This is a genomic window from Flavobacterium longum (assembly GCF_965137575.1).
GTDB lineage: Bacteria > Bacteroidota > Bacteroidia > Flavobacteriales > Flavobacteriaceae > Flavobacterium > Flavobacterium longum.
Map to the genome: position 1 here is coordinate 536,123 of NZ_CBCRZJ010000001.1, position 57,671 is coordinate 593,793.

49 protein-coding genes and 3 tRNA genes (2 of these 52 running past the window's edge) are annotated in these 57,671 nt (G+C 49.4%); 26 read left to right on the forward strand and 26 right to left on the reverse strand.

Annotation, left to right across the window (positions count from 1 at the left end; translation table 11 throughout):
* Positions 1-1,198, reverse strand: the 5' portion of a protein-coding gene (locus tag ACM9J1_RS02450) for a glycoside hydrolase family 130 protein (RefSeq protein WP_415580309.1). Its footprint begins 275 nt before the window's first position; the window shows 1,198 of its 1,473 coding nt (coding positions 1-1,198); its start codon is at positions 1,196-1,198; its stop codon lies beyond the left edge, outside the window.
* Positions 1,199-1,361: 163 nt separating this feature from the next.
* Between ACM9J1_RS02450 and ACM9J1_RS02455 the strand changes: the two genes are divergently transcribed.
* Positions 1,362-1,586, forward strand: coding sequence for a hypothetical protein (locus tag ACM9J1_RS02455; RefSeq protein WP_415580310.1), 225 nt, complete (start codon positions 1,362-1,364; stop codon positions 1,584-1,586).
* 23 nt (positions 1,587-1,609) lie between these two features.
* Here the strand turns inward: ACM9J1_RS02455 and ACM9J1_RS02460 are convergent, their stop codons facing one another.
* The 3 genes from ACM9J1_RS02460 to ACM9J1_RS02470 form a co-directional block, all read right to left on the reverse strand.
* Complete coding sequence (locus ACM9J1_RS02460) at positions 1,610-4,558, reverse strand: T9SS type B sorting domain-containing protein (protein ID WP_415580311.1); 2,949 nt, start codon at positions 4,556-4,558, stop codon at positions 1,610-1,612.
* Between the two features lie 88 nt (positions 4,559-4,646).
* Positions 4,647-6,623 (reverse strand): alpha-ketoacid dehydrogenase subunit alpha/beta, encoded by a 1,977-nt coding sequence (locus ACM9J1_RS02465; protein WP_415580312.1) that lies wholly within the window; start codon positions 6,621-6,623, stop codon positions 4,647-4,649.
* Positions 6,624-6,799: 176 nt separating this feature from the next.
* Positions 6,800-7,525 carry a T9SS type A sorting domain-containing protein gene (locus ACM9J1_RS02470; protein ID WP_415580313.1) on the reverse strand — a complete coding sequence of 242 codons (726 nt, stop codon included), beginning with the start codon at positions 7,523-7,525 and terminating at the stop codon, positions 6,800-6,802.
* A gap of 229 nt (positions 7,526-7,754) precedes the next feature.
* Here ACM9J1_RS02470 and ACM9J1_RS02475 point away from each other — a divergent pair, with 229 nt between their 5' ends.
* The 8 genes from ACM9J1_RS02475 to ACM9J1_RS02510 all read left to right on the forward strand — a co-directional run bounded on the left by ACM9J1_RS02475 (position 7,755) and on the right by ACM9J1_RS02510 (position 13,542).
* Positions 7,755-8,705 (forward strand): isopenicillin N synthase family dioxygenase, encoded by a 951-nt coding sequence (locus ACM9J1_RS02475; protein ID WP_415580314.1) that lies wholly within the window; start codon positions 7,755-7,757, stop codon positions 8,703-8,705.
* Positions 8,706-8,787: 82 nt separating this feature from the next.
* Positions 8,788-9,117 (forward strand): translation initiation factor, encoded by a 330-nt coding sequence (locus ACM9J1_RS02480; RefSeq protein ID WP_415580315.1) that lies wholly within the window; start codon positions 8,788-8,790, stop codon positions 9,115-9,117.
* Between the two features lie 75 nt (positions 9,118-9,192).
* Positions 9,193-10,065, forward strand: a complete 873-nt coding sequence (locus tag ACM9J1_RS02485; RefSeq protein WP_415580316.1) for a nucleoside phosphorylase — start codon at positions 9,193-9,195, stop codon at positions 10,063-10,065.
* A 12-nt stretch (positions 10,066-10,077) separates the two neighbouring features.
* On the forward strand, positions 10,078-10,524 hold the full coding sequence (locus ACM9J1_RS02490) for a DinB family protein (RefSeq protein ID WP_415580317.1): 447 nt from the start codon (positions 10,078-10,080) through the stop codon (positions 10,522-10,524).
* Positions 10,521-11,372, forward strand: a complete 852-nt coding sequence (locus ACM9J1_RS02495) for a substrate-binding domain-containing protein (protein ID WP_415580318.1) — start codon at positions 10,521-10,523, stop codon at positions 11,370-11,372. The genes ACM9J1_RS02490 and ACM9J1_RS02495 overlap by 4 nt, the downstream gene beginning before the upstream one ends.
* A gap of 16 nt (positions 11,373-11,388) precedes the next feature.
* On the forward strand, positions 11,389-12,318 hold the full coding sequence (locus tag ACM9J1_RS02500; RefSeq protein WP_415580451.1) for a transglutaminase: 930 nt from the start codon (positions 11,389-11,391) through the stop codon (positions 12,316-12,318).
* Between the two features lie 60 nt (positions 12,319-12,378).
* On the forward strand, positions 12,379-12,948 hold the full coding sequence (locus ACM9J1_RS02505; RefSeq protein WP_415580319.1) for a DUF3575 domain-containing protein: 570 nt from the start codon (positions 12,379-12,381) through the stop codon (positions 12,946-12,948).
* Between the two features lie 12 nt (positions 12,949-12,960).
* Positions 12,961-13,542 (forward strand): hypothetical protein, encoded by a 582-nt coding sequence (locus tag ACM9J1_RS02510; RefSeq protein WP_415580320.1) that lies wholly within the window; start codon positions 12,961-12,963, stop codon positions 13,540-13,542.
* On the opposite strand, the gene ung is transcribed toward ACM9J1_RS02510, so the two are convergent.
* Entirely contained in the window at positions 13,543-14,208 is a 666-nt protein-coding gene (gene ung, locus ACM9J1_RS02515; protein WP_415580321.1) for a uracil-DNA glycosylase, read from the reverse strand.
* Positions 14,209-14,301: 93 nt separating this feature from the next.
* Between ung and ACM9J1_RS02520 the strand changes: the two genes are divergently transcribed.
* Complete coding sequence (locus ACM9J1_RS02520) at positions 14,302-16,467, forward strand: endonuclease MutS2 (RefSeq protein WP_415580322.1); 2,166 nt, start codon at positions 14,302-14,304, stop codon at positions 16,465-16,467.
* 1 nt (position 16,468) lies between these two features.
* Positions 16,469-16,888 carry a thiol-disulfide oxidoreductase DCC family protein gene (locus ACM9J1_RS02525; protein ID WP_415580323.1) on the forward strand — a complete coding sequence of 140 codons (420 nt, stop codon included), beginning with the start codon at positions 16,469-16,471 and terminating at the stop codon, positions 16,886-16,888.
* Positions 16,889-16,934: 46 nt separating this feature from the next.
* On the opposite strand, the gene ACM9J1_RS02530 is transcribed toward ACM9J1_RS02525, so the two are convergent.
* The 3 genes from ACM9J1_RS02530 to aroC form a co-directional block, all read right to left on the reverse strand.
* The gene (locus ACM9J1_RS02530) at positions 16,935-17,945 is read right to left on the reverse strand and encodes a T9SS type A sorting domain-containing protein (protein WP_415580324.1); all 1,011 of its coding nucleotides are present in this window, start codon (positions 17,943-17,945) and stop codon (positions 16,935-16,937) included.
* Between the two features lie 101 nt (positions 17,946-18,046).
* Positions 18,047-19,324, reverse strand: coding sequence for a dicarboxylate/amino acid:cation symporter (locus ACM9J1_RS02535; RefSeq protein ID WP_415580326.1), 1,278 nt, complete (start codon positions 19,322-19,324; stop codon positions 18,047-18,049).
* The gene (gene aroC / locus ACM9J1_RS02540) at positions 19,324-20,385 is read right to left on the reverse strand and encodes a chorismate synthase (protein WP_415580327.1); all 1,062 of its coding nucleotides are present in this window, start codon (positions 20,383-20,385) and stop codon (positions 19,324-19,326) included. Before aroC ends, ACM9J1_RS02535 begins: the two co-directional genes overlap by 1 nt.
* A 317-nt stretch (positions 20,386-20,702) precedes the next feature.
* Here aroC and ACM9J1_RS02545 point away from each other — a divergent pair, with 317 nt between their 5' ends.
* Both ACM9J1_RS02545 and ACM9J1_RS02550 read left to right on the forward strand, forming a co-directional pair.
* A complete protein-coding gene (locus ACM9J1_RS02545; RefSeq protein ID WP_415580328.1) occupies positions 20,703-21,533 on the forward strand; it encodes a UDP-2,3-diacylglucosamine diphosphatase in 831 nt (276 codons plus the stop codon).
* Between the two features lie 112 nt (positions 21,534-21,645).
* Positions 21,646-22,152 carry a hypothetical protein gene (locus ACM9J1_RS02550; protein ID WP_415580329.1) on the forward strand — a complete coding sequence of 169 codons (507 nt, stop codon included), beginning with the start codon at positions 21,646-21,648 and terminating at the stop codon, positions 22,150-22,152.
* A 43-nt stretch (positions 22,153-22,195) separates the two neighbouring features.
* Here ACM9J1_RS02550 and ACM9J1_RS02555 read toward each other — a convergent pair whose 3' ends face one another.
* The 10 genes from ACM9J1_RS02555 to ACM9J1_RS02600 form a co-directional block, all read right to left on the reverse strand.
* Entirely contained in the window at positions 22,196-22,627 is a 432-nt protein-coding gene (locus ACM9J1_RS02555) for a protease complex subunit PrcB family protein (protein WP_415580330.1), read from the reverse strand.
* Positions 22,608-23,756, reverse strand: a complete 1,149-nt coding sequence (gene bshA / locus ACM9J1_RS02560; protein ID WP_415580331.1) for an N-acetyl-alpha-D-glucosaminyl L-malate synthase BshA — start codon at positions 23,754-23,756, stop codon at positions 22,608-22,610. Before bshA ends, ACM9J1_RS02555 begins: the two co-directional genes overlap by 20 nt.
* A 118-nt stretch (positions 23,757-23,874) precedes the next feature.
* Entirely contained in the window at positions 23,875-26,784 is a 2,910-nt protein-coding gene (locus ACM9J1_RS02565; RefSeq protein WP_415580332.1) for a glycoside hydrolase family 3 N-terminal domain-containing protein, read from the reverse strand.
* A 4-nt stretch (positions 26,785-26,788) separates the two neighbouring features.
* Complete coding sequence (locus ACM9J1_RS02570) at positions 26,789-27,271, reverse strand: ABC transporter ATPase (RefSeq protein WP_415580333.1); 483 nt, start codon at positions 27,269-27,271, stop codon at positions 26,789-26,791.
* 23 nt (positions 27,272-27,294) lie between these two features.
* Complete coding sequence (locus tag ACM9J1_RS02575) at positions 27,295-27,909, reverse strand: hypothetical protein (protein WP_415580334.1); 615 nt, start codon at positions 27,907-27,909, stop codon at positions 27,295-27,297.
* Positions 27,906-28,697: a (Fe-S)-binding protein gene (locus tag ACM9J1_RS02580; protein ID WP_415580452.1), complete on the reverse strand. Its 792-nt coding sequence runs from the start codon at positions 28,695-28,697 to the stop codon at positions 27,906-27,908. Before ACM9J1_RS02580 ends, ACM9J1_RS02575 begins: the two co-directional genes overlap by 4 nt.
* Positions 28,698-28,743: 46 nt before the next feature.
* The gene (locus tag ACM9J1_RS02585; RefSeq protein ID WP_415580335.1) at positions 28,744-29,190 is read right to left on the reverse strand and encodes an LNS2 domain-containing protein; all 447 of its coding nucleotides are present in this window, start codon (positions 29,188-29,190) and stop codon (positions 28,744-28,746) included.
* Between the two features lie 187 nt (positions 29,191-29,377).
* On the reverse strand, positions 29,378-30,709 hold the full coding sequence (locus ACM9J1_RS02590; RefSeq protein ID WP_415580336.1) for a 4Fe-4S dicluster domain-containing protein: 1,332 nt from the start codon (positions 30,707-30,709) through the stop codon (positions 29,378-29,380).
* Between the two features lie 3 nt (positions 30,710-30,712).
* Positions 30,713-31,678: an MlaD family protein gene (locus ACM9J1_RS02595; protein ID WP_415580338.1), complete on the reverse strand. Its 966-nt coding sequence runs from the start codon at positions 31,676-31,678 to the stop codon at positions 30,713-30,715.
* A 78-nt stretch (positions 31,679-31,756) separates the two neighbouring features.
* Positions 31,757-32,965, reverse strand: coding sequence for an N-acetylmuramoyl-L-alanine amidase (locus ACM9J1_RS02600; RefSeq protein WP_415580340.1), 1,209 nt, complete (start codon positions 32,963-32,965; stop codon positions 31,757-31,759).
* Between the two features lie 40 nt (positions 32,966-33,005).
* Between ACM9J1_RS02600 and ACM9J1_RS02605 the strand changes: the two genes are divergently transcribed.
* Entirely contained in the window at positions 33,006-35,765 is a 2,760-nt protein-coding gene (locus ACM9J1_RS02605; RefSeq protein ID WP_415580342.1) for a putative LPS assembly protein LptD, read from the forward strand.
* Positions 35,766-35,857: 92 nt separating this feature from the next.
* The gene (locus ACM9J1_RS02610) at positions 35,858-36,238 is read left to right on the forward strand and encodes a RidA family protein (protein WP_415580343.1); all 381 of its coding nucleotides are present in this window, start codon (positions 35,858-35,860) and stop codon (positions 36,236-36,238) included.
* Positions 36,239-36,708: 470 nt separating this feature from the next.
* Here the strand turns inward: ACM9J1_RS02610 and ACM9J1_RS02615 are convergent, their stop codons facing one another.
* From ACM9J1_RS02615 to ACM9J1_RS02635, 5 genes are all read right to left on the reverse strand, one after another.
* Positions 36,709-37,077: a methylglyoxal synthase gene (locus tag ACM9J1_RS02615; protein WP_415580344.1), complete on the reverse strand. Its 369-nt coding sequence runs from the start codon at positions 37,075-37,077 to the stop codon at positions 36,709-36,711.
* On the reverse strand, positions 37,077-37,928 hold the full coding sequence (locus tag ACM9J1_RS02620; RefSeq protein WP_415580345.1) for an N-acetylglucosamine kinase: 852 nt from the start codon (positions 37,926-37,928) through the stop codon (positions 37,077-37,079). The genes ACM9J1_RS02615 and ACM9J1_RS02620 overlap by 1 nt, the downstream gene beginning before the upstream one ends.
* 206 nt (positions 37,929-38,134) lie before the next feature.
* On the reverse strand, positions 38,135-39,139 hold the full coding sequence (gene gap / locus ACM9J1_RS02625; protein ID WP_415580346.1) for a type I glyceraldehyde-3-phosphate dehydrogenase: 1,005 nt from the start codon (positions 39,137-39,139) through the stop codon (positions 38,135-38,137).
* Positions 39,140-39,287: 148 nt separating this feature from the next.
* Positions 39,288-40,274 (reverse strand): 6-phosphofructokinase, encoded by a 987-nt coding sequence (gene pfkA / locus ACM9J1_RS02630; protein WP_415580347.1) that lies wholly within the window; start codon positions 40,272-40,274, stop codon positions 39,288-39,290.
* 227 nt (positions 40,275-40,501) lie between these two features.
* Positions 40,502-45,019, reverse strand: coding sequence for a translocation/assembly module TamB domain-containing protein (locus ACM9J1_RS02635; protein ID WP_415580348.1), 4,518 nt, complete (start codon positions 45,017-45,019; stop codon positions 40,502-40,504).
* 114 nt (positions 45,020-45,133) lie between these two features.
* Between ACM9J1_RS02635 and tsaD the strand changes: the two genes are divergently transcribed.
* From tsaD to ACM9J1_RS02665, 6 genes are read left to right on the forward strand one after another with little or no spacing between them, the layout of a single operon-like run.
* Positions 45,134-46,159, forward strand: a complete 1,026-nt coding sequence (gene tsaD / locus ACM9J1_RS02640) for a tRNA (adenosine(37)-N6)-threonylcarbamoyltransferase complex transferase subunit TsaD (RefSeq protein WP_415580349.1) — start codon at positions 45,134-45,136, stop codon at positions 46,157-46,159.
* Complete coding sequence (locus ACM9J1_RS02645; RefSeq protein ID WP_415580351.1) at positions 46,159-46,866, forward strand: 16S rRNA (uracil(1498)-N(3))-methyltransferase; 708 nt, start codon at positions 46,159-46,161, stop codon at positions 46,864-46,866. Before tsaD ends, ACM9J1_RS02645 begins: the two co-directional genes overlap by 1 nt.
* On the forward strand, positions 46,863-48,026 hold the full coding sequence (locus ACM9J1_RS02650) for a thioredoxin family protein (RefSeq protein WP_415580353.1): 1,164 nt from the start codon (positions 46,863-46,865) through the stop codon (positions 48,024-48,026). The genes ACM9J1_RS02645 and ACM9J1_RS02650 overlap by 4 nt, the downstream gene beginning before the upstream one ends.
* Positions 48,023-48,661 (forward strand): DUF4159 domain-containing protein, encoded by a 639-nt coding sequence (locus ACM9J1_RS02655; RefSeq protein ID WP_415580354.1) that lies wholly within the window; start codon positions 48,023-48,025, stop codon positions 48,659-48,661. Before ACM9J1_RS02650 ends, ACM9J1_RS02655 begins: the two co-directional genes overlap by 4 nt.
* Positions 48,661-49,833, forward strand: a complete 1,173-nt coding sequence (locus ACM9J1_RS02660) for a THUMP-like domain-containing protein (protein WP_415580355.1) — start codon at positions 48,661-48,663, stop codon at positions 49,831-49,833. Before ACM9J1_RS02655 ends, ACM9J1_RS02660 begins: the two co-directional genes overlap by 1 nt.
* Before the next feature lie 2 nt (positions 49,834-49,835).
* Positions 49,836-50,402: a hypothetical protein gene (locus ACM9J1_RS02665; protein WP_415580356.1), complete on the forward strand. Its 567-nt coding sequence runs from the start codon at positions 49,836-49,838 to the stop codon at positions 50,400-50,402.
* Here the strand turns inward: ACM9J1_RS02665 and ddpX are convergent.
* Entirely contained in the window at positions 50,399-51,025 is a 627-nt protein-coding gene (gene ddpX / locus ACM9J1_RS02670) for a D-alanyl-D-alanine dipeptidase (protein ID WP_415580357.1), read from the reverse strand. The genes ACM9J1_RS02665 and ddpX overlap by 4 nt on opposite strands.
* A 200-nt stretch (positions 51,026-51,225) precedes the next feature.
* On the opposite strand from ddpX, the gene ACM9J1_RS02675 reads away from it, so the two are divergent.
* The 5 genes from ACM9J1_RS02675 to ACM9J1_RS02695 all read left to right on the forward strand — a co-directional run bounded on the left by ACM9J1_RS02675 (position 51,226) and on the right by ACM9J1_RS02695 (position 54,586).
* A tRNA-Ser gene (locus ACM9J1_RS02675) sits at positions 51,226-51,309 on the forward strand.
* Between the two features lie 10 nt (positions 51,310-51,319).
* A tRNA-Pro gene (locus ACM9J1_RS02680) sits at positions 51,320-51,394 on the forward strand.
* A 417-nt stretch (positions 51,395-51,811) separates the two neighbouring features.
* Positions 51,812-51,885, forward strand: a tRNA-Arg gene (locus ACM9J1_RS02685).
* A 496-nt stretch (positions 51,886-52,381) separates the two neighbouring features.
* A complete protein-coding gene (locus ACM9J1_RS02690; RefSeq protein WP_415580358.1) occupies positions 52,382-53,557 on the forward strand; it encodes an acetyl-CoA C-acyltransferase in 1,176 nt (391 codons plus the stop codon).
* A 267-nt stretch (positions 53,558-53,824) separates the two neighbouring features.
* Positions 53,825-54,586 (forward strand): NlpC/P60 family protein, encoded by a 762-nt coding sequence (locus tag ACM9J1_RS02695; RefSeq protein ID WP_415580359.1) that lies wholly within the window; start codon positions 53,825-53,827, stop codon positions 54,584-54,586.
* Between the two features lie 46 nt (positions 54,587-54,632).
* Here ACM9J1_RS02695 and ACM9J1_RS02700 read toward each other — a convergent pair whose 3' ends face one another.
* Together ACM9J1_RS02700 and gyrA are read right to left on the reverse strand one after the other, a co-directional pair.
* The gene (locus tag ACM9J1_RS02700; protein ID WP_415580360.1) at positions 54,633-55,991 is read right to left on the reverse strand and encodes a tetratricopeptide repeat protein; all 1,359 of its coding nucleotides are present in this window, start codon (positions 55,989-55,991) and stop codon (positions 54,633-54,635) included.
* An 18-nt stretch (positions 55,992-56,009) separates the two neighbouring features.
* On the reverse strand, positions 56,010-57,671 hold the 3' portion of the coding sequence (gene gyrA, locus ACM9J1_RS02705; RefSeq protein WP_415580361.1) for a DNA gyrase subunit A. Its footprint extends 888 nt past the window's final position; 1,662 of the gene's 2,550 nt are visible here — the last part of the coding sequence; its start codon lies off the right edge, out of view; its stop codon occupies positions 56,010-56,012.

A 57,671-nucleotide genomic window follows, 5' to 3' on the forward strand; every position in this document is an offset into this window, starting at 1 on the left:
CGTGCGTGATTACCAGCCAACCTTCTTCGGTTTCAATTGGCGATCCGCAATTCCCGATCTGGACAAATTCCCAAGGATATTCCGGCGATTGGATTTTAATTGGTTCTTCCCAAACGTTGATGTTGTCCGAAAACATGATGTAGTTGTTCCAACCGTCAATCCTGGACAACATCGCATACTTCCCATTGATTTTCCTGGGGAACAACGCCAAGTTTTTATTCTTAGCCCCAGCGCCGTTCAGCGGGCTGGTCTTGAATTCGTAGAAATCGGTCGTCTTGAGCAATTTGGGCATGATGTACGAACCGTCGAATGCGGTGTACGTGGCGTAGTAGACGACTGTTCCGTTTTCGCGGGTAAATTTCACGAAGCGCGCGTCTTCAATGCCCCGGCTTTCCAAATCGGAAATCGGGAAAATGACGCGGTCCGAAATGTCGGTGTCCTTTGAAAAACTGATTTTGCGGTAGCTGTCGGAAAGCGCGAGGATCAAATTGTATTGGCGCAATGTCCGGGCATCGGCAGTCTGCGATTTGGCTTCCAGGACGATGGCCTTCAAGTCCTCATATTCAAATGTGTCGCCCAACTTTTCATCGACCATTTTCAGGAAATCCGCATTGATGCCTTCGTCCTCGCCTTTTCTGATGAACAACCGTTTCTGATAGACGGCGTTCCGTACGCGCTCGGCTTCATCTATGTAATTCCCTGCGGGCATGACCATAATATTGTTGTGACGGTCAATCATCGCGCGACGAAACACAACGGATGACACGTGGCCTTCACCGACCGCCCGAAAGCTCAAAATGACCCTTTGCTGGCCGTCCTCCAAGTTGCTTCTATCTGGATCTTCCACGATGGACGGATTGAAAAAAGCAGCCGATTCTATCGAGTATTCGTGCGTAAAGTATGAGCCGATCAATAACCGTGTGTACTCGTCCAACTCATCTGGGTTTGCGCCTGCTTCGCGGATGTACTGCGACACTTTCTCGCAATGGCGCTGCAATTTTCGGGTGATGTTACGGTGTCGTTTGGAAAAATCCTGGAGCAGCGGCGATACGATGGCAAAGGTTGCTTCTTTGCTCAGCGACAATACTTTTTTGATTAGCGCTACGGCACGCTCGTCGCCATTGAAGAAGAAACGCGCGATGACGCGCTTGGAATCAGGGATTACTTTAACGGGTTTTCTTTCGATGCTCAGCCTCATATCGCGGTTTTTGTATCCTAATTTACGATATAAATTATTAACGCGCCGAAGCTAAAATGTCAAATATTCCTTAATAAAAGTATGGGTACTCTATAAAGGTATTTCATGAATCCGATAACATTTTGGCGTGTAATATCACGAACTTCACGAAAAAACAATAATTATGGAAAAACAAAAACAGCAACCGGAAAAACATGACGACCAGTCAGGACTGGGATTAGACAGCCCAATCAACACGCGCGATGCGCACGATTTCGAAAAACGCTCACTGACGCAGGATGAGCGCGCAGACGTCGATCCTAACAAAGTTCCTGACAAGCCGTCATTCCATCAGGAGCCTGAAGAAAAGACCGATGATGAAAAATTTGACGGAGAAATTAAAATCTAAAAAAAAAGCCTCATCTGAGGCTTTTATCTTTTTAATGAGAAGTGGGCCTTAAATTCCCGCGGTACGTTTTGCTCCACATAATTCACGACAAACCAATAATCGCTCGACGGCAATGGTTGCCCATTGTAGGTGCCGTCCCAACCCAATCCGGACGGTGCAATCTGTTTCAGGAATTTGCCATGGCGGTCAAACAGGTAAATCACGGCTTGCCCTTGCCCTACCGTGGCCAGGTCGTAAATATTCCATCGGTCATTGAAACCGTCGCCGTTCGGGGTAAAGAATTTTGGATAGTCCACGATCGTCACCGCGTCTTCCGCAACGATGGCCGGCGCGCAGCCATTGGCGTCATAAACGGTAATGGTATGCGTTCCCGGTGCCACATCCGTGAAGATATTGCTGGCATAAAGCGGCCCGAAATCCAACTGATAGAGATAATTTCCGGCATCGGCGGCATTAACCGTTATGACGGCATTGTCGCTGAAAAAACTGGTCGCCGTCCAAGTGACCGAGTTCAACGTTACGCGATTGATGGTAACCGTAATGGTCTGTGGCAGCGCACATTCTCCCGCATCAGGGGTGAAAACGTACTGCGCGACGTCTGTGGTCAAATCAATAACTGCTGGGCTCCACGTACCATTGACGCCTAGCGGCGATGTGGTCGCCAATACCGGAACAGCCGCATTTTCACAAAATACGATATCCGAAAATCCAGGGTTTATAGGTTGGATAACGGTAACGTCCATTGTCACGGTTGTGGCACAAATCCCCGCATCTGGTGTAAATGTATACGTCTGAGAGGCGTTGTTGTCGATGACCGCTGGCGACCATGTTCCGGTGATGCCATTATCTGAAATTGTAGGTAAAGTAGGAATCGGCGTTGTTCCGGCGCAGAAAGGTGCAATCTGTTGGAGCGCAAAAGACGTTGGTGTGCGCGGTGTAATGTTGATGTTGAGTTGCGTCACCTCGGCGCATTGGTTGGCCGCCGGTGTAAAGGTATAAGTGGTCAATCCCATGATGGTGTTGTCGATGGCCGAAGCCGGAGACCAAGTTCCTATAACACCGTTTACCGTGGTTGGCAGCGCCAAGCCCTCAGGCGGCACCGTACCTTCGCAGAACGGCAGGATTGGCCCGTATATCGGGATGGTCTTCGGTGTGACATCTACGGTTATGGTGTAGAAAAAGGAAGCCACACATTGGCCCGCATTGGCTTGGAACGTATAGGTCTTTACCCCTGGCGTGGCCGTATCAATGGTTGCCGCGTTCCAAGCACCGGTAATCGGTGGATTGTTGTCTGACTGCGCGGGCAACGGTGGCGGTGTTGACCCGACGCAAATCGAAAAATTAAGTGGTAAAGCATTGAACTGTAAAGCCGTTTGCGGCGTGACCGTGACATTCAACGTGAAAGGCGACGCACATTGCCCGGCTGTTGGCGTAAAAACATACGTGCCGCTGGTGGTATTGCTGATCACCGCAGGACTCCAAGTGCCCGTGACAGCTGGTACATTCGATGAGTTCGTGGACAGCGCAGGAACGGCTGAGCCGGCGCAAATCGTCAGGTTGCCCGTTGGGAAAGCCGAGAATGACGTTGTTGGCGCGGGTGTCACTGTTACATTAATCGTGGCTGGAGTGGCACAAACCGTGGCGTTCGGCGTGAACGTGTATGAACCGCTGGCGGTGTTGCTGATCGTTGCCGGGCTCCAAGTTCCAGCAAAGCCTTCAATAGAGGTTGCGGGCAGTGATGGTGGCGTTGTTCCGGCGCAGAAAGGTGCAATTGGGTTGAAAGTCGGCGCCACATTTTGGACCACATTAACTGATATGGTCACCGGCGTGGCGGAAACGCATTGCCCTGGGTTTGGGATGAACGTACTGGTCTTAACCCCGAGTGTGGTCGTACTGATGGTGGTCGGATTCCATGTGCCGGAAATGCCATTAGTGGACGCCGGCAACGCCGGAGCAGTCGAATTCTGACAGATCGTGGCCGGGTAGGCCGAAAATGTAGGCGTGACTCTCGGGGTTACGGTTACCGAGAACGGCACTGAATTAGCGCATTGCCCAGCCGCTGGCGTAAACGTAAAATTTTGCACCCCTGTAACAGAAGTATTGATGGTTGCCGGGCTCCAAGTTCCCGTAATGCCATTGTTGGAAGAAGCAGGAAGCGTTGGCGCCGTTGAACCCTCACAGACGGGAGCCAATGCGGTGAATGTTGGCGTAACTAATGGCACACCCGTAATACTTAAGGTTTGTGAATTTTGGCATCGCAACGGAGTAAATACATAGTTGTTGGTTCCGTTCAAGACTTGCGGATGGTTCCAAACGCCTTCAATACCATTTGGAGAAACGGTCGGCATCGTCATTCCGACGCACATATTCATTCCCGTGAAATTAAAATTCGGTGTGTTGACGGGAAACGCAGTAATATCAAGTGGCGGCGTGCAAACCCCGATAAAAGAAACCGTGAAATACACTTCGTCGCCTTGGGTGAGTCCAGTCAGGTTATACGATGTGGGTGCCGTCTGAGTACCTGTAACGGTTGGGCCGCCGTTGATGGAATACGTCCATCTAAACGCCGTTTGACCGACATCCACGAAATCAAAATAAATATTTGTAGGTGAAGAAAGCGGACACAAAGTAGTCAGAAACGGTGCGGCAGTTGGCGCTGTCGTACCAATCGTGACAGCCACTTGGGCTACGCTCGAACATGCCCCTACTGTATTTTTGATATAGTAAAAACCGCTATTTGTCACCGCTGCAGGGTTGGCAACAGGAATTGTAGCCGCTGGGTCTTGCCAGTAGGTCAATGTGCCTATACTGGGACTTCCTGCAGTAACTGCGGCTGACGTTAAGTTTGTCGAAACAGCCTGACATGACGGATTAGTAATCACGAGATCACATTGCGCAAAGGCATTGACCGTTGCGAAAAGTAAAAACAGACAAGTCAGCCAGCCAAATTTCAAAGCAGATGCTTTAATCATAGTAGGTATCGATTTACGCTACAAATAAAGATATTTTAAATGAAAAAAGGAACCCGAAAGCCCCTTTTTATTAACAAAATATTTTGTTTTAGTAGGCCATCAACTCCTTAAGTGCGGTTTCAAATCGGCCTTTTGGAAGATACTGGTCTTCAAGGGCTTTCGTAAACGGAATAGGACTGTCCAGACTGGCCACGCGCTTCACCGGACCGTCGAGATATTCGAAACAATCTTCCATAATCATCGCAGAAATGTCACTGGCGATACCGCCGAACATCGAATCTTCCTGCAAAATGATGCATTTACTTGTCTTTTTTACCGAGGCGTAAACGGTGTCCTTATCCAGCGGCTGTAAGGTCCGCAAATCAATTAAATCGGCCGATATCTCAGGATTGAGATCTAGTGTTTCCAATGCCCAATGAACTGCGGCACCAAAGGCGATGATGGTGACGTCTTTCCCTTCGCGCAGCCTCGTCGCCTTACCTAATTCTATGGTGTAATAATCTTTCGGAACATCTTGATAGACACTTCTGTACAGCAACTTATGCTCAAAATACATCACGGGATTCGGATCGTTGATCGACGCGTTCAACAAACCTTTCGCATCATACGGAAACGCAGGATAAACCACTTTCAATCCTGGTGTTTTCGTGAACCACGCTTCATTGGTTTGTGAATGGAACGGCCCTGCCTGCGTGCCGCCGCCGCATGGCATCCGTACGACTACATCGGCTTTTTCGTTCCAACGGTAATGCACTTTGGCTAGGTAGTTCACGATCGGGTTGAATCCAGTCGAGACGAAATCGGCAAACTGCATTTCCACGATGGCTTTGTAACCGTTGATGGACAAACCCATGCCCGCCGACACTACGGCAGACTCACAAATCGGGGTGTTGATGACGCGCTCTTTACCGAATTCGGCCACAAAGCCGTCGGTCACTTTGAACGCACCGCCATATTCTGCGATGTCCTGGCCCATGATGACCAAGTTGTCATGGCGTTGCATGGATTGACGCAGGCCTTGCGATACCGCGTCCACATAACGGATGTTTTCGGTTTCTTCGCCCGGTGTAACCAGTTCGAATTCATAGGGTTTGTACACGTCGCCTAATTCCACTTCTTGGTCAGCGACAATTTCGGCTTCTGTATTGGCGATCATCAGGTTGTCGTCGATTTCAGCCTTGATGTCTTCGCGCCATTTCTCGTCTTTCTCCGGACGCAAAACGCCTTGTTTGGTGAGGTAACGTCGGTAGTTGTCCACCGGATCTTTTTCGGCCCACAGATCCATCAATTCTTGCGGAACGTACTTGGTACCGCTCGCTTCTTCGTGCCCACGCATCCGGAATGTCTTGAACTCAATGAGTACCGGACGCGGCTTCTCGCGCATAGATGCTACGATGTCAGACAATTCGTTATATACTTCGAGGATATTGTTGCCGTCCAGGATGTGTGCTTCCATGCCATAACCAATGCCGCGGTCGGCCAGGTTCTCGCAACGGTATTGCTCTCGTGTCGGCGTTGAAAGGCCGTAGCCATTGTTCTCGATGATGAACAAAACGGGCAAATCCCAAACCGATGCGATGTTCAACGCTTCATGAAAATCGCCTTCGCTGGTGGCACCTTCGCCGGTAAATACGGCACAGACTTTCTTATTTTTCTTGAGTTTGTTGGCTAGCGCAATCCCGTCGGCGACGCCCAATTGCGGCCCGAGATGCGAAATCATTCCTATAATATTGTACTCCTGCGTCCCGAAATGGAACGAGCGGTCGCGGCCTTTGGTGAATCCGGCGGCCTTGCCTTGCCACTGTGAAAAAAGCCGGTAAAGCGGAATGTCGCGACCGGTGAACACACCCAGGTTCCGGTGCATCGGCAAGATGTATTCGTCTTCGCCCAACACGGCAGTGATGCCAACCGAGATGGCTTCCTGCCCTATTCCCGAAAACCATTTTGACACTTTGCCCTGACGGATCAGGATGAGCATTTTTTCTTCGATCAACCTTGGCTTGAGCAGCCTTTTGTAGAGGTCGAGCAATTGCTCGTCGGTCAGGTTTCTTCTTTCGAAATTCATTATGGCGGTTTCCGTTTATGTTAAAAAACTTGTCAAAAGTATGAATTGCCGTCGAAATTAGGAAATAACATTGCAAGCAGGCGCATAAAATCTTTGGACGGCCTATAAATCCGATGAGCGACCAAAAAAAAGCCTTGCGCGAATGTCAAGGCTTTCAGGTCGGATCAATCATTAAACTAATTTCCGGTTTTCACGAACTTCTTGCGGAGCTGTGTGCCGTCGCCCATAGTGAGTTCCAGCACGTAAAAACCAGATGGCAACGCCGAAGCGTCGATGTCGTTTCCGGTGATCTTCAGCGCGATTTGTTGGCCATTGACATTGTAAGCAACGGCTTTGGTGAATGTAAAGTCAGACAAAATACTGATCGTCGAACTTACCGGATTTGGATAGAGCGCGACATTTTTCGCCTCTGGCATGTCGTTCACGCCCAGCGACGTGTTGGTCACATTCAAGGTGTAAGTCACGGTTTGCGGTGTTGGCCAAGACGAAATGAAGATGTAGTACGTAGTTCCGGCGGTGACCGCGAAGTTATCAATCGTACGCGCGCCGGCACTTGGTCCGGTGGCGCAGGCCGCATAAGTTACCCCAATGTCTGCGCAATTGGTGTAAATGAACATGCCGGTCCAAGCGAGTGCGGACGGGATTTCCACTTTAATCGTGCCGCTTGCCGCCGGCGTGTAAGCGTAAATCACATCGTTTCCGCCATGGTAATAGTTACCGAATGTAGTGGTTGAACATACCGGATGCGTCGTGGTCTGCGGATCGTAACTGTCTAGATAGTTAGCCGTGTCACCGGTGATGGAATACGGCAACGACGTGATGACTATCGGGTCTTCGCATAGCGAACCTTGTGCAAAAGTGCCCGTGGCCGCCAGTAGCATCAAAAAGTAAAGTTTTTTCATAGTCGATGGATTATGGTTTATCCAAATATAAATGATTCCCATTTTGCCCGATGCCGGCCTTCCGTGAAAAGCAGTATTTCTCGATGAGCAGCCTGTTTTAACAATTTGATCGGCGCGCATCCTCGCAAATCTATTGTTGATAACTTTTAAAATTCCGATTTCAATTTATTCTTTACATTTGTTTTTTCAGGCGTTTCAAGCGTTTGAGTTATTAACAAACAATTTAAGTATGCAAAACATCCCAAGTGTTGACTTACGTGATTTCCTGTCGGGCGATCCGGCACGTAAACAAAAATTTGTAAATGAAATCGGCAAGGCATACGAAGATATTGGCTTCGTGGCATTAAAAGGTCATTTTTTAGATGACAAACTCGTGGGCGAATTGTACGATGAAGTACGCAAGTTCTTCGCGCTTCCCGTCGAGACCAAAGAAAAATATGAAATCCCGGGCATCGGCGGCCAACGCGGCTATGTGTCGTTCGGGAAAGAACACGCCAAAGGCCGTTCGGCCGGAGACTTGAAAGAGTTTTGGCATTTCGGGCAGTACGTCGACGCAGACTCCAAATATGCAAGCGAATACCCGGCGAATGTTACGGTGGAGGAATTGCCGCATTTCAACGAAGTCGGTAAGGAAGCCTATCAAATGCTTGAAAAGACAGGCGTTTATGTATTGCGCGCCCTGGCTTTGTTCCTTGGGTTGGATGAATTCTATTTTGACCCGTACATTAAGAATGGCAACAGCATCTTGCGTCCGATCCACTACCCGCCTATCACGGACGAGCCAAAAGACGCGGTACGCGCTGCAGCGCATGGCGATATCAACCTGATTACCCTGTTGATGGGCGCACAAGGAAAAGGGTTACAGGTGCAAAACCACAACGGCGATTGGATCGATGCGATGGCCCAGCCGGATGAACTCGTGATCAACGTAGGTGACATGTTGTCGCGCCACACCAACAACCGCTTGAAATCGACAATCCACCAAGTGGTGAATCCACCGCGGGAATTGTGGGGCACTTCAAGGTATTCCATCCCGTTCTTCATGCACCCGATTTCGGAAATGAAACTCGACGTGTTGCCGAGCACGATTGACGCCGACAACCCGAAGCGCTACGACGACATCACGGCCGGCGAATTCCTGCACGAGCGTCTGGTGGATTTGGGCTTGATCAAAAAGTAATACGTTTGTTCAATGTTTAAAGTTCAAAGTTCAAGGTTATCACTACCTTAAACTTTGAACTTTAAACTTTTAAACGCGCTTTATGGACCTCAAAGACCAACTCAAAAACCTTTTCCCCGACCACGAGCCACTTCCTGAAGAAACGCAGGCAGTTGCGCCGCATCATTTGCACCTGCAAAAAGAACCGCTCATCTGCAAATTCGAGAAACGCAACGGAAAACCCGTCACCATCATCGACGGATACGAAGGCAGCGACGAGGATTTCAAATTACTTTCCAAGGAAATAAAAACCAAATTCGGCGTCGGCGGGAGTTTCCGCGGCGGCGAAATGCTGATCCAGGGCGATTACCGTGACAAAATCATGGACTTGCTCAAAGGAAAAGGATTTAGGGTAAAACGTGTCGGCGGGTGACATCAATGAATAATTAATAATGAATAATTAATACGTCCCATTCGTCTGATATTTGACGTTCGACATTCGACCAACATGATAAAATCCTCAGAACTCATACTCAACCCAGACGGCAGCGTGTATCACATCAACCTGCGTCCGGAACACATTGCGCACGACATCATTTTTGTGGGCGATCAGAACCGCGTGGAGAAAATCACGCAATTTTTTGAAACCATCGAATTTTCCACCCAAAAACGCGAATTCAAGACGCAAACCGGTTTTTACAAAGGCAAGCGCATGACCGTGATGTCAACCGGGATTGGCCCGGACAATATCGACATCGTCATGAACGAACTGGATGCGCTGGTAAACATCGATCTGGAAACGCGCAAACCGAAAGAAAACCTGACCTCGCTCAACATCATCCGCATCGGGACATCGGGCTCATTGCAGCCGGACATTCCCGTGGACAGTTTCGTGATGTCTAAATACGGATTGGGGCTGGACAACATGCTTCGCTCCTACTGCATCGACGAAATCACGGACATTGCCATTGAAGACGCATTTATTGCCCATACCAATTGGGATTTGAGGAAAGGCCGACCGTACATTATCGGGTGTTCGGAAATACTGGCCAAACGGATTGAAAGCAGCCGCATGCACAAAGGAATTACCGCCACCGCCGGCGGTTTTTATGGTCCGCAAGGCCGTGTGCTCAGGCTCAACATCCAGGATGAATCGCTGAATGCCAAGATGGACAACTTTACTTTCGGCGAGAACAAAATCACGAACCTCGAAATGGAAACCGGCGCCATTTACGGCTTATCGAAACTGCTCGGGCATAACGCGCTGTCACTGAATGCCATCATCGCCAATCGTGCCAACGGGACATTCAGCGCCGATCCTTACAAAGCCGTCGATGAACTCATTGCATATACGCTGGACAAACTGGCTGCAGGAAACTAAACAAGAGAATCATTGGAACCGATCATCGATGCGTTAAGACAACTCCTTGCCAACGGCGAAACATACCTCAAGAGTGCGGCGGAAAGCGAATTGCGACAGCCGTATGCCCCGGGAAAATGGTCGCGGAAACAAGTCATCGGTCATTTAATAGACTCGGCGCTGAACAACCTGCAACGATTTACGGAAATCCACGGGCTGCCGCAGCCTTATGTATATCGGGAATACCGTCAGGATGAATTGGTGGCCATCAACCGCTATCACGACATGGACACCTCGGATTTGATGCAATTGTGGCTGTCGTTGAACCGGCAAATCCTTTGGGTGATGGCAACGGTCACCGAACCACAACTCGAACGCCAAGTCTTGATGCCTGATGGCACACGAACCAACCTGCGCTACCTGATGCAGGATTACCCGCACCATTTGGCCCATCACCTGCAACAAATCATCTCGAAATGAAGAAAATTACCGTCGCGGGCGTACCCGAACACTTCAACCATCCGTGGCATATCGCTTTGGAGAAAGGCCTGTTCGCCAAAGAAGGCATCGAATTGAGTTGGATCGACGTACCGGAAGGCACCGGCAAAATGTGCCAGATGTTGCGCAATGGAGAAACGGACATCGCCGTCATCCTTACCGAAGGCATCGTGAAGGACATTACCCAAGGCAACCCATCGAAAATCGTACAGGAATATGTTGCGTCGCCATTAGTTTGGGGTATTCATGTGGCCGCCGAATCGCCGTTCCACAAAATGGAAGATATTGAATATGCAACGGCCGCCATCAGCCGTGAAGGCTCGGGATCGCAACTCATGGCCTATGTCAATGCGGCTAATGAAGGCTGGACTACCGAGAATTTAAAATTCAGGATTGTCCATACGATAGACGGCGCGGTCGAAGCCTTGACCAACGGCGACGCGGATTATTTCATGTGGGAACGGTTCATGACCAAACCGCTCGTGGACAAAGGCATCTTCAGGCGTATTGCCGATTGCCCCACGCCGTGGCCCTGTTTCGTGATTGCCGTGCGCGATGAAGTGTTGGCTTCCGACCGTGACACCGTTTCCAACATGTTGTCCGTAATCAATAGCGTTACGGCCACATTCAAGGAAATTCCGGGAATCGATGCCATACTCGCCGATAAATTCCACCAGAAAAAAGATGACATCCAGACTTGGCTCGGCATGACGAAATGGTCGCAGTCCGGCTTGGCCGAAGATATGTTAAACAAAGTCCAAAATCAGTTGCTCGAACTTTCCCTTATTGATAAAAAGGGTACTTTTGCTGAAATGGTTAAGACACTGTAGCTTGGCTTTATCGGCGATGAATTTCAAGGACATTCCAATTGACAAAATCAGGGAAAAGCTCACGGTCAAAAAACCCTGGGATTCCATCATCATCCTGATACTGAATATCCTGATTGCCATTCCGGTGTTCATCATCATCCACCAGAACATCATCGATCCCCAATGGCCGATAGCCATCGACCGCATCCTGCTTTTCATCGCGATCGTCGTCTTGTTGCAACTCCTGCTCAGGCTGTTGCGCAAAGTGCTCATCATTTGTATTTTCTTGTATCTGTTCTCGCTGGTGTACGGCAGCCTTTTCGGGAACTACGGCTTCTCGCGCGTTTACGATGACTATCGTTCCATGGTGTATGCGATGGCCGACGATCCAAACCCGCAGGACATCATCATTTCCAAACTGTTGCCGTTCCCGAACAAAAGTGCCATCCTGCGGGCCATCCAGTACGACAATCCTAAGGTGCGGAATTTCGCGGTGATGGCCACCAACAAACATTTCAAGAACCACAAGAGTTATGGCGACTACCGGACGCTGGTGCAATGCTTTGCGGTGTTCAAGGAAATCAACGGCCGCTGGAATTACGTCAACGACCCGAAAGGCCGCGACTATATTGCCACGGCCAGCGAATCGTTGAATTATCTTTCCGGCGATTGCGACGACCATGCGATCCTGATGGCTGCCTGCATCCGGTCTATAGGCGGTACGCCGCGGCTGATCCACACGACCGGCCATATTTATCCGGAAATTCTGGTGGGCCGCAAAAAAGAATTGGAAAGCATCAACTACTTGATCAAGAAAGTCCTGTTCCCGAAAGAAACCCAGGGCAAGGAAATTCACTACCACATCGACGAACACGGGCAAGTGTGGCTCAACCTCGATTACACCGCCAAATATCCGGGCGGGCCGTTCATGTCTGAGGAAATCCTGGGCGCACTCACGCTGAATTGATTTTTGGGAAACCGCACCGAACCAAAACATCAATTTCATATCTTCGCAAAAACATCCGCTATGAAGAAACTACTTTTTCTGGCCTTATGCGCTTTCGGTGTGGCACATGCACAGGAAGAAGAGAAAATGCTCGACGGCCGGCACGAAGTCCGGGTTGACCTTTTGTCTCTGGCGCTCAAGTCTGAGCCGAACCTTACCTATGAATATTTCATCGACCAAGATTGGTCCGTAGGCGTATTCGCTGGTTTTTCGGGCGGCAGCAAACTCGAAGACGATTTCGACGCCGGCAACCGGAACAATCTCCCTAAATACGAAGTAAACCCGTTCGTACGTTACAATCTGTCGAAAAGCCAAAAGAGTTTCTATTTTGCAGAAGCCTTCCTGTCGGCCAATGGCGGCGAGTTCCGTGAAACGGTGCGGGAAGTCGACGAAAACGGCAACGGTTTTTACACCAATGCCAAGAGCAACTATTCCGATTTTGGTGCGGGCGGCGCGCTCGGCTATAAATTGTATATCAAAGAACAGTTCGCGATAGAGCTCACCGTTGGGTTTGGCGCGAATTTCTTCAACACAGACAAAAGCCCCGATGTATTATCCCGCGTTGGGCTCAGCGCCGGATACCGATTTTAAAAAAATACTGCGATGAAAAAACTGAGATACTTACTGCCTGCCCTGGCCTTACTGCTTTTCGCCTGCGATACGGATGACGACGGTTTCTACAATGCCGTCTATGTGCAAGCGGCTGGCCTGATGACGATTGAAAACCCATCGGCGACATACAACGCCGGTGATGTGGTTTTGGTGGAAGCCCATATCCCGAGATTGCTTCCGGAAGCTGGCCAAAGTGAATTGCTCGATGTTCGTGCCACAACCGGCGCCAACAGTTTCCAATTCAGCTTTTTCTTGGAAAAACTAAACGGTTCTCAATGGGAACTCGTGGATGTTACCGGAAATTTTGTGGCCGGAACGGACGGTTCGGCCAATGTTGGGTTTTTCGTGCAAGGGTTTCTCGAATTTGATGGGGTTGCGGATGAATATTTGTTCGATGGCGGTGTCCGTGTCATGCAGCCGGGTACGTACAGGCTGAATTTCAGCAACAATACTGACGATTTTGAGAAGGTATTCCTGCGCTCCAACAGCCCGGGCAACAACTTGGTGATGAACATCTTTTCTTCATCGCCGAGCCTTGACGAAACAGGCGTTTTTGAATTTACGGTAAACTAGTTACCAGATAATTGCACGTTTCCCTTTTGATGCGAGCCATTCATTGGTTTTGCTGAAATGATGGTTCCCGAACCAGTGCCCTTTGTTGGCGCTTAACGGCGACGGATGCCCGGTTTCCAGCACCAAATGTTTAGACTGATCGACCAGCACAGATTTCTTGCGGGCATAGCCGCCCCACAGTAGGAATACGACGTCTTTCTTTTGCGCGGATACCGTCCGGATGACCGCATCCGTGAACGTTTCCCATCCTTTTCCTTGGTGGCTTGCCGCTTGTCCTTGCCGGACGGAGAGTGTCGCGTTCAAGAGCAACACACCTTGTCTCGCCCAGCGCTCCAGATTGCCCGACGCAGGAATGGGCTGGCCAAGATCGCGACGGATTTCCTCGAAGATGTTGCGCAGCGACGGCGGGAAATCAATTCCATCATTTACCGAAAAACAAAGTCCGTGCGCCTGTTTAGGGCCGTGATAGGGATCTTGGCCGATGATCACCACTTCCAATTTATCGAAAGGACAATGGTCAAAGGCTGCAAAAATCTGCGGACCAGGCGGATAACAACGACCAAAAGCGTATTCTTGCTTTACGAACGTAATCAGGTCTTGAAAATAAGGCTTTTCGAATTCGGGGGCGAGCACGGTTTTCCAGGACGGCTCGATCTTGATGTCCATACTTTAATTTTTATCCAAAGATAGCCAAATTCAATCCTGCCGTGGCCGGGGAAACTTCCAATTTTAACTAACTTTGCGTTCCATCACCGCGATATGACCGTCACCGAAAAAACGTTGCAGGATTTACAGTTTCCGACCATTCTGGAAACCTTATCGGGCATTTGCAATACCGATCTGGGCAAGGAAAAAGCCTTGCATATAGCGCCATTCAAAGACCGCGACGTTTTGTTCGCCGCGCTACGGATGACGTCGGAGTACGTATCGTCGTTCCAAAATAACAATGCCATCCCGAATCACGGTTTCGAGGCCATCAGCGCCGAAATCAAGTTCCTTTCCATAGAAGACAGTTTTTTGGAACCGGCAGCATTCCGGAAAATCGCCGTGGTGTCCGAGACGACCAACCTGTTGCTGTTGTTCTTTAAGAAGTTTGAGGAATATTACCCCGCGCTTCGTGCGATGTCGGCGGCCGTGCCTGTTACCAAGGAAATCATTTCGGCGATAGACAACATCGTCGATAAATTCGGGGAGATCAAAGACAATGCGTCGCCGCGCCTGACCGAGATACGCCGCGAGATGAACACCGTCCGCGGAAAAGTGAACCAGAGTTTCGGGACGGCGTTGAGCCATTACAACGGCTTGGGGTACTTGGATGACATTCGCGAGAGTTTTGTGGAAAACCGCCGTGTGCTCGCGGTGTTGGCCATGTATAGGCGAAAAGTGAAAGGCGCCATCATGGGCAGTTCCAAGACCGGCAGCATCGCTTACATCGAACCTGAAGCCACACTGAAATACTCGCGCGAATTGGCGAATCTTGAATATGAAGAACGCGAGGAAATCACCAAAATCCTCAAGATGTTGTCGTCGCAGATCAGGCCGCATGTCCCGTTGCTGTTGCAGTATCAGGATTTCCTGAGCGACATTGACGTGATTGCGGCGAAAGCGAAATACGCCGTGCGTACCAACAGTGTGCTGCCTACCATTACCGAGGAGCGCAGGCTTTTCTTCCGGGAAGCGTACCACCCGATATTATACCTGACCAACCAAGCAAAAAAAGAGAAAACATTCCCGCAGACATTTGACTTACATCAGGACAAACGCATCGTTGTGATTTCCGGGCCGAATGCGGGCGGAAAAACCATTTCCCTGAAGACCGTTGGGTTGTTGCAATTGATGTTGCAAAGTGGTTTGTTGATTCCGGTACATGAACGAAGCGAGACCTTTTTGTTCGATAGGATATTGACCGATATTGGCGACAACCAATCCATTGAAAATCATTTAAGTACGTATAGCTACCGGTTAAAGAACATGAATTACTTCCTGAAGAAATGCAACGGAAAAACATTGTTCTTGATCGACGAATTCGGCACGGGTTCAGACCCGGAATTGGGCGGCGCGCTGGCCGAAGTATTCCTTGAGGAATTTTATCACCGGGAAGCGTTCGGTATCATTACGACGCATTACGCCAACCTGAAGATGCTGGCCAATGAACTACCAAATGCACTCAACGCCAACATGCTCTTTGACGAAAAATCGCTGGAACCGATGTACAAATTGGTCTTGGGACAGGCCGGCAGCTCGTTTACGTTTGAAGTTGCGCAAAAGAACGGCATCCCATACGGCCTGATCAACCGGGCCAAAAAGAAGATTGAAAGCGGAAAGGTGCGTTTCGACAAAACCATCGCGACGTTGCAGAAAGAGCGCTCCAAGCTGGAGAAAACCTCGCAAACGCTAAAAGAGGAAGAAATCAAGGCGCGGGAAGAAAGCCAGAAACTCGAAACCATCAACGCCAAGATCAAGCAGAAACTGGAAAATTACCAGGAATTGTATGACAGCAACCAAAAGTCGATTTACCTCGGGCAGAAGTTGCAGGACATGGCTGATAAATACTACAACAACAAAGACAAGAAAACCATGATCGGGGAATTCCTGAAATTGGTTGAAATGGAAAATGCCAAGCGAAAGAAAGTGGCATCGGCCGCCGTGCAAAAGGCGGAAGCGCAAAAAATTAAAGTAATCGAGGCTGAAGTAAAAGTGGCCGTCGAAGCCATCCGCAAAGAGAAAAAGGAAAAGAAACAAAAAGCCAAACTCGAAGAAAAACCCAAGCCCATATTGAAAGTCGGAGATCGCGTCAGGATGAACGATGGCAAGTCCGTTGGGACGATTGACAGCATCGAAAAAAACAAGGCCGTGGTAAACTACGGCATTTTCACTTCGAAAGTCGGGCTGGACGTTTTGGAATTGGTGGAAGCAAAAAAGTAATATGGACATTTCCCAGATACCCAAAGACAAAATCATCTTGCTGTTCGACGGTGTGTGTAACTTGTGCGACGGCTTGGTGCAATACGTCATCAAACACGATAAGAAAGACATCTTTCGATTCGATTCACTGCAATCTGAAAACGGCAGGGCAATCCTAAAACACTTGGGCGTTGATCCGGAAAAAATGGACAGTATGGTGGTTTACGTGCCCGGAAAGGCTTATTACGTCCAATCGGACGCGGCACTGGAAATCGGTAAACACGTTGGCTGGAAAATTCCGGTGGCATTGGCACAGGTTTTCCCGAAAAGTTTGCGTGACACGGTCTATCGGTACGTGGCGCGCAACCGCTACAAATGGTACGGAAAGAAAGACCAATGCATGCTTCCGACACCTGAAATACGGGCTAAGTTTCTCCGATAAAAAAAGCCCGACGACTGCCGGGCCTTATCATTTTTTGAATTGTGAATTATTGTTTCACGATTTTCTTTACCGTCGAAACGCCTTCAGCGATGACATCAATTACGTAAACACCTGAAGCCAAATCACTGATGTTCAATTGGGCATTAGTAACGCCGTCAAATTTCTGTGACTTCACCACACGACCGTTCATATCTGTGATGGAAACCGTCTCGATATTCTTGGTGTTGCTGATGTTTACCATGTTGGTCGCTGGGTTCGGGTAAACAGAAACTACGTTCTGAGCAATCACCTGTGGTGTGCCCAATGTGTCTTCTGCAGAAGCCCTTGCCGTAAAGTTGTCGTATTTTGCAACAGCCGCAACGGTGTTTCCTGTACCGGCAGCCAAGATGAAGTCGATTTCGGCCGGATCGACACCCAGTCCTGCACCTGTAATAAATCCGTCAAAGTAACCGTCACACCTCCAAATAACTTCACCGGTAGCATAGTTGAAACTCATACCTACACGTACCCAAGTATCAGCAGGAAGCGCGACTGGCGTAGCGCCCAAATTGAATAGGAAGTTGCCCAATGTACCGGCATTGTCATAATAAGCTACACCAGAAATCACCTTTGTATCTTCGACCATAGACAACCCCACTAGCGCTTGGGTACCGGTAGCATCATATACGACGATACGTTGTGCGTTCTTACTTGTAGTAGCAGGTCCTGTATAAAGTTCAAATTCGATTTCGAGGATGTCATTCCCTGTCGTCCTTCCCATCCAAAGCGCGTCAAAGCCAGCTTGCCACATAAAACGCGAGTTGGTGGCTGTATTTGAACCCGTAATCTGCAATACATTGCCATACGTCGGGTCAGCATCTTCTACCACTTGAAAAGCTTCATTGGTTCCAGCAGCCGCAATAAAAGTTAAGTAATCACCTTGCCCCGGAGTGACGCCAGTCAAGTCTGTACCGATATTGCCTACCGTAAGGCCAGAGAAATCCTCGGTGTAAAAAATGTCTTGCGCATTAGCGGAAAAAGCAAACGCCAGACATGCTGATAGTAATAGTTTTTTCATAAAAGTTTTTTTAATTAGATTCAGCCGTAAAGCTATAAAAAAAAATCCAAAAAAAAACTTTTCGACAAAAGTTGTCAATTGTAGAAAAATGGTTGGTTTTACTAGTCTTTATCGGCTTCATACTTCCCTATCACCGAAGTGGCCAAGGCATTTCCCAACACGTTCGTAGCGCTGCGGAACATGTCGCAGAAATGATCTATGGGAAGTATCAGCGCGATGCCTTCCACGGGAATCTTAAACATGCCACAAGTAGCCGCTACGACGACCAGACTGGCGCGCGGCACGCCGGCAATTCCTTTACTGGTAAGCATCAGAACGAGCAACATCGTCATCTGTGTGCCTACACTTAAGTCAATACCATAAGCCTGCGCGATAAAAATACTGGCGAAAGTCATGTACATCATGCTGCCATCAAGATTGAAGGAGTAACCCAGCGGCAACATAAACGATACGACTTTGTCCTTGACGCCGAAGCGTTCGAGTTCCTCAGTTAGTTTCGGAAAAACCGCTTCGCTGCTGGTGGTTCCGAAGGCGATGAACAACGGGCTGACAATTCTTTTGAGTAAAATCACCATGGATTTCTTGAGTATCATAAACCCAACGGCAAGCAAAATCACCCAAAGCGATGCGATGCCTACCATGAAAGATCCGAAATATTTCACGTAAGTAACCACCAAGTTGTTCAAATCGTGGATGGCCAATACCGATGCAATGGCACCGAAGACACCCAACGGTGCGAACTTCATGACATAGCCCACCATTTTCAGGATGATATGCGAGGTCTTGTCGAGTGCTTTTACGACGGGTTTCGCCATGTCTCCGATGGATGCCGCAGCGAGTCCGAAAAAGATCGAAAACACTACGATTTGCAGGATTTCATTGGTTGCCATGGCCTCGACCACGCTTTTCGGGATGATGTGCTCGATGAATTTCTGGGCCGAAAAATCTTCGGTTTTCTGCGCGATGTCTGCGGCCGCGTTCATGTCAACATTCGCCAGTTTCAAACCGACGCCGGGTTGCAGCATGTTCACCCAGAACATTCCGATCAAAAGTGAAATGAACGAAGCGGTGAAAAACCACGCCAACGCCTTTCCGCCAATACGGCCTACCGATTTGATGTCGCCGAGCTTCGCGATGCCCACCACTAATGTCGTAAAGACCAGCGGCGAAATGATCATTTGCACCAAACGGATGAAAATGGTCGCGAGCAATTTGATGTTCGTGCTGAAAGACTTGGCCCAGTCCGGAGAAATGCCTCCTTGCGGCGACGTGTTTTCATAAATATAGATGCCCAGTCCGGCGCCCAACAGCATGGCCAGGATGATTTGCACCGTGAGGTTCGAAAGCCACGATTTCTTTTGGGTTGCGGTATTGCTCATTATCGGTAAATTTTATTGATCAGGTAAAAATCGGCCAGGACGATGGCGGCCATGGCTTCCACAATAGGAACGGCGCGCGGCACCACGCACGGGTCGTGCCTTCCCTTTCCTTCCATGGATATGGTATTTCCCGACGCGTCTATGGTTTGTTGCGGTTGCATGATGGTGGAAACCGGTTTGAACGCCACACGGAAATAAATGTCCATGCCGTTGGAAATGCCGCCTTGGATGCCGCCGGAAAGATTTGTCTTGGTTGTACCGTCAGGGTTGTAAGCGTCGTTGTGTTCGCTGCCTTTCATGCGGGCGCCGCAGAATCCGGAGCCATATTCAAAACCCTTAACGGCGTTGATGGAAAGCATGGCCTTGCCCAATTCGGCGTGCAACTTGTCGAAAACGGGTTCGCCCAAACCGACGGGCACATTTTGCAGCACGCAGGTTACCGTTCCGCCAACCGTATCGCCTTGGGCTTTGACTTCGGCGATGAGTTGCATCATGCGGGCGGCGGTTGCCGAATCAGGACAACGAACGGGGTTGCTGTCGGTTTGGGAGAAATCAAGGGCTTGGTATGGTTTGTCGATGAAGATATCACCGACAGACGACACGAATGCGTTAATTTTAACCTCGGGCAAGATTTGTTTGGCCAAGGCGCCAGCCACGACACGACAAGCCGTTTCACGCGCAGAACTACGGCCACCGCCACGGTAATCGCGCAGGCCATATTTCTGTTCATAAACATAGTCAGCATGACCTGGGCGGTAAACATCCTTAATATGGGAATAGTCCGCGGAATGTTGGTCTTGGTTGGCGATGGTAAAACCGATGGGCGTACCGGTGGCTTTCCCTTCGAAAATACCCGAAAGGAATTGTACTTGGTCTGGTTCCTTTCGTTGGGTAACGATGGCCGATTGCCCCGGACGGCGGCGGTCGAGCTCACGCTGGATGGCCTCGATACTGATCGCCAGACCGGGCGGGCAACCTTCAATGACGCCGCCTATGGCCGTGCCGTGCGATTCGCCGAATGTGGTAAGCTTGAAAAATGTCCCGAAGGTGTTTCCGGCCATGTGTGGGGTTTTGACAAATGTAAGGTTTAGTTGCAAAGCGACAAAGTTTTTTGGTGAGGTGGATGATTCGTGCGCTGCACATGGTCGGGGCCGCGTTAGGGATTGCAGCATTGTTTGAGCTCTTTACAAAGAACCCAAAGGTTTTAAACCCGTGGCGTCACCAAACGGTATGGAGCGCAGTAGGATAAAACCGTTGGGGGCTGCAAAAGCGAGTGCGGAAAGCCCGGCGTGAAGCGCAACGCCCAAAACCAATTTCTTAACCTTCGCTTGCTTTTTGGGTCATTTCTCGGGATTTTCTTTGCAAGAAACTTTACGACATGAAAAAACGAAAGGTTGAATTGGTGGTGATTTCGGATGTGCATCTGGGCACGTACGGTTGCCACGCCAAGGAATTGTTGCAGTATTTGTCGTCGATCAAACCCAAGACGCTCATTCTCAACGGCGACATTATCGACATCTGGCAATTCCGGAAATCGTACTTCCCGAAAGCGCATTTAAAAGTCATCCGGAAAATCCTCGATTTTGCCGCCAAGGGCACGAAAGTGTATTACATGACGGGCAATCACGACGAAATGCTGCGAAAATTCAGCGATACCGGCATCGGGAACATTTCCATCCTGGACAAACTTGTGCTGGATCTGGACGGCAAAAAAGCGTGGGTTTTCCACGGAGATGTGTTCGATGTATCGGTGCAACATTCAAAATGGATCGCGAAACTGGGCGGTTTGGGCTACGATTATTTGATCCTGATGAACCGGTTGGTGAATTGGTGCCTGAAGAAAACCGGGCGTCCGCCCTACTCTTTTTCCAAAAAAATCAAAGCCAGCGTGAAGAAGGCGGTTTCCTATATTTCAGATTTCGAGGACACGGCTACGGATTTGGCCATCCAAAAGAAATACGACTACGTGATTTGCGGCCACATCCATGAGCCGAAAATCCTGATGCGCACCGCAAAAGATGGCAGCACGCTTTACCTGAATTCCGGGGATTGGGTTGAAAACCTCACGGCGCTGGAATACCACCGCAAACGTTGGAAGCTCTATCGGTTCGACGAGCACCAGCCGCAACCGGAAGAAGACCTTTTCGACATGGACGCACTACTCGACCGTCAGTATTTCAATCTGGAACTCGACGGTTTGTTGAACTAGTACTACGAAAAGTTGTAGAACTTGTGGAAAAGCACTTATCGTTTTGTTAAAATGGGCACGCACCTGATTTTAACATTCTAAATTTGCTTCACTAACTATAACTAAAGTTCTTATGAAGAAGATCATTTTTGCGATTGTGATGATCGGGTTCGGATTCGCAGCCCAATCTCAGGAAATCAGGAAAAATGCCCTCGGTTTGCGTTTGGGCGACAATGACGGATTTGGTGGTGAGATTTCTTACCAACGTGGCCTGTCAAGCAACAACCGCCTGGAGTTTGACCTGGGCTGGCGCGACAGCAAACATTACGACGCCATGAAAATTGCCGGTTTGTACCAATGGGTTTGGAATATTGACGGCGGGTTTAACTGGTATGCTGGTGTAGGCGGCGGACTCGGAACGTATGACGTTGACGACGATCACGTAGATCCAGATTGGGATGACGACAGCGGTACGTTCATTTTCGTGGCCGGTGACATCGGGATCGAGTATGTGTTCGACGAAGCGCCGATACAGCTCTCGCTTGATTTCCGTCCGGAAATTTATTTCGGCGGCGATTATGCCGATGTGAACAACAGCTTCGGGCCAGACATCGCACTGGGCATCAGGTTTACATTCTAAACCAGAATAAAAAAGAAAGAAATCCCGCAATTAGCGGGATTTTTTATTGAATTTCAATGGGCTTCTTGGAATTGATCTTCACCACAGCGTACGGATAGGTAAGCGCCAGCGTGACCAAACCGTCGGGCTTGATTTCCTTGACCGTGACTACAATCTTATCTGGGAATTCCTCAACCTTTTCCACGCCTACGCGGTAGCCGCCCGATCTTTTCTCTCCCAGATTCAAGATGACAAAATTCGCCGTTTTGATATCGGATGCCTTGACCTTGCCTTGCAAATATTCATCGCCGAGCAACATCCCGATTTCGCTTTCGTCGGAAATGATTTCGTAGAATTGGATGTTTCCGCCGCCGTTTTCTTGTTGGGTCAGCACTTCATACAAAGGTTTTTTGGCCGACGTGGATTTCCCGGCGCCGCAAGAGGCCAATATCAGTACCGAAAAAATAAGGCCTATGCTATACAGTTTTCTGCTCATGTTTCTTTTGGATGGCTTCCCGATACAAACCTTCGTACATCGGGAGGATGTTTTTAATATCGAACTGACGTGCCACACCGAGTGCGCTTTTCTTGAACTCAGATAACGCAGCATCGTCGCCCAATATTTTAATCGCGTTGGCTGCCATCGATTCAATGTCGCCGACTTCGGACAAATAACCTGAAACACCATCGACGTTCACTTCGGGCAAACCGCCGCCGTTGGTGGAAATCACGGGCACGCCCAAGGCCATCGCTTCGAGCGCCGCCAGACCGAAACTTTCTGATTCGGAAGGCAGCAGGAACAAATCCGAATAGCTCAAAATCATATCGACTTCGTTGCTGTTCCCCAGAAAAATCACTTTGTCCAAAATGTTGAGTTCACGGCAGAGCGCTTCGGCCTTTTCCTTTTCGGGACCGTCGCCAACCATCATGAGCTTGGCCGGGATTTGCTGCTGGATCTTGTGGAAAACTTTGACAACATCCGGAATGCGTTTCACCTTGCGGAAATTACTGATGTGCGTGATGATGCGCTCGTCTTCACGGGCAATGACGTTGCGGCGGCAGGCTACTTTCGCGCCTTCTGTGGTTTTGTCGAGTTCGATGAAATTCGGGATGACGTGTATTTCCTTGGTGATGTTGAAGAACTTGTAGGTTTCGTCGCGCAGGCTTTTCGATACGGAAGTCACCACGTCCGACGCATTGATGCTGAATGTCACGGCAGGTTTGTACACCGGATGGTTGCCAACAAGGGTAATATCGGTACCGTGCAGCGTCGTGACCATCGGGATGTCGATGCCCTCGGTCTTGAGGATTTGCTGGGCCATGTAGCCGGCGTAGGCATGTGGAATCGCGTAATGCACGTGCAACAATTCGATGCCGTAGAGTTTAACCATATCGACGAGTTTGCTCGACAACGCCAACTCATACGGCTGGTAGTGGAACAACGGATATTCAGGTACGATGACTTCATGGTAATGCACGTTCGGATTCAAAAGCGCCAAACGCACCGGCTGGCTGTAGGTGATGAAATGGATCTCGTGGCCGCGGTGTGAGAGTTCGATGCCCAGTTCGGTAGCAACGACACCGCTTCCGCCGAATGTTGGGTAACAGACTATGGCGATTTTCATTGGTTGTTTTCTGTGTTTAAACGCATGACGGATAGATGAGTTGATGTCATGAGCGTTGTTAAAAGGAATACGAATTTACGGAAAAACATGAAAAATACGCCAGAAAACACCTATTGCGTTACTTGATTATCGCCTGCTGGATCACTTTCTGGATGTCTTCGCGGATGTTCTGTTTAGACAATTCATTCGCGGCGTTGCTGTCCGGGTACGTCCGGTTAGACAAGAACACATACACGATTTCGGTTTCCGGGTCTGCCCATGCCATGGTTCCGGTAAATCCGGTATGGCCGAAACTCGCAGGCGAGACACAACCGCAAGTCGGGCCTGATTGTCCGGGCAATTGCGGTTTGTCGAAACCTAAGCCACGACGGTTTCCTGCGGGGCAATAGTAACAGGTGTTGAAATCGTCGAAGGTCTTGGCCGAAAAATATTGGTGGCTACCGTAATGGCCTTTCCAAAGATAGAGCTGCATGATCTTGGCGATGTCCATGGCATTCGAGAAAATGCCCGCATGCCCGGCCACGCCGCCTTCCATCGCGGCTTCCATGTCGTGCACGTAACCTTGGATGGTCTGGTAACGGAAATACGTGTCTTTTTCGGTCGGTGGAATCACGCTCATATCCACTTTTCGCAACGGGTTGTACATGGTATGGTTCATCCCGATGGTTCTGTAGAAGTTTTTATAACTCAGGCTGTCCAGTGACGTCGCAGTGACTTTCTGCAGATAATCCTTGAGGATGATGAACGTGAAATCGCTGTATTTGTACTCGCGCTTGGGCAATAACTTGCTGTCGGCGATGGCTTTCATGATCGTGTCCTGATAGTCGCTGCGGATGAAAAGATTCTCAGCCACTTGCCGCGAGAATTGCGCATCTGCCGTTTTCCTGTAGTATTTTTCGCTAGGCCGTTTCAGACTGTCCAGCGTGTTTTTGTAGAACGGGATCCACGCCTGCAGTTTCGCATAGTGCGAGAGCAATTCCTTAAAATGGATGTGGCGTTTGTCGGTATTCTCGAAAATCGGGAGCATGTTGCCCAATTCCGTATCCATATTGATTTTTCCCTGGTCGTACAACTGCATCACATTGGGCAGCGTCGAGACCATTTTGGTGAGCGAAGCTACGTCGTACAAATCTGTATTGACGACCTTTTGGTTGGATTCGTAAGTGTGTGTCCCGAATGACTTCTGGTAAATGACTTTCCCCCTGCGCGCCACGAGCACTTGCAGTCCGGGCGTCATTTTCCCGGTGATGGCTTTCTGGGCCAGTTGGTCGATGCCTTTGAGGACTTGCGAATCCATCCCTACATTCTCCGGCGCCGTAAAGCCCAGACGGTCTATTTTTCGTGTGCGCAACCCAAAGTTAACCGGAAACGCCGCGTTGATCGTCACGGGCAATTTGCCTTTGGATTCTATGGCCCCAAAAAGCAATTGGCCCGAAACCACCTGCGACACGTCCGTATTTTGGTACGATACGACAATCGCCTTGATTTTGTTGAAGTTGTTCACCTGTAGCAAGGCATACGGCTTTGCGAAAACGTCCAGGATGACGTTGCTGTACTTGGCGATGGTATCCAGTTTGGCGACTTCTTCCGCTTTCCAACTGTGGTTTTTCCAGGCGCCATCAGGTTTGTGGAATCCTACGATGACTTTTGTGAACGGTTTGAGCCTGACTTTGAGGCTGTCGATGTTGTCTTCGTTGATTTCGGTGATCTCGGTGTATTTCTGTAACGTCGAGAGAAACGGCGAATGTTTGTCGTCGCCCAATTTGACGTACGCGATTTTCTCGTTCTCGATCTTGTCGATGGGCAGGATTTCGTCTTCGTTCTTGATGACCGTCACCGCATTTTCGTACAATTCATACTGGAACGCGACGTTTTGCGGTGTATTGAGGTCGCGGTCAAGGTTTTCCATTTTCACGGGCTTGTAATTGTCCAGCCCGACGCGGTATTTGTAGCGCAGGATTTTCTTTACCGAATGCGCTAATCGTTCCTCAGAAATAATCGAATCCTGGTAAGCCACACATATTTTCTCGAACGCTTTCGGGACATTCTCGGCGTACAACAGGATGTCATTGCCCGCCAGAAACGCTTCCAGATCGATTTCTCCCGGCTGTTTGAAACTAGACGCGCCTTTCATGTTGAGCGCATCAGTGAAGATCAATCCGCCGAAACCCAGTTCTTTCTGCAAGACATTGGTGACGACGTTATAGGATATCGACGACGGATAACCTTCGCGCGGTTCAAGGCTCGGCACGCTCAAATGCGCCACCATGACCGAGGCCAATCCTTCGTTAAAAAGCCTTTTGTACGGATAAAATTCTACTTCATTGAGCCGTTGTTTGGAGAAATTCACCAGCGGTAGTGTGTGGTGCGAATCTACGGACGTGTCACCGTGGCCAGGGAAATGCTTGCCCGTGGCCAGCACGCCGTGGCTTTGGATGCCCTTCATGAGTGCCATCGCCCGTGTGGTGACGTTTACCTTGTCTTCGCCGAAAGAGCGGTTGCCGATGATTGGGTTTTTGGGGTTGGTATTGATGTCGAGCACCGGTGCAAAATTGAAATGCAACCCGAGCCTGTGTGCCTGTTTGCCGTACTCGTCGCCCACGCGCTTGATCAGGTTGATGTCCTGGATGGCGCCAAGTGTCATGTTCCAAGGGAAACGGTTGATGGAATCCAACCGCATGGCCAAACCCCATTCGGCATCGATTCCGATGAACAAGGGCACTTTGGATTGCGATTGGTAACGGTTGGTAAGTTTTGCCTGACGGCCCGGGCCGCCTTGGAAAAAGCACAATCCGCCGATGTTGTGACAGGTGATCAGGTTGTCGATCTGGGCCACATGCAGCGAATCCTTGTTGGAGAACGCAGCCACCATGAACAATTGGCCCACGCGCTCGTCAAAACTCAGCGCGTTGTAAACGCTGTCCACCCAAACGCCTTCTTTTTGTTTGTGCATGCCGACATCAACCATACCCGGTTGTGCCATAGCCAGTTGGCTGATCAACGCCATCAATAGGAAACAATATCTCATCGGTTTAGAAAAATCGGCTGTGCCAGCTTTCGGCGGCCGGAACTTCCCAGAAGTCATTCCACTCACCTACGGTATTAACGAGATTATTGAACACAATGGTTTGTGATGACACCGCTTTTTCCTTCGCCATTTTCTTGAAATCGGCCAAAGATTTATGGGCGATGAACTCGCCGTTGCGGAATGTCACGTTCATTTTGTCGAGCAAGTCCACGCCGTATTTCGCTTCCAGCGATTGGATGAAACGCACCGAATCATCGATGGAACATCCGGACGCAGAATACATTTCCTGATCCACGGCCAAAATGATGAACCGGTTGTACATGATTTTGTAGGACGCGGCGAGCGATGTGCCGTGCGCTGCCCATTGCTGGACGAATTGATTGACGGCAAGGTCAATTTCCCCGATTTCATCGTCGGTGAATTTGCGGTTGGACTGATAAATCCAGATGCGTGAATCTTCAGGAAGGTTTTCGAATGGAATATACATCTCTAACGGGCCAATGCCCTATTTTAATTGTTTTTAGCCAGACCGGTGATGACTTTGTAATATCGGAATTCCTTCGCCACCGGATCATACATCTCGACTTCGGAATAATTCACCGTGACGCGGTCGTTTTTTTTGATTTCGTTATTGGTGAACAACGATGCGGTCTCGAAATACTCCAGCAGCAGCAAATTGTGCACACGGCCGTTCTTGTCTTTCACCTGCAAGGTCACGAACTGATCGGTCTTGATTCCGGACACCGAACCTTCGATTTGCATGTCCGACGAAATGGATTCGGCCTCGCCCTGATTGGCCGCCACGCCAATGGCCATGATAACTTCCGGACAAAGGTCGATCATCTTCAAAGCGGTGCGCTCGCCAATGCCGCGCAATTGTTCTTTATCGGAAAAATCGAGTTTGTATTCTTTCTCGAATTCCGCGGAATGTTTCATGTAGCTGGCCAGCACGCACAACCCGAATTCTTTTTTGAGCGTTTCCACATCCGGATTCGAAAAGGTGCTTTTCTTCGCGTTGACGCACTCGCACGATTCTTTGGCCAGGATTTCCTGCAACGCGTCAGGTTGCGCAAACGCTATCGTCCCGCACAAGATCGCGAATAGTAAAATGCCTTTTCTTGTCATAAATCCTGTGCGTTGGCGATGAGTTCTGCGACGTCCATTACTTTTACGTCGGCCTCTTTTTCCTTGCCTTTCACGCCGTCGGTGAGCATGGTGTTGCAGAATGGGCAACCCGCCGCGATGATCGTCGGTTCGAGCCCGAGCGCTTCTTCGGTCCGTTCAATATTGATTTCCTTGTTGCCCGGTTCGGCGTCCTTGAACATCTGCGCACCACCGGCGCCACAGCACAAGCCGTTGGCCCGTGAACGCTTCATTTCGACGAGTTCGGCATCGAGTTTCTGGATGAGTTCACGCGGCGCTTCATACACGTTGTTGGCACGGCCCAGATAACACGGGTCGTGGAATGTAATGCGCTTGCCACGAAATTGCCCGCCTTCAATGGAAAGACGTTTCTCGTCGAGCAAAGACTTGAGCAACTGCGTATGATGGATGACTTCGTAGTTGCCGCCCAACTCCGGGTATTCGTTTTTCAGCGTATTGAAACAATGCGGACAGGCCGTCACGATTTTCTTTACGCCGTACCCGTCGAGCACCTGGATGTTCATCATGGCCTGCATCTGGAACAGGAATTCATTCCCCGCGCGTTTTGCCGGGTCGCCATTGCAGCTTTCTTCGGTTCCGAGAACGGCAAACGACACGCCGGCCCGATTGAGCAAACGCACGAATGCCTTGGTGATTTTCTTGGCACGGTCGTCAAAACTGCCGGCACAACCCACCCAGAACAAGAATTCGGGCTGTTGTCCGGAAGCCATCATTTCGGCCATTGTAGGTACTTTGAGTTCTTCCATAATATTTTGTTTTGGCGGCAACCGGTACATCTATGGTTGCGGGCCTCACTTATTCGTGTTTGCCGTCGTCGAACACCTGAATGGTCACTTCCTTTTCGACCAAGTCGGTGAACTTGCCCCGGTAGCGCGTAGCTTTTACCAAGTGATTGTCAATCCAGTGGTAATTTCCGCCGCGCGGCTTTCCGAAGAGAATGCCGTGGTATTTGAAACCGTGCTGTTTGAGCCAGGTTTCCGTGTATTCGCGGTGCGCCTCGGTCCTGGACGTGAAGAAAAAAATCACATGGCCTTCGTCGTACCATTTGTTGAGTGTAACCAGCGCATCGGGATAAACCGCTGCGGTGAGCATCCTTTCGGGTTCCTCGTTCGGGATGTCATCGCAGATTGTCCCGTCGATATCAATCAAATAATTCTTAATTCCTTCAGGCAGGATCGGGCTGATGTGTTTGCCGTCTTCAAATGCTTCCTGCAAATTCTTGTCAATGTCTTCCGTTTTCATTTGGTTTCTAAGTTTGCTTAAAAACCCCTTAACCTCGTTATAAGAGAATTTTTAAAAGGGTCGAAAGTCGAAGGTCGAAAGTCGAAAGACCCATCATCCGAAACTCTTCCCTAATTTTTAACTGTTAATTATTAATTTTTAAATTTCTCACTCCTTACATTATCAATTGTCAATTATCCATTGTCAATTAATTTTCCTCTTTCCAATTCAGCCGATCCATCTGGTTGTAGGGCCAAGGCGCACCGTTGTTCTCGACGTTGGTCATCATGGCGTTGAGCGACATCGGGGCGGCACTTTGCTCCATGACCAGATAGCGGCGCATGTCCATGATGATCGAAAGCGGACTGATGTTCACCGGACACTCTTCGACGCAAGCGTTGCACGTCGTACACGCCCACAACTCTTCAGGCGTGATGTAGTCGTTGAGCAGCGTCTTGTTGTCGGGGACGAAAACACCTTTATTCGCGTCGATATTGCGCCCGACTTCTTCCAACCGGTCGCGCGTGTCCATCATGATTTTACGCGGCGACAATTTCTTGCCGGTGATGTTTGCCGGACATGCCGACGTGCATCGGCCACATTCGGTACACGTATAAGCGTTGAGCAATTGCACCCAGTTCAAATCCTGGACGTCGCTGGCTCCGAATTTCGCCGGTGCGGCATCCGGATTGGCCGGCGCGGCAAATGGGTCGGCATTCGGGTCCATCATGAGTTTCACCTCATTGGTCACCGATTCCAGGTTGTTGAATTTGCCCTTCGCGTTCAAATCGGCGTAATACGTATTGGGAAACGCCAGCAAAATGTGCAGGTGTTTGGAGAAATACAGATAATTCAGGAAGACCAGAATTCCAGCAATATGCAACCACCAGAACGATCGTTCGAGCATAGACACCAAGCTTGAATCCATCCCGTCGAAAATCGGGGCGATGTATTGCGACACAGGAAAAGCACCGGCTTTACTGTAATGCCCGAAGTGTTCCGGCAAATTTTGCAGATGGAAATCGGCGGCGTTCATGAGCAGGAACAACGACATCAGGACAATCTCGAAGTACAGGATGTAATTGGCGTCACTCTTCGGCCAACCCTTAAGGTCAGCATGGATGAAACGTTTGAGTTTGATGACGTTCCTTCGCACGAGAAAAATGATAACCGATACCAACACTAACAGCGCCAGCACTTCGAACGAACCAATCAGGAAGTCATAGAAACCGCCCATGAACGACAAGACGCGGTGCGTGCCGAACAAACCGTCTATGATGATTTCCAATACTTCCAGATTAATGATCACAAAGCCTGCATATACGATGATGTGCAGGAAACCCGCTATGGGCCGCTTGACCATTTTGGACTGCCCGAGCGCAATCAAAGCCATGTTGCCCCAGCGCGCCGACGGATTGTCCGAGCGGTCCACGTCCTGCCCTAGTTTGATGTTCCGGATGAGTTTGCGGACATTGATGCTGAAGTATCCGATCCCGATACCGAGCAAAATCGCAAACAACAGGTTGTCAAGATAACTCATTCGTTATGGTGTTTTTGGTGTTTCTTGTTCTGGTTTGGGTGCCACATAAGGGCGGTTTTTCTTGCCGAACAAAGACACGTTGATGTAACGGTTCGGGTTCAGGCGCAAATCCTGCAGCAACAGTTCCAGTTCCTTGGAGGTTTTGTTCAGGTTGGTGTAAAGCGCTTCGTCCTTGAGCATTTTGCCTGCCGTGCCTTTTCCGGCATTGAGGTCGTTCATGATCTGGTCAACACTCGCAAGGGTGGCATCTAATTTTTTGATCGTTTTGCCCAAATCGGCCTTCGCGATGGAATCGGAAATCTTGGCCAGGTTCGCCGAAGCTTTGTCGGCATTGGCCAACGTACTGCTGATCTTGGCCTTGTTGTCGGCCAACATGTCGTTGGTATTGGCCGCAACGCCTTTGAATTCAGCGAGTGTTTCGTTCAGGTTGGCGATGCTGCTGCGCAAATTGGCTTTTGTCTTTTCGTCGAGGATGCCGTTTACATCGGCCATGACCGCATCTATGCTCACGACCATTTTCTCGACTTTCTCCTGCAATGGCGTCAACTTTTCGCCCACGAGTGCCGTCAAACCTGGAACGACGCCGCCTTGGAGGGTGTCGCCACTTTCAGCGAGGTTTTTATCGGTCAGGTTTGGGACGATCTGGATTTGCTTGCCGCCAATAAGTCCTGGCTCGTAAATATTGACGACGCTGGATTTTGCGATCGGGAAATCGTTCTTGATTTGGATCTCGACGATGAGTTTGCCGGTGTTCTGCACCAATTCGATGCTGCTCACCTTGCCTACCACCAAACCGCTGATGGTGACCGGAGCGGATACCGCCAGCCCTTCTACATTGTCGTAATGTACGTAAAAAGTTTTGTAATCGGCGAGCAGGTCGCGGCCTTTCAGGAAGCTATAACCCCAAATGAATAAAAGGATTGAAGCGATAACGAGTATGGCGGTCTTGATTTCTCTTGAAACTTTCAATGGCTTGTAATTTAAATGGTTTGGTCTGACGCAGCCCGTCGCGGCAAAAATAAGACAATCCGACGACTTGGGCGTTGTTTATCGCTTTAAGGCTTCGTCTATCGTGATTTTCTTACCGTCGCGGAACGCCACCAAAAAAGCCGATGAATAGCCTTTGGATTTGGCCTCGCCCTGCAACCTTTTCGCTTCGTTATAATCGCCGGTTTGCCCGTACATGTATTTGTACATATTGCCCGACATGATCACTGAAATCGCGCCCAGCCCGTTGAAATTGGCCGGTGTCAGTTCCAGCTTGTTGCTGCTTACGGCGAGTTGCACCTTGAAAACCACATTGCCCGCAGGCGCTTCCGGTTCGGGTTTTACTTCAGGTTGCTTGACCGGCGTCTTTACAGGCGTGGTCACTGGCGGTGTTTTCGCTATTGGCTTGGTCACCACGGTGTCCGGATCCGGTTTTGGGATTGGCGCTTGTTTCGGTACGCGGTCCGACGGCTTCAAACCATCTTCATCGGGCTGCCCGCCGCCCCAATATTCTTTTTTATAACTGATGACCGCATCAGCGATGGCTTTCGCGATTTGCTGCTGGCCTTCTTCCGAATCGAGGAACGCGCCGTCATCCGGGTTCGAGATGAAACCCATTTCAATCAGGATGCGCGGCATATAAGCCTTGTGCAACACCATATACGGCGCTTGTTTCACCCCGCGGCTTTTCTTGCCGAGCTTGTCGGTGAATTGGTCCTGGACTTTTCCGGCGAGTTCAATGGAATTTTCCAGATAAGTTTCGGTAGTGATGTCGATCAGGATTTTAGATTCCGGATGGTTCGGATCATAGCCTTCGTACTTTTGTTTGTAATCGTTCTCGAGCGTGATGACCGAGTTCTCCCGACGCGCAGCTTCAAGGTTCGATGCGTTCTTGGTCATACCCATGACATAAGTTTCGGTACCCGATGCCGCCGAATTCTTGTTGGCGTTGCAATGGATCGAGACGAAAATGTTGGCGTCCGCGCGGTTGGCGATGTTGGCCCGTTCGATGAGTTCGATGAAAACGTCGGTCTTTCGGGTGTACAAAACCTCAAAGCCCGGCGTATTCTCCAGTATTTTCCCGACCTTTAACGTCACGCCCAGGGCAATATTTTTCTCGATGTGGCCGTGGTAGACCGCACCGAAATCCTTGCCGCCGTGACCCGCGTCAAGCGCCACTTTAAATTTAGAATTCTGGCTATAGGAAGTGAAGGAAACCGTGCAAAAAACAAGTAAAAAAATCGCTTTGATTTTGTTTGGTAAACCCATAGAAAGTAAAAGTTAATTTAATTTAAACGCTCGGCAATAAATGCAATATTTACTTACTTTTGACGAAAATTTATCAGTAAGTTTGGCGCGCCAAAACACACCATTTTTTACAAAAGTAGTACATAAACCTTTGCAGACAAACTTATTTAATATCGTTTTATCAGCAATCTTCCTAACAATTTGTGCTGCAAAAGGCTACGCTCAGGAACCCGTCACGAAATCCATTTCAACACCGCAAACCAAGCCGCTGGACAGCCTTGATATAAACGCGGCCGACCTGGTGAAAATTGCAGACTCGACCAAACAAGACTCGCTCAAGAAAAAGCCGCTGCTCTCCGATAAAATCAAATACAAGGCGGAAACCTACGCCAAGATCGACCAGAAACGCAAACTCATCACGCTCTACGACAAGGCCGAATTGTACTATCAGGACATCGAACTCAAGGCCGGCATCATCGTCATGGACTATGAAAAAAAGGAAGTCTATGCCGGGCGCATCAAGGATTCCACGGGCAAATACACGCAATACCCGATTTTTAAGCAAGGCCAGAACATTGTCGAGCCGGATTCTATTCGCTTCAACACCGAAACCAAACGCGGATTGATTTGGAATTCAAGGACCGACCAAGGCGAATTTAAAGTGAAGGCCGAACTCACCAAGCGCGAAAACGACTCGGTGTATTTCATGAAGAAAGTGCGATTCACCACCGCAAAAGACATCGAAAACCCCGAATATTATTTCCAGACCGATCGCGTCAAATTCGTGCCGGGCGAAAAAGTCGTGGTTGGCGTCACCAATCTGGTCATCGCCGATGTGCCCACGCCGCTCGCCTTACCATTCGCCTTTTTCCCGATGTCTACCAAGGCCCGATCGGGCATTCTCGTGCCGACGTATGGCGATTCGGCCCAACGCGGCTATTCGCTACAGAACGGCGGCTATTATTTCGCGATTTCCGAATACCTGGATTTGGCCGTGCTCGGCGACTATTACACCAACGGCAGTTACGGGATGCGGTTCGAGACGAATTACGCCAAGCGTTACCGGTTCGGCGGCAATGTCAACGTACGGTTCGAAAACCTGATCAACAGCGAACGCGGCTTCCCGGACTATACCAAGACCAACATCTACAACATCCAGTGGACGCACCGCAAAGACCCGAAATCCAACCCGAATTCAACATTTTCGGCGTCGGTCAACTTAGGATCGAGCAAGTATTTCCAGCAATCCATCAACCAGATCAACGTCGGTTCTACACTCAACAATACCTTGCAGTCGTCGGTTTCTTATTCCCGGACATTCAATTCTGTCCCAGCCGTGAACATGTCGCTTACCGCCACGCATCAGCAAAACACGCAGACCGAAACCATCAACATGACCTTGCCGACGTTGCAGGCCAGCGTCGATCGGATTTTTCCGTTCGCCCCAAAAGACGGCATCAAGAAAGGTTTCATCAAGAACATCAACCTGCAATACAACTTGCAGGCGCGCAACCAGATCGAAACCACAGATTCCTTGTTTTTCAAGCCGGAAATGTTCCGCGACGCCGAAGTCGGGTTCCAGCACCAGATTCCGCTGAGCACGAACTTTAAGATTTTCAAGTATTTCAGTGCGTCTACATCGGTCAATTACCAAGAAGTCTGGTATTTACAGACCATCCGTAAATTCTACAGCGCGGCGCAGGATTCGTTGATTACCCAAGACGTGAAAGGATTTGACGCGTACCGAACCTACAATTTCGCGGCGAGCGTGGGTACGACGATTTACGGTACGTTCAATTTCGGTGAAGACAAGAAAATCAAGGCCATCCGCCACGTGATGCGTCCATCGGTTTCCTACAGTTACGTGCCGAGTTTCGACAAGTATTACGACACGTATGATCCGGACGGTTCTGGAACAATGCGTAAGGATTACACCCGTTTCGAAGGCGGCATGTACGGCGCCCCGGCCAAGAATTACTCGAATGTCGTAGGCTTTTCACTCAACAATACTTTTGAGGCCAAAGTGACCGACCGCGACAGCACCAAGACCGAACCCAAGAAGATCATGCTGCTCAACAACTTCAACTTCTCCACGAGCTATAACATCGCCGCCGACACGCTCAAATGGGCACCGCTTCGCATGAGTGGCGGCACGCTGTTGTTCAAGGAAAAGATGAATGTGAACTTTGCAGCCACGCTCGATCCGTATGCGATTGACAACGCCGGCCGCCGCATCAACACCTTCAATATCGACAATGGCGGCAGTTTGTTCAGGATGACCAGCGCAAACATGACCATCGGTTATTCGTTGTCCAGTTCGGACGGCGACAAGCTCAAGAAGAAAGACAACGACCAAGGTTTGCGCAACGGCGGGCGCGAGGACGATTTGTTCGGCACCAATACGGATTTCAGCGACCGGCGCCAGAGCCAGTTCAATGAAGACGACGAAAGCGAAGACGGCGAATTCGACGGTTTTTTCCAATCGAAAATCCCTTGGAACCTGACACTCGCCTACGCGCTTACCTACTCCAACGCACGGCGGGAGAACAAGATCGTCGGCAACTCGCTCATGATATCCACGAACGTCGATTTGACTTCCAAATGGAAAGTCGGGGTTTCCACCGGATATGATTTCGTACAAAAAGGTGTGACATTTACACAATTCCGATTCGAGCGTGACCTTTTGAGCTGGCGGATGGATTTCAACTGGACACCGTTTGGCGACAATGCCTACTGGAATTTCTTCATCGGCATCAAGGCCGGCGTGTTGAGCGATGTGAAATGGGAAAAACGAAACCAGCCGGACAGAACCATTCGGTAATTAATAATTAATAATGAATAGGCTATTGCATTTGCAAACTAGCCACTAGCAACTAATAACTAGCCACTAAAAACTAGCAACTAGCCACTATTATGAAACAAATCATCTTCACCGACAAAGCACCCGCACCCATCGGGCCGTACAGCCAAGCCGTCCTGTCCGGAAATACACTTTACACATCGGGGCAAATTGCGATAAACCCCACCAACGGGGAACTGGTTTTGGACAACATCGAAGCCGAGACCAAACAAGTCATGGAAAACATGAAAGCGGTACTGGCCGCCGCCGACATGACATTCGACCACGTCGTAAAAACCACGATTTTCATCACAGACATGAACGATTTTGCACGCATCAACGCGGTGTACGGCAGTTATTTTACAGAGAGTAATGCGCCTGCGCGCGAAACCGTACAGGTTTCCGTTTTGCCGAAACAGGTGAATGTGGAGATTTCGATGACAGCGGTGAAGTGATGTTTTTGCCGACCGGCGGTTTACTTTTACCTTGACGCAACTCGAGCCTAAAAAGGCGAACGGAGCGACCAACGCACACAAGTATTTTCGCGGTGAGCTAAAGTAACAAAACGTTAAGGCTGAAGAACCAAACCGAAGCCGTTCTGGAAACGACAGAAAATTGTCTGCCGAAAGCCAATTTTGGAAACGCCCTCTTTTCGGGCGCTGCGCCAGCGAGCCGAAATAATTAAATATTCCGCTTAGTCGCGGCTTGCATGAAATCGGCGTGAAGAAAAAATCGGAATCAAAGCGCGTGTACTCAAAAGAAATTCTGTCTGAGCGTTAGCGAGTTAATTTCTTTTCGCGCTCGATTCGATTTTTTTAGCCTATTTCATGGCCGCACCGCATTTTTGCTTCTTTTGTTGCGAGACAAAAGAAGGCCAGCGGCAGCGATACAAAGGAAAGAAAAGTAAGTTTGGACATTGTCCAAACTACCTCTGAATAGAGTTCATAAACAACTGCGCACTCGCTTCATTTGTCGCCAACGGCACATTGTGCACGTCGCAAACCCGGATGAGCATATTCACGTCGGCTTCGTGCGGATGGTTCGCCAGCGGATCTTTAAAGAACAACACCATTTTGGTTTTGCCTTCGGCTACGCGGGCCGCAATCTGCGCATCGCCACCCAGTGGCCCGGAAAGCATTTTCTTGACCTTGAAGCCAGCTTTCTCGGCCTTGCTCCCGGTTGTTCCCGTAGCGATCAGTTTCACATCGGCAGCTTCCAAGAGCGCACGGTTCTTGTTGAGGAACTGCACCATTTCGGCTTTCATGCCATCGTGGGCTATAATCGCGATTTCCATTATTTGTTGATGGAATGGTAAGCAATCAACCCGTCAATGGGCCTGCGCAGCACATTGCCCAACGAAATGCCGTGCTTGTCCAACACCGTTTTGAGTTCGTCGCGCAAATAGAATGCAATCGACCCGATGAAATGCACCGGCACTTCCTTGTGGTTGTCGTATTGCTTGATGTAGTTGTCCACGAAGTCTTCCATACCTGCAAAAATGATTTGCTGGCAGAACGGTTCGTCCTTGAACTCGATCAGGAATTTCGCGAATGTCGCCAAATACGCGTTCGGGTTCGGTTCTTTGTAGAGGTTGTGCTTGATGTGGTCTGCGTCTACGTTGTAGCGTTTCTCGAATTCCTTGGCCAATTTTTCCGGCATCTTCCCAAAATAATAGCCGCGGATGAGTTGCCGCCCAAACTGGTTGCCGCTGCAATCGTCCATGCAGATATACCCCAGCGACTGCACTTTCTGGTGCAACACCAACCCGTCAAAGAAACTGCAGTTTGAGCCAGTGCCCAAAATCGAGACAATGGCCGCCTCACCGCGCGGTGTCGTCGCGTAAACCGCCGCGTAAGTGTCTTCCTGAACCGTTACGGCCGCGCTCGGGAAATACTCCTTGAACACGCCGGTCAGGAAATTCTTCATGCGGTCGGTGCCGCAGCCCGCGCCGTAAAAATACAGGTGCGTCACGCTTTTGCGGTTGTGCGAAATGTCAAATTTGTCATCAAGCCGTGCAATCACTTGGTCTTTCCCCAGCACTTCCGGGTTTAGCCCAAGGCTCTGCGTGGTAAACAAGACTTTGCCGTTGTCGTCAATGGAAATCCAGTCGGCCTTGGTGGAACCGCTGTCTACGAGTAATTTCATAAAGTGGCTAGTGGTTAGTGGCTAGCGGCTAGACAGCTAGCGGTTATATTTTACTTTGGGCGTTGCCTGCGGCCCGCGCTATCGGCTGCACGCGGTGCTGGCCTCTATCGCTAACGCAGTTCATCCTGTGTGCTACGCACGGAACATCCGCATTCAAAAAATAAAAATCCCGTCACAAATCTAACGGGATTTTTTACATCTCAAAATTATTTCAAGCCTGCGCTGTGTACGCAAAGGTCAATCAGCTTGCTCGAATAGCCGTATTCGTTGTCATACCAAGAAACCAGCTTAAAAAACGTCGAATTCAAACCAATACCGGCCTTTGCATCCACAATCGAGGTCCGCGTATCAGACACGAAATCCTGCGACACCACGTCGTCTTCGGTATAACCGATAATGCCTTTGTAATCTGTTTCAGACGCATTTTTCAACACCGCCATGATGTTGTCGTAAGTGGTCTCTTTCGCCAGTTTTACGGTCAAATCCACCACAGAAACATCGGCAACCGGAACGCGCATAGACATGCCTGTGAGTTTGCCTTCCAGTTCAGGAATCACTTTTGTCACCGCTTTGGCCGCACCCGTAGACGCCGGAATGATGTTCAGAAGCGCCGCGCGTCCGCCACGGAAATCCTTTCTGGACGGCCCGTCAACGGTAAGCTGTGTCGCCGTTGTGGCGTGTACGGTGGTCATCAAACCTTCTACAATGCCAAAATTATCATGGATGACTTTGGCCAGTGGTGCCAAGCAATTGGTCGTACACGAAGCGTTGGACACAATCGTATCGGCAGCGGTCATTTTCATGTGGTTCACGCCCATCACGAACATCGGTGCATCGGCAGATGGCGCGGAAATGACCACTTTCTTCGCGCCGCCTTTCAGGTGCGCATCGGCTTTGGCCAAATCGGTAAATATTCCGGTACAGTCTGCTACGACGTCCACGCCTACTTCATCCCATTTCAAAACTGCCGGGTCTTTTTCTGCCGTTGTCCGGATATGGCGGTCGTTGACGAACAATTTTCCGTCCTTCACTTCCACTTTTCCATTGAAACGGCCATGCACTGAATCGTATTTCAGCAAATACGCCAAATGATCCACGTCGAGCAAATCATTGATGGCCACTACTTCTACATTATCCCTGTTGTAGGTTTCGCGGAAGACGATGCGTCCAATCCTGCCAAAACCGTTAATTCCTAATTTTACTTTAGACATTTTTAGTTTGAATGCGGAATTCGGAGTTGAAATGCCTCACGATCAAATCTTGATTCCTGGTTAATATTTTAGTTTTCAGTTGTTAGTTGCTAGTTGTTAGAAGAATTGACTAGCAACTAGCAACTAACAACTAGCAACTACCAACTTCTTATGTTGTCATGATATCGGAAACCCTGACCAGTTCCCTATCGATTTCAGATTTTCCCTTGATGGCTTGTTCCAGCGGCGTCAAACTCACTTTGTCGTTCGTAAGCCCGACCATGTAATTCGATTTGCCTTCCAGCAAAGATTCCACTGCCTTTACGCCCAGCCTACTGGCCAGCACGCGGTCAAAACAACTCGGCGAACCACCGCGCTGCATGTGTCCGAGTACCGAAACGCGAACGTCGTATTCCGGATAATTTTCCTCGAAATAATCCTTGAGTTCAAACACGCTTTTCCCGATTTTGTCGCCCTCGGCAATCACCACAATGCTCGATGATTTGCCCGATGCCTTGCTCCTTTTGAGTGATTCCACCAAACGATCTAGGCCAAGGTCTTCTTCGGGGATCAGGATTTCCTCCGCACCCGCGCCAATGCCCGCATTCAGCGCAATGTGTCCGGCGTCGCGGCCCATGACTTCCACAAAAAACAACCGGTTGTGCGATGAAGCCGTGTCGCGGATTTTGTCGATAACTTCTACCACAGTATTCAGCGCCGTGTCATAGCCCAGTGTGTGGCTGGTGCCGTAGATATCGTTGTCTATCGTCCCGGGAATTCCCATCACCGGAAAGCCAAATTCCTTATTGAATACTTCGGCACCCGTAAACGTCCCGTCGCCGCCGATCACGACCAAAGAATCGATTCCGGCTTTCAGGAGATGTTCATGGGCTTTTTTGCGGCCTTCCGCCGTCATGAATTCCTTGGAACGCGCAGACTTTAAGATGGTTCCGCCTTTGTTGACGATGTTGTTCACCGAGCGCGGCCCCATTTCCTTGAAATCGCCCTCAATCATGCCTTGATAACCGCGGTAAATCCCGACGCATTCCACGCCGTGATACGCGCAGGTACGCACCACCGAACGAATGGCGGCGTTCATCCCCGGCGAATCGCCACCTGAAGTCAGCACACCAATCTTCTTTATGTTTTTTGACATTTTTTAAGTATTACAATGTAAAATTAGCAAACCCGATAGAGAATCCATCCGGCGATTTTGGTATTTTAATAAAGTTTTAGAAATTCAAACGTTTTCGTTGATAAGTTGTGCGCAGGACGAATGAATAACGGATAATTAATAATGAATAACGAGTAGATTTTAAAATAACAGAAGTACCGTCTCTCCTACCAATTATTAATTATTAATTATTCATTATTACCTATTAATTACTCCTCGTGTGGCACCGCTTCGGTATTGGGCTTCGTCTCAGGCTTTTTCTCCTTCTTTTTCCCTTCGAGTTCAATGTAATCAGGAAGTGGCGTAGAATCTGGCACCACGTCGTTGTCGCCCGAGGTCATTTTATCGACCTTTAGATTCTTGAAGATCTTGTTGGCGAATTCCTTGAAGGTGTCGAAGTCAAGCTCATAGGTCAAACCGATGCCTTGCGTGTAGCCGATGCCTTGTCCTATATAATTGATGTCGTTCTCGCGGTTGAATACCCGTAGGTTGAGCGTGCCGTCTTCGTTCACGCGATATTGCACTTCCACGTCGCCGACAATGGCCGATTCGTTGATGCCGCCTACCGGAACGCCTACTTTTCCGTTAATCGTGATGCGGTCGTTGACTTTCGTGGAAAGTGTTACGCCGACACGGCCGTCGGTTTCGATACCCGGGCGGCGATCTGCGGAGACATAATCCAACCCGACCACGAACTTTCCGTCTTCGTCCTGGAAAATATCGTTGAACAAACCGCTCGCGCGCTCGAACAAGTTCCCGGCAAAGTCAGACTGGCTCACGCCTTCCGGACTCAGGAAGCCGCCCGAGGAAAGCAAATACAAGGCTTGCGTCTGGCGCGTATCCTTATCGTCGAGTTTGTATTGGATTTCCGATTTCAGCACCGAGGAAACCGTAGGGAAATTGATGTTGAAATCTGGTTCCGGATTGGTCAAATTCCCGCGGATGCCGATGACCACGTCAACGGGCACTTTGCGGTTGAATGACGGGTTTTCGAGCAAAATTCCTGGATTCGCCGTTGTTTTGTAAGTCGCTTCCAGGTTCAGCGTCGCACGCATCGGGTCGCCTTCCCAGACGAGCGAACTGAATTTCTTGACCTTGAATTTCTTGTCGATCAGGCCGCCATACCGGAAATTGTATTCGCCGTCATAGACCTGATAATCGCCCCACATGTTGAATTTGCCGAGCGTATTGATTTCGAACAACAGTGTACCGCGGCCATTTCCTTTCATGCTGTGGCCGGTATTCCGGTTAAGGATGACTTCGATCTCCGCGTCTTCGTTGATGTCGAAATCGAACTTGAGTTCCACGCCATTATAGTCGCGCTGTTTCATTCCGGTGCCTTTTTCCTCGCTGAGCCGTTCCTTTGGCGATCGGAATTGGATAAAATCATTGCTGCCCACAGATTCCGCATCGTTGATCGGAATCCTTACGTGCGTGCCTTTCTCCGATTCTGCGTTTACCGAAATGAGCAATCCTTCGATCGGGCCAGAAACCGTCGCGTTGCCTTTGATGAATGCCGTTCCGTAATAAATCGCGTCCTCGCTGTCCTGTGTATTGAGCGCCAGCAATCGGTCTGAAGTCACGTCAAGGTCGAGCTGCCAATCCCCGAATTTCTTGTGTTTGATACGGCCATTCAAATAGCCGCGCGTATGGTAAAGCGTGTCGCGGATCAGCGCATTGCGGATGATGAAGGCAGATTCTGTCACGTCAACCACAGACTTTCGCTCCATTTCGTAGTTGACTCCGAGGTATGGAATCGCCATTCCGGTGCCGTCCAAAAACAGCCTGCCATTGATTTCCGGATCGTTCAAATCGCCGTCGATCCTGACCGTGCCCGAGGCGAAACCGCGGATGTCCGTCAAGATGTCGCCGCCCAAGGAACTGAGTGAACCCAAATTAAACCGGTCGAACTTCAGGTCCAGATCGGCCACAGTGCGGTTTTCTTCCACAATGAAATTCCCGGATGCGTTGAACGATTCGAATTCCGGGTTTTCCAATTCTGAATTCACGTAGAATTTCCTGAAGGTGTCATCGCCGCGCACCTCGATATTGAGCGTTCCGAGTTCGTTGTCGTTGACCACCAGATTCTTCACTTCCAACGACGATGTCGGTTGGTAAATGTTCTTCTCCTGTTTGAGGTTCACCACGCCGTTGAGTTTGCCGTCAATCTTGAAACGGTCAAGCGAAGGCGTGATTTTATCCAGATCGATGTCCTTGAAAGCCAGTTGCAGATCCTTATAATCCAATCCGCGCAACGTGCCGTTGAGTTTGGCTGTCTGGTCTTCGTGCGACATCACGAGGTTGTCTATCCTGAAATCGTGCAGTTTTTTGTCGAAGACAATTTTGTTGTCGGCGCCGTCTTTCTCGTTGATGTACCAAAGAAAATCCTTGAATTTCAACTCAGATTTACTGAAACCGACCACACTGTTTCGCTGCTGGTCGATGGTGTGGTACAGGTTCAGGTCGTAGGTATCGGCCAATTTGTTGCCGCCCTTGAACTCCGAATGCACATAAAGCGTGTCGTTTTTGGTGATGTTGATCAGGTTGAAATCGGCGACCTTGTAATACTTCGTACGCACGCTGTCCATCTGGATATAGGCGTTATACAAAGGATTCTTGTTGTCGAGTTGGATGCTGACACGGTCGAAAAAATTCTCGTACGCACCAATCTGCGGCGAAGAGAAATTCAACTTGAAATCGTCGCGGTCTGCGTTGATGTTCCCGCTGAGTCTCGTATTCGGGCCAACCGAAACGCCCGGGTAAAAAATCTCGATGATTTTGTTGTAGACCGTAAAATCGAATTTCAGGAATTGCCCGCGCTTGATTTTGTTGGGCGAATAGTTGGCATACAAGCTGCCCAGGGAATTCTCGACCATTTTCCGAAGTTGCCCAAACTCGAACTTGCCCACGAGTTGGCCTTGGATGATGTCGGGCGAATTGATGGCAATCGTGCGCACATTGTTGTCATCGAACGACGAGGAAATCGCGAAATCATCAAAGAAATACGTGTCTTTGTCGTTCTGGTAAGACGTCTGGGTGATGTACACGTCGCCGCGCATGTTATCGATTGAATTCCCGGATACTTTCATCCGCACCTCGCCCTTGAACACCGAAATCGTATCGGTCTTGTTGAGTTTCAGCTTGACCAGGTCGGCATAATCGATTTTCGTGTGGAAGTCATACAGGATGTCTTTTTTGCCGAGTGTGGCCTTTCCGTCGAAATCCATGAACAGGTTCGGGTCGTTCACGAAAACCTTCCCGGAAAAAACCGGTTCCTTGAAACGCCCGTTTACATTAACATTGGTGTACGTGTAGCCGTTGTAGTTGATTTTATAGATGTCGCCCGAAAACGTCGTGTTCAGGTATTTTTGCTTGAACCCTTGCCCATCGATGTCGAGGTTCAATGTCACGTTGCCCAAGTCTTTCCGCTCCAGGAAATGGCCCAACTGGAAATTCTCCAAGATGACATATCCTTTGTAATCGGCGCGGTCGATATTTTCCATGTTCGTAATCAGCAATTGCGATTGCACATTGCCGATGGCCGTGGTCATGTAGAGGTCTGCATCCAGATGGTCGTGCGTCACTTCGGCCACGCCACGCATGTTGAAACGGCCTAGTTTCTTGAGCGATGTGGGCAATCGGCCACCGAGGATGTTCGGCAAAATGCCCGTCAGGTTGTCGTAATCCGATGCTACTTTATTGAACGTGCCGCCGATGAAAAACCCTTTGCTTTCGTCGGCCAACAGGTTCTTGAACGTCACATTTCCGACGATTTCCGATTGGCGGTCATCGACGAGTTTGAGCTTCTTCGCCGTAAAATTGTTTAGTGTGCCTGTAATCCGGGATGAAAATTTAAAGTGGCGGTCTTTCCCGAGTTCGTCGTAGAAATGGCGTAAATCATTCGTGGCCAAAGACGCCGAATCCACGTCGATGTCAAACTGGACTTTGTTGTTGAAATCCCGGAACGTCTTGTTGTAGGTCAAGACGAGGTTGCCGTTCATGAACGAGCGCGCCGTCTTGAAATCCATCTTCTTCAGGACGATATTGGTCTTGTCGTACCGGAAATCGCCGGCCAGCCGTTCCACATAAAGCCCGCGATGGTCTTGGAACGCCATGTCTTTAATCTGCATCGTCACGACCGGACCTTTGATGCGCAATTTGTCGATGGACGCATCAAGACGTGTCAAATCAAGCGCTTTCGGGGTTTCCAGGTTTTCGTCGGTAAAAAGGAAACGGCCTTGCGCCACGGTGACTTTGTCGGCAGTCATCAGGAATTTCCCCGATGAAGGTTTTCCGTCGTCAAACGCCTTGATGAAACGGTCGAGGTTGGAATCGGTCTCGCCTTTGTAAACCTTCATGTTGAGCGTGATGCGGTCTGCGCGGATGTTGCCGAAGATTAAATCGCCGTTGTACAGTTTCTTAAAACTCAGGATGTTGGTTTGCAACCGGTTGGCGTAAATCAACGTATCGCTGTGATGGTCGCGGATCATGACCCGTTTGAACTTCACCCCGCCGAAAACGGTAATGGCGACTTGTTCGATCTTGATGTTGGTCTTGTAATCGCGGTTGATGCGTTCGGTGGCATACTCGCCCAGTTTGGTCTGGACCGTCGGAATCGTGAGCGCCACACAGGTGGAAAGCAGCAACAGCAATAAAACCAATATGCTCCGGACAATGATTTTCCTGGCTCGTTTGAGGCGCGATGGTTTTACCTGTTTCTTCTCCACGTTAACTATTTTGCCGCACAGCCGTTGGCAAAAAATCCTTAATTTTGGCTCCGTGGTAAAAATAAGATTTTTTTACCGGCGTTTGTTAATAAAGTTCCAAAAAAATCAAGCGTTTTGAAGCCTGAAAATCCTGTATTTATCCTTGCCCTGGAAAGTTCGTGCGACGATACGGCTGCCGCTGTATTGCAGAACGACAAAGTGCTGTCAAATGTTGTCGCCAACCAGCTCATTCACCAGCAATATGGCGGTGTCGTGCCTGAATTGGCCTCGCGTGCACACCAGCAAAACATCGTTCCGGTCGTAGATGCCGCGCTCAAGAAAGCCAACATCAACAAAGAGCAACTTACGGCCATCGGCTTTACGCAAGGCCCGGGACTGATGGGTTCGCTGCTCGTGGGCGGCTCGTTCGCCAAGTCAATGTCTTTGGCCTTGGGCATTCCGCTCATCGCGATCAACCACATGCAGGCGCACATCCTGGCGCATTTCATCGATGAGGAAGGATTCGACAAACCCGAGTTTCCGTTCCTGGCGCTCACCATCAGCGGCGGCCACACGCAAATCGTAAAGGTGAACGATTATTTCGACATGGAAATCATCGGCGAGACCACAGACGATGCCGTGGGCGAAGCGTTTGACAAAACCGCGAAAATCCTCGGCCTGCCCTATCCCGGCGGCCCGCTCGTGGACAAACACGCGCAGTCCGGCAACCCGAAAGCCTTTACGTTCACGAAGCCAAAAGTACCCGGATTGGATTTCAGTTTCTCCGGATTGAAAACCGGTATCCTGTATTTCATCAATGACCATGTCGCAAAAAATCCTGATTTCATCACCGAGAACATAGACGACATCTGCGCATCGGTCCAGCATACGATTATCGATATTTTAATGGACAAACTCAAAATGGCCGTGCAGCAAACCGGCATTACGCAAATTGCCATTGGCGGCGGCGTATCGGCCAACTCCGGCATCCGCAAAACCTTGATGGAAGCGGAAGGAAAATACGGTTGGAAAACCTTTATCCCGAAATTCGAATACACGACAGACAACGCAGCCATGATCGGGATTGCGGCCTATCACAAATTCCTGACGGGCGATTTTGAACAGGCGTCGGTCGTTTCTAAAGCCAGGATCGCATTCTGATGCAATTGTTCTACAACCCACATATCAACGAGGCGTCGGACGGCTTTTCCTTTGACAAGGAAGAAAGCGGCCACATCGTTAAAGTGCTCCGGAAAAAAGAAGGTGATATTTTATTTGTAACCAACGGTTTGGGATATCTGTTCAAGACCGAAATCACATTGGCGTCCGAGAAGAAATGCATGGTTCGGGTGGTTGGGTTCGAGCGTGTCGAGAACCCGAAATACCGCTTGCATCTGGCCGTCGCGCCTACCAAAATGAACGACCGTTATGAGTGGTTTTTGGAAAAGGCCACCGAAATCGGCATCGACGAAATCACGCCACTCATCTGCGACCATTCCGAGCGCAAAATCATCAAGACCGAGCGCTTCGACAAAATCATCCAATCGGCAATGAAACAGTCGTTGCACACTTTCCTGCCCAAACTCAACGCGCCCATGACCTTCAAGGAGTTCATGAAACTGAATCCAGAAGGCCAAAAGTTCATCGCGCACTGCGCCGAAGCCGATCGAAAATCGCTGAAATCGGCGGCTAAACCCAGTCAGGACGTGACGCTACTGATTGGCCCGGAAGGCGATTTTTCGGCGCAAGAAATCGCAACGGCCTTGGCCAATCAATATGTTCCTGTTACTTTAGGCGACACGCGACTGCGCACCGAAACCGCTGCGGTCGTGGCCTGTCACAGCATTGTCTTTATCAACGAAGCATGAAAAAACTAGTTTTCCTTTTTCTGGTGTTGTCTGCCCTTGGCGCCACCGCGCAGCCCAAGATGGATTTCCGCGACGGGTCACTAACGGAGTTGCTGAAAATCGCGCAGGCCGAAGACAAACCGTTGCTGTTCATGGGCTATGCCGATTGGTGCGAACACTGCAAGATGATGAAAACCGAAGTATTCACCGATCCGAAAGTGATTGAATTCTACAACAAGAATTTCGTGTGCGGCTGGCAGGACATGGAATCGGCGGCTGGCATGGCGATCCGAAAAAAATACAATATCCGGGCGTTTCCGGTGTTCCTGTTCTTCGACAAAAGCGGAGAATTACTATATGTGGCAAACGGCGAAATCAAAGCCGACAATTTCATCAAGGAAGGCCAGAATGCATTAAATCCGAAAATGCAGTTGCCCTATCTCAAATCGCAGTTTGAAGCCGACGTGACCAACGCCGAAAACTGCTTGGCCTACGTCGGCGCGCTTCGGAAAGCCAATCTGGATACGGATGCCGTCTCACAAAAATACCTGTCGAACCTGAACGAAGACCAACTCGTTTCAAACATGAACTGGAAAATCATCGCCAACGGTGTGCGCGACGTCAATTCGCGGGAATTCCAGTATGTGCTGAAGAAACAGCCTGAATTCGCCGCCGTATCATCGGCCAAACGCGTCGAACGTAAAATCCTCAACATGGTACAGGAATGGCTTACGCCTGCCGTAGAGTCTGGCGACACGGCCACCTATTTCAAAAAGCGGCCGCCCGTGGAAAGAATTGCGATGCGCCAGACCGATTCGTTGCTGTTCACTTTCGATTTGAAAATCATGGAAATAACGAAGAACTGGAAAGGTTACGTGAGATATGCGTCTGCCGGAGCGTCAAAAAATGCTTGGAATAACGCCGCAAAACTCAAGGAAATGGCGAAAATATACATGAACGAAATCCGCCAACCGGAAGCGCTGAATGACGCGATTGATTGGGCGAAGCGTTCACTGGAACTTAACAACGCCTACGATGTGCACATCATCATCGCAAGATTGTATTTCTTCAAAGGCGACAGGCAGATGGCAAAAGAATGGGCCGAAAAAGCCAAAACGATGGCACAAAACCTTAAATTCGACACCAAACAGGCCGATGACATCCTGAACGAACTCCGATGAAAAAACTACTCTTTATCCTTTTGCTTGCCCCGATACTGGCCAGCGCGCAGGAAATTGCTTTCCTGAAATACCACGGCGGCGGCGATTGGTATGCCAACCCTACATCGCTCCCGAACCTTGCCAAATATTGCAACCGCACCATCGGCACGAACCTCAAGACCAAAGCCGGAACGGTTGAACCGGGCAGCCCCGATTTGTTTTCGTATCCTTTCATCCACATGACCGGGCACGGCAATGTGGTGTTCAGCGACGCCGAAGTCCTGAACTTGCGCAATTACCTGCTTTCGGGCGGTTTCCTTCACGCCGACGATAATTATGGCATGGACGACTACATCCGCCGCGAAATCAAACGCATTTTCCCGGACAAGGATTTGGTGGAAATCCCGGCATCGCACGCCATTTTCCAAAAACCTTTCGCGTTTCCGGCAGGCATCCCGAAAATCCACGAGCACGACGGCAAACGCCCGCAGGCTTTCGGCATTTTCGTAGAAAACAGACTCGTATTGCTCTACACTTTCGAAACCGATTTGGGCGACGGCTGGGAAGACCAGGAAGTGCACAACGACCCGAATGAAGTGCGTGAAAAAGCCCTGAAAATGGGCGCTAACATCGTCAACTACGTATTCAAGAACTAGTGGAAAAGCTGCTGCGTCCCGAAGTACAGGCGTTCATCCGGGCGCAAACCGGCTCGGATATCGGTACGTTAGCGCTGGCGAAAAACCCTTTTCCGGACATCGATTGGAAACTCATCTTGAACCAGATTGCGGCGCGGAACAAAGCGGAGGACAAGTTGCCGACTTGGTTTGCGTCCGAAAACATCATTTGGCCCGAAAAGACAACGGTCGAACAGACTTCATCGGAAATTACGGCAGCGTATAAAGCTAGGCTGGTTTCAGGAAACCACTTGATCGACCTCACCGGCGGGTTTGGCGTGGATGATTTCTATTTCGCGAAAAAAGTCGGCTCGGTGACGCATTGCGAAATCAACCCGGAGTTATCCGAAATTGCAAAGCATAATTTCAAAACGCTGGGCATCGATAACATCTCTTGCATTTCCGGTGACGGATTGACGAGTCTCAAAGCACTAGATCATCGATTTGACTGGATTTACATCGATCCGTCGCGCCGCCATGACGCCAAAGGAAAAGTGTTTCTGCTTGGCGATTGCGAGCCAAACGTACCGGAAAATCTCACTACTTATTTTCGCTACGCCGGGAAAATCCTACTGAAGGTCTCGCCGCTGCTGGATATTTCGCAAGGATTGGAAGCGTTGGCGTTCGTCAAAAACATCCACGTGGTTGCGATGAAAAATGAAGTGAAAGAGTTGTTGTGGGAAATCGAGGAACATTACTCCGGGGAAATCACCGTGCACACAGTCAATATTACCAAAGACGTTGAAAGCCATTTCTCCTTTATTCTGGGAAATAAACCCGACGTACGCTACGAACTGCCACTTACCTATTTGTTCGAACCCAATGCCGCGGTCATGAAATCGGGCGGCTTCGAGCAGATTGCGGCACGTTTCAGCGTCGGGAAATTGCACCGGCATTCCCATTTGTACACGGCAAATGAATTGGTTCGTGGTTTTCCGGGGCGGACCTTTCGCATCATCGAAACAATTGTTTATGACAAAATATCGATGAAGAAAATCTCCGGCCAAAAGGCGAATGTCACGGCTCGAAACTTCCCCGAAGATGTGGCGTCGCTACGAAAAAGATGGAAATTGACCGACGGCGGCGACCAGTATTACTTTTTCACGACCGATGCGCACAACAAAAAAATAGTTTTACTTTGCGCGAAAATTTGAAGATGAGAGCTATTGCGATAGTTTTACTGGTATTGGTTTCAGGAATTTGTCGTTCGCAGAATCCTTGTGAATGGAGCGCGAACGTCAAGGATTCGGTTGGCGAGTACAAGGCGACCATCAACCAATTGGTTTATGAGCGGAACTTTGCCGGACGTTCATCACAGATTTATTTTTCGGTGGCCGTGACCGATGGGTTGCCGACGCTGAATGTGCAATTCCTGGAGAAAAGCAAGGATTTCATCAAGGCGAACTGTCTTGACAGGAACTCGCGGATTTACCTGCAACTCGAGAGCGGGAAAATCGCCACGATGATCCATATCGACGCGTCCGACTGCGGCACCGGCGTACGGAATGACGACATGAACAACCGCATCCTGACCGGCTATTTCCTCTTCACGAAAGACGCCATGGAAGCATTGAAGACTTCGAAGATTTCCTATATCCGGATTAAATATACTACAGAAACCGCAGACTACATCCTAAAAGATGATTTGACCGCCGAAACCGATGGCAAACCATACAAGCCATCGCGTTATTTTATGGATGTGTTGCCCTGTTTGGAAAATTAAGGGCACGTCCAGACGAAGTCGGCCAATGGAAATTTAGCCGCGCCGTCTAGGTTGTAATGCCACCATTCTGATTCAAAGGCACGAAAACCGTTTTGCTCCATGATTTTCCGGAGCATCGCGCGGTTTTTCCTGATTTTTTTCGAAATGCCTTTATAACCGTGTGCGGCTTCCGGACCAAAGTGGTCAAACGCCGTTCCCATATCGAGTTCATTCCCGGACGCGTCAACAAGTGTAATATCTACGGCACCGCCGCGGTTGTGGATTGAACCTTTCGCGGGATCGGCGACATACTTCGGGTTCGGGACAATGGCCCACATTTTTTTCTGGATGATCAGCGGCCGGTAACAATCAAAAATCTTGATGCGATAACCTTTTTTCAACAACGCTTGATTGGCTGAAATCAAAGCCTTCACCGTAGCCTCACGCAAATAGCATTCTGCGCAATCATACACGGTGGCTTTCAGGAAATTGTCGGGTGTGGCATATTTCATATCAAAAGTGAAATCGCTGCTCCAGTCGCGCAGCCTCACAAATGAGGTGTCTTGCGCCACGACGACAGATTTTGCTTCCTGCGCCGAAACGACACCAGAATAAAGCGATAAAAAGACAATCCAATTTTTCATAAGCGAATAGGTCAAAACGGGCAAATATATACCGAAGTCTAAAAATACATCGGATATTTTAAGGATATCCATTTGATTGTGAAATAATTTGCCGACGTCCAAAAAAAAATCCGCAAAAAAACCCCTGAATAAGTTGTAAAATACGGAACAGTAATTTACATTTGCAACCGCTTTAATTACAAGCGTTCTTACAAAAAACAGGAGAGGTGCCGGAGTGGTAACGGAGCAGATTGCTAATCTGTCGGCGTGCAAACGTCGCCAGGGTTCGAGTCCCTGTCTCTCCGCTGTTTTTTTCGGGGTGTAGCGTAGCCCGGTTATCGCGCCTGGTTTGGGACCAGGAGGTCGCAGGTTCGAATCCTGCCACCCCGACAGACAAATCCTGACTGCCATAGCAGTCAGGATTTTTTGTTTGAGCCAAAACGCCAAGCTCGCTCGAGCGTTTTGGCTCAAACAAAAAATCCGTAAAAACTGCACAGCAGTTTTAGGATTTGACTGTATCGACACCCTATTCAGGATCACGGAGCGCAGCGGAGTAATCCTGACCCGAGTGCAGCGAGCCAGCCTCCGTGCGTAGCACACAAACCCAAACCCCAAACTGCCCTCCATACCCGCGTAAGCGATGGCAGCGGCATCCTTTTGCGGCGCAGCGTAGCGAAGGCGGAAAAGATATAGCGGACAGCGCGACAGCGGCGGAGCGCAGCGGAGCCGGTGGCACGCCCAAATCCAAAGAAATAAAATTCATATTGCCAATTACAATTTATCAACCTATATTTGCACGCCGTAAACGGTCGCATAGCTCAGCTGGATAGAGCACCTGCCTTCTAAGCAGGCGGTCGCAGGTTCGAATCCTGCTGCGATCACGAATAAATCAAAACACCTGAAAATAAATGAAAGCTCGCTTTCGGATTTATTTTCAGGTGTTTTGATTTTCAGCACGGACCGCAAAGGACGTGCGTAGCAAATCCTGCTTCCTTTCTAAAAGCTCGCTTTCGATTTATTTTCAGGTGTTTTGATTTTCAGCACGGACCGCAAAGGACGTGCGTAGCAAATCCTGCTTCCTTTCTAAAAGCTCGCTTTCGATTTATTTCCAGGTGTTTTGATTTTCAGCACGGACCGCAAAGGACGTGCGTAGCAAATCCTGCTTCCTTTCTAAAAGCTCGCTTTCGGATTTATTTTCAGGTGTTTTGATTTTCAGCACGGACCGCAAAGGAATTGCGCAGCAAATCCTGCTTTCAGCCTCGGGACACTTAAAAAGTCGCTTTTCGTATCGCAGCGTTTCTGCCTATTTCTCGGCGCGCAAACGTTTTCATCTTCTGTCAAAAATCCTTACCTTCGCACCACAAATAACAAACTACAATGAAAAAAGTTGTCATCGTTTCTGCGGCCCGAACCCCGATAGGAAGTTTCATGGGCGCACTTTCAACCGTTACCGCTCCGCAATTGGGTGCTGTTGCCATCAAAGGCGCACTCGATAAAATAAACCTCGATTACAATCTGGTGAACGAAGTCATTATGGGCAACGTCGTGCAGGCCGGTACCGGACAAGCTCCGGCGCGCCAGGCTTCGCGTTTGGCCGGATTGCCGGACAATGTTGTGGCCACAACGGTAAACAAAGTGTGCGCATCGGGTATGAAAGCAGTCACGCAGGCCGCGCAAGCCATTATGTGTGGCGACGCCGAGATCGTTGTAGCGGGCGGTATGGAAAACATGAGTTTGATTCCGCATTTGGTGCACATGCGCAACGGCGTGAAGTTCGGGCCGGCGTCTTTGCTCGATGCGATGCAAAAAGACGGATTGTCTGACGCGTATGACAATCAAGCCATGGGTGTGCATGCCGATGCTTGTGCTACCGAATACAAGATATCGCGAGAAGACCAAGACAAATTCGCCATCCAATCCTATGAACGTTCGGCGAAAGCTTGGGATGCAGGGAAGTTTGACAACGAAGTGGTTCCGGTTGCGGTACCACAGCGCCGCGGCGAACCGGTAATGGTGACGCACGACGAAGAATACACCAATGTAAAACTCGATAAAATACCTGCGTTGAACCCGGCATTCACCAAGGAAGGAACCGTGACTGCGGCCAATGCTTCCACAATCAATGACGGCGCGGCCGCGGTTGTGGTGATGAGCGAGGAAAAAGCACTGTCACTCGGGTTGAAACCACTCGCATACATCAAGGCTTACGCGGATGCAGAACAAGAACCGAAATGGTTTACGACGGCGCCGGCGAAAGCGTTGCCAAAAGCTTTGGCGAAAGCCGGACTATCGGTTTCCGATGTGGATTTCTTTGAATTCAACGAGGCGTTTTCGGTGGTTGGATTGGCCAACTGCCAAATACTGGACATCGATGGCAATAAAGTGAACGTGAACGGCGGTGCTGTCGCATTGGGACATCCGCTGGGCGCATCTGGTGTGCGTATTATCGTGACGTTGATCAATGTCTTGGAGCAAAACGACGCCAAAATCGGCGCGGCGGCCATTTGCAACGGCGGTGGCGGCGCATCGGCGATTGTGATTGAGCGCGCGTAAATTATTTTAAATTATAAATTTTGAATTTTAAATTAGTTCTGAATTTATAATCTGATTGACTCGGTAAATTGATGGATAATCGTAATTACCAACGACTGCGTTAGGGATTGTAGCGGCATCCTTTCGCTGACGTCCGGAAGCAAAAGATATAGCACTATCGAGAACAAAGTGCAACTTTGTTCGAAGATATCGAGCGAAGCTCCGCCCGGCCGGAGGCAACGCCCAAATCATTTAAAATTTAGAATTTAAAATTTATAATATTTTCGAGTGTTCGGAATCTGTAACCTTGCCATCGTACCCATGCGGGCCGAAGCCAGCGATAAGAGCGAAATCGTATCGCAGGTTTTGTTTGGCGAGCATTTCGAGGTGTCGGAACAAAAGACGCCGTGGGCGAAAATCCGGTTGCAGTACGACGGTTACGAAGGTTGGATTGACAGCAAACAATACCAGCCGATTTCAGCCTCGGATTACGGGACGCTTTCTTCGGATCCGATCATCCTCAACGGCGATTTGATTGAATACGTGTCTGGCCAGGATGATTTCCTGACGCCCATACCGCTGGGCGCATCGCTTTCGTTCCTGAACCATCCGGACATCAACAAGCAAGGCTTCGAGTTTGAAGGCTTGAAAGTGAATGGCCAGAAGCCGAAAGCGGACATCATCCGCACCGCTTTCCTGTACATAAATGCGCCGTATCTCTGGGGCGGGAAATCGCCTTTCGGGATTGACTGTTCCGGTTTTACGCAGATGTGCTACAAACTCAACGGTTATAAACTGCTGCGCGACGCCTCACAACAGGCCACACAAGGCGAAGCATTGAGTTTCATCGAAGAAAGCGAACCTGGCGACCTGGCGTTTTTCGACAATGAAGAAGGCCGTATCATCCATGTGGGCATCATCATGGAAAACAATTACATCATCCACGCCAGCGGAAAAGTAAGGATTGACCGGCTGGACCATTTGGGGATTTACAACGCCGAGGCAAACCGGCACACACACAAATTGCGCGTCATTAAAAAATGTATATAAAAAAACCGGAGTGTTTTGCTCCGGTTTTTTTTTACTACTGACTTGCTTAGTTTCCTCGCGCAGCCTTTATCTCTTTCATTTTGGCCTTAAGGTCTTTGTAGTTTGGCTTGTCGGTCAACTCAAGGAAATTATATACGCTGTACAGATTTTCGATGACCGCTTCATTCGTAGGATCCAACGCATACGCTTTTTCAAGGCTTGGCATCGCGCCGTTGAATGATTCTGTACGCTGCTTCTTCAAGACCTCATAGCGTTTGTTGTCTTTTTCTGAAGTGCCCAGTTTGTTCATTTCGGCGACGATTTTCTCATCTCCCATGAGTTTGATACCGGCCAAATTCAAATACGCATTTGCATAGTCGGGTTTGATGGCGATGGCGCGATTGAAGAAAGTTTCCGCCTCAGAAAGTTGACCGGCATCCATTGCAACAACACCAAGATTATAGACCAAATCAGCATTGTTCGGCTCTTTCTCCAGAATCGTTGCTACTTTGGCTTTGTAGGTAGCATTGTCTTTCAGTTTCAGGTATAAGTTTGCTTCGTTCATCTTGAGCGACATGTCATTCGGATTTTCCTTGATGGCCTCAGCAAATGCCGCTTTAGCTTCTTCGGTTTTCCCTTTCTCTAGCAAAATCAAGGCGACATTCTTATAAATCTCTCCCCTTTTCGAAGGGATTTTTTCCTCGCGTGGTTTGCTGTGGGTTTTCATGGCGATCATCTTGTCGCGATCCAACTTTGAATTGAAAGTTTCTTCTTTGCCGCTCACCACACTCGTCGCCAGATACAGCGTTCCTTCACCCGAATAGTTGGATTTCTTCAACTCATCATAGTACGCAAGCGCGGTATCGTAATCGTTCCCGTTAACGGCATAACTCGCAGCATAATACAAATTGTCCAGGTTTTTTTTGTCCATCAGATATACATCGTAGAGTAACTTCCCCGCCTCGCTGTATTTTTTCTGTTGGCCTAAGGTAATGGCAGCATTGACGATCATCGGTGCAAACTGGGCTACCGATTCATCAATATCTTTAGTGTAAACATTCTTGCCTGTTGACTTCTCATACTGCCGCATCGCATCATAGGCTACCGCCAGATCATGAACGTTCTCGGGTTTGAACATTTTCATCATCAGGGCCAGGTTATTCTGGTTCTCAGGTTTAGACATTTGCACCATAGCGTCCATAAATGGCGCTTCTGCCTTGAAATAGTTAATCAGCACCTTATCCGCTTCGGGCGCGGATGCCAAATAAGGCTCCAACTTGGTCAATGCCGCCTTATATTCTATAACGTCTTTATCTGAGGGTTCATCTTTGTCATAAATCTTCTTCAATGTCTTGAGCTCGTCCTTTTGGGCGAACAACCCAGACGAAACCAAAAATGCCGTAACGACCAGCGCTATTCTTTTCATGATGTTGTTCTTTTTAATTTATTCTTGATCTTCGTTGATTTCTTCATCTGATGCAGTAAACTCACCTGAAGTTGTATCATCTGTGTTTACGACGCTGATGTTTTCTTCGTCGTTCACATCAATGGTTTCTTCTTCGCGGATGACTTTGGTCACGGCAGCGATGGAATCGTTTTCCTTGATGTTGATCAGCCTCACGCCTTGTGTGGCGCGGCCCATGACGCGAAGGTCGGACACTTCCATCCGGATCGTCAGGCCGGACTTGTTGATGATCATCAAATCGTCGGCATCGGTTACGTTGTTGATGGAAATGAGTTCACCGGTCTTGTCGGTAATGTTCAACGTCTTTACGCCTTTTCCGCCGCGGTTGGTGATGCGATAATCTTCGAGCGACGAACGCTTGCCGTATCCTTTCTCTGACACGACGAGAATTTCGCTGTTCATGTCATTGACCGCCACCATGCCGATGACTTCGTCTTTGTCGTGTGCGAGCGTGATGCCACGGACTCCGGAAGCGCTTCGGCCCATTGGACGTGTCTTTCCTTCTTCGAAACGCACCAATTTACCAGACTTCACAGCGATGAGCACTTGGCTTTGGCCAGTGGTCAATTTGGCTTCAAGCAGTTCATCGTCTTCGCGGATGGTGATGGCGTTGATGCCGTTCTGACGCGGACGGGAATATTGCTCCAGCAACGTCTTCTTGACCTGACCTTGCTTGGTAGCCATGATTACATAGTGGTTGTTGATGTATTCCTGGTCTTTCAGATCCTGTGTACAGATGAACGCCATGACTTTATCGTCGCTCTCGATGTTGATCAGGTTCTGGATGGCGCGGCCTTTACTGGTTTTACTGCCTTCCGGAACTTCATACACCCGCATCCAGAAACATTTCCCTTTGCGGGTGAAGAACATCATGTATTGGTGGTTCGTGGCCACGTAAAGGTGTTCGAGGAAATCGGCATCACGTGTCGCCACGCCCTTCTGCCCTACACCGCCACGGTTTTGCGTCTTGTATTCAGACAGCGGTGTACGCTTGATGTAGCCCGCGTGTGAAATGGTGATAACCACGTGCTCATCGGCGATCAAATCCTCGATGCTCACGTCGCCGCCAGAGTACTCGATGGTGGAACGACGATCATCCCCATATTTGTCCCTGATTTCGGCAAGTTCCTCCTTGATGAGTTGCATGCGCAATTCCTTGCTGGCAAGCAAATCCTTCAAGTGTTGGATGAGTTTCATGATTTCTTCATACTCGGCGCGGAGTTTATCTTGCTCCAGACCGGTAAGTTGGCGCAGACGCATTTCAACGATAGCACGCGCCTGAATGTCAGACAAGGTAAAGCGCTCGATGAGTTTCGCCTTGGCGTCGTCGGTATCTTTTGAGCCGCGGATCAGGGCGATGACCTCGTCGATGTTGTCTGACGCGATGATCAAACCTTCGAGAATGTGCGCGCGTTCTTCAGCCTTACGCAACTCATATTGTGCGCGACGAACCACCACATCGTGCCTGTGCTCCACGAAATAATGGATCAGTTCCTTGAGGTTGAGCAATTGCGGACGGCCGTTCACCAGCGCGATGTTGTTCACGCTGAACGACGACTGCAATTGGGTGTATTTGAACAATGTATTAAGGACAACATTCGGCACCGCCTCCCTTTTCAGGATGTAAACGATGCGCATGCC

Excerpts from the sequence above, each read along its gene's own strand:
- ACM9J1_RS02575 (WP_415580334.1), bottom strand. The coding sequence starts at position 27,909 with ATGACAAGAAAAGGCATTTTACTATTCGCGATCTTGTGCGGGACGATA.
- gap (WP_415580346.1), bottom strand. The coding sequence starts at position 39,139 with ATGTCTAAAGTAAAATTAGGAATTAACGGTTTTGGCAGGATTGGACGC.
- ACM9J1_RS02655 (WP_415580354.1), top strand. The coding sequence starts at position 48,023 with ATGAAAAAACTACTCTTTATCCTTTTGCTTGCCCCGATACTGGCCAGC.
- ACM9J1_RS02615 (WP_415580344.1), bottom strand. The coding sequence starts at position 37,077 with ATGGAAATCGCGATTATAGCCCACGATGGCATGAAAGCCGAAATGGTG.
- ACM9J1_RS02535 (WP_415580326.1), bottom strand. The coding sequence starts at position 19,324 with ATGAGCAATACCGCAACCCAAAAGAAATCGTGGCTTTCGAACCTCACG.
- ACM9J1_RS02590 (WP_415580336.1), bottom strand. The coding sequence starts at position 30,709 with ATGAGTTATCTTGACAACCTGTTGTTTGCGATTTTGCTCGGTATCGGG.
- ACM9J1_RS02690 (WP_415580358.1), top strand. The coding sequence starts at position 52,382 with ATGAAAAAAGTTGTCATCGTTTCTGCGGCCCGAACCCCGATAGGAAGT.
- ACM9J1_RS02510 (WP_415580320.1), top strand. The coding sequence starts at position 12,961 with ATGAAAAAACTGAGATACTTACTGCCTGCCCTGGCCTTACTGCTTTTC.
- ACM9J1_RS02550 (WP_415580329.1), top strand. The coding sequence starts at position 21,646 with ATGAAGAAGATCATTTTTGCGATTGTGATGATCGGGTTCGGATTCGCA.
- ACM9J1_RS02645 (WP_415580351.1), top strand. The coding sequence starts at position 46,159 with ATGCAATTGTTCTACAACCCACATATCAACGAGGCGTCGGACGGCTTT.
- ung (WP_415580321.1), bottom strand. The coding sequence starts at position 14,208 with ATGGACATCAAGATCGAGCCGTCCTGGAAAACCGTGCTCGCCCCCGAA.
- ACM9J1_RS02650 (WP_415580353.1), top strand. The coding sequence starts at position 46,863 with ATGAAAAAACTAGTTTTCCTTTTTCTGGTGTTGTCTGCCCTTGGCGCC.
- ACM9J1_RS02610 (WP_415580343.1), top strand. The coding sequence starts at position 35,858 with ATGAAACAAATCATCTTCACCGACAAAGCACCCGCACCCATCGGGCCG.
- ACM9J1_RS02475 (WP_415580314.1), top strand. The coding sequence starts at position 7,755 with ATGCAAAACATCCCAAGTGTTGACTTACGTGATTTCCTGTCGGGCGAT.
- ACM9J1_RS02570 (WP_415580333.1), bottom strand. The coding sequence starts at position 27,271 with ATGTATATTCCATTCGAAAACCTTCCTGAAGATTCACGCATCTGGATT.
- ACM9J1_RS02465 (WP_415580312.1), bottom strand. The coding sequence starts at position 6,623 with ATGAATTTCGAAAGAAGAAACCTGACCGACGAGCAATTGCTCGACCTC.
- aroC (WP_415580327.1), bottom strand. The coding sequence starts at position 20,385 with ATGGCCGGAAACACCTTCGGGACATTTTTCAAGCTTACCACATTCGGC.
- ACM9J1_RS02505 (WP_415580319.1), top strand. The coding sequence starts at position 12,379 with ATGAAGAAACTACTTTTTCTGGCCTTATGCGCTTTCGGTGTGGCACAT.
- ACM9J1_RS02605 (WP_415580342.1), top strand. The coding sequence starts at position 33,006 with ATGCAATATTTACTTACTTTTGACGAAAATTTATCAGTAAGTTTGGCG.
- ACM9J1_RS02665 (WP_415580356.1), top strand. The coding sequence starts at position 49,836 with ATGAGAGCTATTGCGATAGTTTTACTGGTATTGGTTTCAGGAATTTGT.
- ACM9J1_RS02485 (WP_415580316.1), top strand. The coding sequence starts at position 9,193 with ATGATAAAATCCTCAGAACTCATACTCAACCCAGACGGCAGCGTGTAT.
- ACM9J1_RS02525 (WP_415580323.1), top strand. The coding sequence starts at position 16,469 with ATGGACATTTCCCAGATACCCAAAGACAAAATCATCTTGCTGTTCGAC.
- ACM9J1_RS02500 (WP_415580451.1), top strand. The coding sequence starts at position 11,389 with ATGAATTTCAAGGACATTCCAATTGACAAAATCAGGGAAAAGCTCACG.
- ACM9J1_RS02600 (WP_415580340.1), bottom strand. The coding sequence starts at position 32,965 with ATGGGTTTACCAAACAAAATCAAAGCGATTTTTTTACTTGTTTTTTGC.
- ACM9J1_RS02545 (WP_415580328.1), top strand. The coding sequence starts at position 20,703 with ATGAAAAAACGAAAGGTTGAATTGGTGGTGATTTCGGATGTGCATCTG.
- ACM9J1_RS02470 (WP_415580313.1), bottom strand. The coding sequence starts at position 7,525 with ATGAAAAAACTTTACTTTTTGATGCTACTGGCGGCCACGGGCACTTTT.
- ACM9J1_RS02620 (WP_415580345.1), bottom strand. The coding sequence starts at position 37,928 with ATGAAATTACTCGTAGACAGCGGTTCCACCAAGGCCGACTGGATTTCC.
- ACM9J1_RS02530 (WP_415580324.1), bottom strand. The coding sequence starts at position 17,945 with ATGAAAAAACTATTACTATCAGCATGTCTGGCGTTTGCTTTTTCCGCT.
- ACM9J1_RS02585 (WP_415580335.1), bottom strand. The coding sequence starts at position 29,190 with ATGAAAACGGAAGACATTGACAAGAATTTGCAGGAAGCATTTGAAGAC.
- ddpX (WP_415580357.1), bottom strand. The coding sequence starts at position 51,025 with ATGAAAAATTGGATTGTCTTTTTATCGCTTTATTCTGGTGTCGTTTCG.
- ACM9J1_RS02565 (WP_415580332.1), bottom strand. The coding sequence starts at position 26,784 with ATGAGATATTGTTTCCTATTGATGGCGTTGATCAGCCAACTGGCTATG.
- ACM9J1_RS02495 (WP_415580318.1), top strand. The coding sequence starts at position 10,521 with ATGAAGAAAATTACCGTCGCGGGCGTACCCGAACACTTCAACCATCCG.
- ACM9J1_RS02460 (WP_415580311.1), bottom strand. The coding sequence starts at position 4,558 with ATGATTAAAGCATCTGCTTTGAAATTTGGCTGGCTGACTTGTCTGTTT.
- ACM9J1_RS02700 (WP_415580360.1), bottom strand. The coding sequence starts at position 55,991 with ATGAAAAGAATAGCGCTGGTCGTTACGGCATTTTTGGTTTCGTCTGGG.
- ACM9J1_RS02520 (WP_415580322.1), top strand. The coding sequence starts at position 14,302 with ATGACCGTCACCGAAAAAACGTTGCAGGATTTACAGTTTCCGACCATT.
- ACM9J1_RS02455 (WP_415580310.1), top strand. The coding sequence starts at position 1,362 with ATGGAAAAACAAAAACAGCAACCGGAAAAACATGACGACCAGTCAGGA.
- pfkA (WP_415580347.1), bottom strand. The coding sequence starts at position 40,274 with ATGTCAAAAAACATAAAGAAGATTGGTGTGCTGACTTCAGGTGGCGAT.
- ACM9J1_RS02555 (WP_415580330.1), bottom strand. The coding sequence starts at position 22,627 with ATGAGCAGAAAACTGTATAGCATAGGCCTTATTTTTTCGGTACTGATA.
- ACM9J1_RS02480 (WP_415580315.1), top strand. The coding sequence starts at position 8,788 with ATGGACCTCAAAGACCAACTCAAAAACCTTTTCCCCGACCACGAGCCA.
- bshA (WP_415580331.1), bottom strand. The coding sequence starts at position 23,756 with ATGAAAATCGCCATAGTCTGTTACCCAACATTCGGCGGAAGCGGTGTC.